This window comes from Pseudomonas sp. P1_F1_2, assembly GCF_056405815.1.
On sequence record NZ_JBFUBK010000050.1, the window covers coordinates 1 to 41,126 of the forward strand.

Consider the following 41,126-nt stretch of genomic DNA (forward strand, 5'->3'; position numbering starts at 1 on the left):
GGATTGCATTCGTTCAGGAAGAATGCAATCCACTGTGGGAGCGGGCTTGCCCGCGATGGAGCCCGAAAATGCACCATCAAATTCCTGGGTAACAATCCGCGTCAGACAGGCAACGGATTCAGCGCCTCATCAAACTGCGACAAGCGCGGAAACTGCATCGGCAGGTCATCGCTCAAGTGTTCCAGACGCTGCTGATAACCCTGCAGGAACTCCTTGCGCGCTTCGTCGCTGATGTACGGCACATGCCAGGCCACGAACGGTTCCAGCACCTCGAAGCCGACATACGCCAGCGTGCCGCGCAGAATCGGTCGCAGCATGTCTTCCAGCGGACCGTGAATCGCGCCGTCACCGAACATGTGCTCGCGCCCGCCCAGGGTAACGGTCACCAGCGCTTTCTTGCCGCTCAAGCCGCCCTGGTCGTAAAAGCGTTTGCCGCCGTAGCAGATCCCCGACACCAGCACCCGGTCAATCCAGCCCTTGAGCATGGCCGGGGCCGAGAACCAGAAAATCGGGAAATTGAGGATCAGCAGGTCAGCCCACAGCAGTTTGTCGAGTTCTTGCTGGATGTCCGGCGCCAATGACTGGCTCTTCACCCCAAGACGTTGCTCCAGCGCATACACCAGATACTCCGGATTCTCTCGCGAAGAAAAGTCATCGGCGCTTGCCACCGGGTTCCAGTTCATCGCGTACAAATCGCTGACCTGAACTTCATGCCCCTGGGCTTGCAGGGTTGCGACAGCCTGGTCACGCAACGCGGCGGTGAAGGACTTCGGCTCCGGGTGGGCGTGGACGATCAGTACTTTCATGGCAATTCCTTAAACGTTTACACACGTTGAATTTGAAGGCGGTAACGCGCGGGGTCATTGGACGATTACACCTGAATCGCCTTCACTTCAACGAACTCGTTGAGCCCTTCCTCGCCCCATTCCCGGCCATTGCCCGATTGTTTGTAGCCACCGAACGGCGCCTGATAATTGAAGACAGCGCCGTTGAGGAAGCACTGCCCGGCACGCAGTTGCCGCCCAAGCTGCAAGGCGCGCTCGGCGCTGCAGGCCCAGACGCCGCTGGACAGGCCGAACGGTGAATCATTGGCGATCTGGATTGCCTGCGCTTCATCGGTGTAGGGAATCAGGCACAGCACCGGGCCGAAGATTTCTTCCTGAGCGATGCGCATACGGTTGTCGACATCGGCGAACAGCGTCGGGGTGACGTAGAAACCACGCTCGAACTCGCCCGCCGTGTCCCCGCCATACACCAACCGTGCGCCCTCCTGCTGGCCGACCTTAATGTAATCAAGCACGGTACGACGTTGCGCTGCCGAGCACATGGGCCCGAGGAAACTGTTCGGGTCCAGAGGATCGCCCATGCGCAGGTTCCGGGTTTCGGCGATGGCCAGTTCCACGGCTTCGGCGTAACGACTGGCCGGCAGCAACATGCGGGTCAACGCGGTGCAGGTCTGGCCGGAGTTGATCATCACGTCCTGCACGCCGTAACGCACGGCGGCGGCGAGGTCCGCGTCTTCGGCAATCAGCAGCGGCGACTTGCCGCCGAGTTCCAGGCACACTCGTTTTACCGACGGCGCGGCCGCTTGCGCCACGCGAACGCCGGCACCGGTCGAGCCGGTGAACGAGACCATGTCCACGTCCGGGTGTTTGGCCAGCGCTTCACCGACCTTCGAGCCGGGCCCGCTGACCAGGTTGAACACACCGGCCGGCAAGCCGATGGCTTCGATCATCTGCGCCAGCAAAAAGGCGTGCAGCGGGGTTTCCTGACTGGGTTTGACCACCACGGTGCAACCAGCGGCCAGCGCCGGGGCGAGCTTGCCGATCAATTGATGCAGCGGGTAATTCCACGGGTTGATGAAGGCGCACACGCCCACCGCTTCGCGAATCACCAGCGAGTTGCCGACCTCACGCACTTCGTCCATCAGGCCTGCGAGTTCGACGTAGTGCTCCAGCCCGATGATCGGCCCGTCGACTTGCACCGAGCGGCACCATTGCACCGGCATGCCCAGTTCAGCGGTAATGACCGAAGCCATCTCGTCAGCCCGCGCGCGCAACTGCTCGGCGAGGGCGCGGATGTAACCGGCACGCACGCTCGACGGCGTGCGTGACCATGAATTGAACGCCTTGCGTGCGGCGGCCACCGCGTTGTCGACATCGCGCTCATCGCCCAGCGGCACCGAGCCTGCGACTTCTTCTGTGGCCGGGTTGATCACTTCGGCAATGCCCCGCCCCGACGGGGTTTGCCAGCGACCATCGATAAACAGCGTGGTGTGGTTATGCATGAATGGGGGACTCCAGCAGTTCAATGGCGCAGCGGGTAATGCGCTGGCAGGCGTCACGCAACGGCTCCGCACCCAACACCAGGCCCAGTCGAATGTGCCCTGCGGCGCTCGGACCGAAGGCTTCACCGGCCAAAACTGATACGCCATGGCGGTCGAGCAAGCGGTCGGCAAACGCCTGGGCACTGAGGCCTGTGTCACGAATGTCGACCATCACGAACATGCCGCCATCGGGTTTCAAGGCGCGCACGCCGGGGCAATCAGCCAGGCATTCGCAGACCAGATCACGGCGTTGGCGATAGGCTTCGCGCATCGCGTCCAGTTCCGGCAAATGGCTTTCGAGGGCGACGACGGCGGCGTCCTGCACGAAGTCCGGCAAGCCGTACAGCATGCACAGCGCAAGGTTTTCCAGATGTGCCGCCAGGGCCGGTGGTACGACAGCCCAGCCGATTCGCCAACCGGTCATGGCGTGGGATTTCGACAAACTGTTGAGTGTCGCGGTGCGCTCGGCCATGCCCGGCAAACTCGCCGGGCTGACATGCTCGCCGTCAAACAACAATTCGCTGTAGACCTCATCGGAAATCAGCCACAGGTCGTGGGCGATGCACAGGTCTGCCAGCGCTTGCCAGGTGGCCCGCGATAAACTGGCCCCGGACGGATTGTGCGGGCTGTTCAGTGCCAAGGCCCGAGTGCGCGGCGTGATGCGGGCGGCGACGTCTTCAGGCAACACGCGAAAACCGTTTTCGGAACGCACCGGCACCGGCACCACCACCGCGCCACACGCACCAAACACGGCTTCATACGTCACGTACATCGGTTCGGCGACAATCACTTCATCACCGGGGTTGAGCACGCATTGGGCAACGCTGAACAACGCGCATTGCGCGCCGGCCAGCACGATGACTTGATCGGCCGAAACCTGTTGGCCGCTGCGGCGCCCGTAGTGCCGGGCGATGCTTTCACGCAGGGCACGCTTGCCACGCACGTCGGCGTAGTGAGTATGGCCGGACAACAGGCTGTCGATGGCGGCTTGCACAATCGGCGCCGGCGTATCGAAATCCGGGTCGCCGACCGACAGCAGCAGGATATCTTCACCCTGCTCCTGCAGCGCCAGCGCGCGGTAATGAATGTCCCAGGCGGCAGCGCCGTCTCCGGCGATGCGTTGTGTCAGATCAGAAAAGCGCATGGCGATACCTCTGCCAAAAAATGAAAATCAGTGCGCGCACGCATGCTTGAGTTCGATCAGGGTCACGCCGTTGCGCTTGAAGCCGTGGCGCAAATCGGTTTGCAGCTCGGCCAGGCTTTGCGGCTGGCTCACTGTGCAGCCGAACGCGCGACCGAGGGCGGCGAAGTCCGGGTTGCGCGGCAGTACGCCAATCGGTTCGATGTCGAGCCCGAGCATGTCGTCGCGAATCTGCCCCAGCGCGTCGTTGTTCCACAGCAACACCACCAGCGGACTGTCGAGTTCTTCGACGGCGGTCGCCAGTTCTTGCGCGGTGTAGAGGAAACCGCCGTCGCCGACCAGCACCAGACCCGGCCGCTGCGGCGCGCCGAACTTGGCGCCGATGCCCGCCGGCAAGCCATACCCCAACGTGCCGTAGCCGGTCGGGTGCAACCAGCTGCGGGTTGCCAGGCTGTTGAAGGCGTAGTTGCCGGTGTAGGCCAGCTGGGTCATGTCGGTGCTGATGAACGCGTCGTCCGGCAGCTCGGTGGCGATACGCTCGAGTATCGCCTGGTGAATCGACTGCAACGGGCCGTGGCCCTGCTTCACCGCTTCACGCATTGCCGCGACGGCGGCAATCGCCGCGCTGGCATCGCGCGTGGCGGGCGGCAGGCGTTCCAGCAACGCTGCAAGGGTTTGTTGCGCGTCACCGTGCAACGCCACCGCACAAGGGTAAAAGTCGTTGAATTTGCGTGGGTCGATGTCCACCCGCAGCAGTTCGGCATTCAGTGGCAGACGCTCTCGCCAGAAATCGGTGTCGGCCATTTCGGTGCCAACCGCCAACACCACGTCGGCCTCGGCGATCAGGTTCCAGCCGGGCTCGACGCACAGGGTCGAGCCCGCATTGAGCGGTGCATCCGGCGGCAACAAGCCTTTGCCGGCGACGCTGGTGAACAGTGGCGCGGCGAGTCGGTTGCTGATGTCTTGCACTGCTTGCTGCGCGTTCAATGCGCCACCGCCCGCAATGATCATCGGCCGCTTGGCGTTTTGCAGCTTGGCCACGGCTTCTTCCAGCGCGGTGGTTGAGGCGGCGCCACGACCGGGACGACGGACCACGTCGCTACTCCAGTCGCGGCTTATTTTTGCTGACAGCACGTCCAGCGGCACCGAAATGTGCACCGGGCGCGGACGTTCGCTGTCGAACACCGCGTAGGCTCGGGCGATCAATTCAGGCAGATCGTCAGTGCTCAGCACCACCGCCGAGAAGGCGGTGATCGGCGCGGTCATCGCGCGTTGATCCTGGGTTTCGTGCAGGCAGCCCCACCCCTTGCCGAGGCTGGCGGTGTGGTTGACGCTGGAAATCACCAGCATCGGAATCGAGTCGGCATACGCTTGGCCAATACCGGTCGCGGCGTTGGTCACACCGGGACCGGTGATGATGAAGCACACGCCCGGTTTGCCACTGACCCGGGCGTAGCCGTCGGCCATGAAACTGGCGCCTTGCTCGTGGCGGGTCAGCACATGGCGAATGCCACTGCCGGGCAAGCCGCGATACAACTCCAGCGTGTGCACGCCGGGAATCCCGAACACGGTGTCGACGCCGTAGTTGGCCAGCAATCGCACCAGTGCCTGGCCGCCCGTCAATGTTGTGGTTTGCATGTTCACATCCTCACTCGTGGCCAAGGCGAATCAACGCATCGACCGCAGTCGTGCCAGCGGCACCGACCAACAATGGGTTCACATCGAGTTCCAGCAGTTGACCGGCGTTCTCACAGGCGTAATCGGCCACCGCGCGGATCGCCGCGACCAGCGAGTCCAGGTCCGCTGTTTCGCGCCCGCGAAACCCTTGCAGCAATGCAGCACTGCGCAGGCTCGACACGGCCTTGCGAATGGCGCCGTCGGTGGTCGGCAGCAGCAGGCTGCGACTGTCCTTGAGCAACTCCACCAGTATCCCGCCCGCGCCGATGACCAAGGCGAGGCCGAAGTCGTTTTCGCGTTTGATGCCGACGATCAATTCGGCCAACGGTGGCTTGGCCATTGGTTCCAGCAGCACCTGATCGAACGGCACGTGCGGCGCATAATCGGCAATGCTCGCACGCATTTTTTCCAGCGCGGCGCTCAGGGCTGCGGCGTCCTTGAGGTTCAGTGCCACGGCCCCGGCTTCGGTTTTGTGGGGCAGTTGCGCGCTGACCGCTTTGAGCACCAAGGGGTAACCCAGTGCATTGGCATCCGTCAGAGCGTTGGCTGGCGTGCTCAAGACACCGTTGGGCGTCGGCAGGCCAAAGGCGCGCAATGCCGTTTTGGATTCCCACTCGTTGAGCAGGTGACCATCACTTTCTAGCGCCTGTGGGCACAGCGGCACCAGCGCCGATTCACCGAGCGCCAGCAGTGCCTGACGATTGYGCTGATAACCGGCAATGCGCCCCCACGCGGCCAAGCCGTCTTCCACGCCTTGCAACGCTGCCACACCTTGCGCATGCAGGCGTTCACGAGCGTGGGCCGGTAGCAATTCGGGAAACGCCGAGGTGACAAAACCGGTCTTGCCGTGGCGCACCAGTGCGGCGCAAAACAGCTCCAGCAGCAGGTCGCATTCTTTGCGTTCGCCGGTGGATTCAGACGGGTAATCCAGCACCAGCATCGCCGCGTCCGCTTCGGTGCGCAGGGCGCTGTCGAGCATGCGGTTCAACGCTTCGCCGTCACCCCAAATTGCAGTGGTGAAATCCAGCGGATTGACCAGGTTGGCGTAGCTGGGCAACACCTGCGCCAGTTCGTTGATTTGACCGGCATCGAGCTTGGGCAAGCTCAGGTCATTGCGTTCGGCATAGTCAGCAATCAGCCCGGCATCGCCGCCAGAACAGGCGAGCGCGATCAGGCTGTTGCCTGCTGGTAGCTTGCCGCACGCAGCAGCCTTGAGGGTTTCGACAAAACTCACCGGGCCACTGACGCGGATCACGCCCAGACGCGCAAACAGGCTGTCATACAGCGCATCGGAACCGGACAGCGAACTGGTGTGGCTGAGCGCCAGTTCGGCGCCGATCTGCGACACGCCGGTTTTCAGGGCGATGATCGGAATGCCCTTCTCCAACGCCTTGTGCGCGGCGCGGGCGAAACCCGGCACGTTTTTCAGGCCTTCGAGGTGCAAGCCGATGGCGGTGACGCGCGGTTCATCGAGCAGCACGTCCATCAATTCGGCGATGCCCAATTGCGCCTGATTACCGACCGACGCCATGTAGGCCACCGGCAGCGAGCGGTCGCTCATCGACAGGTTGTAGGCGAAGTTGCCGCTCTGGGTCAGGACGGCGACGCCCTTCTCCACCGGTTTGCCGCCATGGGCCACCGGCCACAACGCGGAGCTGTGCAGGTAATCGAGCAAGCCGTAGCAGTTAGGGCCGAGCAAGGCCATGCTGCCGGCCGCTTTCAGCAACTTCTGCTGCAAGGCCTGGCCTTCGGCGCCGGTTTCGGCAAACCCGGAGGCGTAGCAGATCGCGCCGCCCGCGCCTTTGGCGGCCAGTTCGGCCACGCAGGTCAGGGTCAGTTCACGGTTGGTGGCGATGAACACCGCGTCCGGGCCGCACGGCAGTTCGGCGATGCTGCGCACACACGGCACACCTTCAAGGCTTTCATGCTGCGGGTTCACCAGCCACATCTGCCCCTGGTAGCCACCTTCGGCGCAACGCTTGAGCGCGCGGGCCATGCTGCGGCCACCGACAAACGCCAGATGACGCGGCGCGAGCAGGCGTTTGAGGTTGTCACGAATCGTCTGCGACATAGAAATTCTCCGGGGCGATCAGCGCAGCAGCGGCCGCAGTAATTCGCGGGAAATGATGTGCCGCTGGATCTCCGAGGTGCCTTCCCAGACGCGCTCGATCCGGGCGTTACGCCAGATGCGTTCCACCGGGCATTCATCCATCAGGCCCATGCCGCCGAAAATCTGCACCGCTTCATCGGCGACTTTGCCGAGCACCTCACTGGCGAACAGCTTGGCCATGCCGGCCTCGCCATCGGTCATGGTGCCCTGGTCCATTTTCCAGGCGGTGTGCAGGGTCAGCAGTTCGGCCGCGCGGATCTGCGTGACCATGTCCGCGAGCTTGAACGAGATGCCCTGATAGGTGCCGATCGGCTGGCCGAACTGCTTTCGATCCGCCGCCCATTGCAGCGACACATCCAGCGCGCGTTGCGCCTGACCGACGCAGTTGGCGGCGACCATCACCCGCCCGGCGGTGAGCCAGGCGTTGGCCACGTCCCAGCCCTTGCCGACTTCGCCCAACACTTTGGAAGCCGGTACGCGGCAGTCGTCGAAGAACATTTCGAAGGTGTGATAACCGCGATTGCTCACGCATTTCGGACCACGGCGAATGGTCATGCCCGGCGTGTTGCGATCGACCAGGAACGAGGTCACGGCGTTACGCTTTTTGCCGTTGTGTTCGTAGGTGTCAGTGACGGCGAAGACGATGGCGAAATCGGCGTGGCCGGCGTGGCTGATGAAGTGCTTGCTGCCGTTGAGAATGAAGTCATCGCCCTCGCGCACGGCGCGGGTCTTGATCGCATTGGCGTCGGAGCCGGCGCCCGGTTCGGTCAGTGCGAAGCAATCAATCTTCTCGCCCTGAATGCACGGCAACAGGTAATCGTTGATCTGGTCGCCGGTGCAGGCCATGAGGATTTTCGACGGGCGAGCGACGAACACGTGCAGCGCCCAGGAAACCTTCGACAGCTCACGCTCGATCAGCGCCTGGGACAGGTAGTCCAGACCGCCACCGCCCACCTCCTCCGGCATGTTGAAGGCATAGAAACCGGCGGCGATGGCCTTGCCGCGAATCTGTGCCGCCAGCTCTGGGGAGACTTCGTCGGCACGGTCGACCGCTTCCTCATGAGGCAGCAGTTCCTTGGCGACAAAGCTGCGTACCGCGTCCACCAACATTTCTTGTTCTTGGGTCAGTTGGAAATTCATGGGGCTACCTGTTGTTCGTGTGCTGAAGGTGGTGTTCGGGCTTAGCGGCCGATGAAACGGGCCGGGCGTTTTTCAATGGAGGCGCGCAGGGCTTCGTTGCCGTCTTCGCTGCGACCGCACAGCAGGCCGGCGGCGAGCTCGGCTTGCAGTTGTTCGGGCAGGCTGCGCTGGGCGCCTTCACGCATGAGTTTTTTGGTCTGGGCAAACGCGAAGGTCGGGCCGTTGGCCAGGCGGGAGGCCAGTTCTGTGGTGACGTCGAGCAGTTGCTCATCGGCGCAGACTTCGCCGACCAGGCCTGCGGCCAACGCGCGATCGGCGCCCCACAACTCGTCAAGGAACAACAGGCGTTTGGCTTGTTCGGTACCGATCAGCCGTGGCAGGTGCCAACTGGCACCGGCGTCCGGCGAGTAGGCCATGCTGGTGTAGCCGGCCTTGAAGCGAGCTGATTGCGCAGCGATGCGCAGATCGCAGCACAAGGTCAGGTCCATCCCGGCGCCGACGGCGGTGCCGTTGATGGCGGCGATGGTGGGTTTTTCCAGGCTGTACAAACGGCTCATCAAGGCGTGAGCCGTTTCCGTCCAGCCGTAGGTTTCGAGGGCGCCACGGGCTTCAGCGTCGGCCCACTCGGCGAGGTCGGCGCCGGCGCAGAAGCTGCGACCGCTGCCGGTCAGGACCACCACTCGCACGGCGGGGTCGGCGCTGAAATCATCCAGCAACGCGTGGAGGTTTTTCAGGGTCGGAATGTCCAGCGCATTGCGCTGGGCGGTGCGATTGAGGGTGATCCAGGCAACGCCGGCTTCGACCTGACTGAGCAGAGAAGATTGAGTAGTCATGCGAATCCTCGAATTATTTTGATTGGTCTGAGGTGATGCGACTTGAGGCCATACTAAACGAGTGTTCAGTAAGGCGGCAATTGGTGGTGGAATCAGCTGTAACAGTTGAAAAATAAGTCTAACTAACTGTATTTGAAGGATTTATTCGACGAGACCAGAACGGCGAGGATTGCGCTGTTACAACTTCGAACAACTGCCTACAGGATGAGTCGTGCAGCGCATTGATCGTTCCCACGCTCCGCTGGGAATGCAGCCCATGACGCTCCGCGTCACTGGACGCAGAGCGTCCCTAGAGGCATTCCCACGCGGAGCGCGGGAACGATCAGTGGTTAGCTGGAGTAGTTACGCAGTCGGCAAGCTCGGTGCCAGCACCGCTTCGCGCTTGCGATGAATCAGGAAGTACGCGCCATAGCACAGCGCGATAAAGCCAAACCCCCAGTACAACGAAGGCCGTTGCGTTTCATCCAGCGCCAGGAATACGAACAACGAGCAGCACAACGCGATGCACGTCAGCGGCAGCAGCGGGAACCATGGCGCGCGGTATTTCAGATCGCTGAGCTTGCCGCCATCACGCAGATACGCCTTGCGGAATTTGTACTGGGCCAGCGCGATGACAATCCAGGTCACGGTGCCCGACATGCCGCTCACCGCCATCAACACCATGAACAGCGTGTCTGCCGCGACGAAGCTGGTCATCAGCGACACCAGCGCAAAACACAACGTGATGCTCAGTGCCCGCAGCGGTACGCCGCGCTTGCTCAACGGCGACAGGCTTTTCGGTGCCATGCCGGTTTTCGACATCGCCCACAGAATACGCGTCGAGGCATACAGGCCAGAGTTGCCCACCGACAGAATCGCCGTGAGGATCACGAAGTTCATCAGGTCGGCGGCGTACGGAATGCCGACCATGTCGAACACCTGAACGAACGGACTTTCCATCAACCCGGCCTGCTGCCACGGCACGATCGCCGACAACACCACGATCGCCAGCACATAGAAAATCAACACGCGAAACACCACGTTGCGCACCGCGCGCGGGATGCTTTTTTCCGGCTGATCGGTTTCGCCGGCAGCCACGCCCATGATCTCGCAGCCCTGGAAGGCGTAGACCACGGTCATCATTACCGCGAACACCGCCGACAGGCCGTTGGGGAACAGTGAATCGCCGATCAGATTGCTCATCATCGGCGCCGGTGCGCCGCTGGTCAGCGGGATCGCGCCGAAGATCACCAGCACGCCGACCACGATAAAGCCAAGAATCGCCGCCACCTTGATCCCGGAGAACCAGTATTCGGCCTCACCGAAGGCGCGAGTCGCCAGTGCGTTCAAACCGAACAGCACCACCACAAACAGCGCCGACCAATACCAGATCGGCACCGCCGGAAACCAGCGTGTCATCAACATGCCCGCTGCCGTGAACTCCAGGCCCACGGTGGTCGCCCAGCTCATCCAGTACACCCAGCCGATCATGAACCCGGTGGCCGGGCCGATGAACTTGGTGGCGTGGGTCTGAAACGAACCGGACACGGGCATTTGCACGGACAGTTCACCCAGGCAAACCATCACCAGGTACATCAGGAAACCGGCCACCAGATACGCCAGGATTGCTCCCACCGGCCCGCCCTGATTGATGGTCACACCGGAGCCCATGAACAGCCCGGTACCGATCACGCCGCCCAGCGACAACATGAAAATGTGCCGGCTCTTCAGGGCGCGGGTCAGTTGGATGCCTTTACGTTCGATAGATTCGCTCATGTGCGCACCTCAATAGTCAGCAAGGTGCGCGGCATGGCGCGAGGAAGGATCAGCTTTACGGCAGTTCATTATTATTATCTCCAATAAGCTTCGAAGACCGCGCTGTGGCGGTTGCCTCGATTATTGGAAGACCTTGTAAGGTCCCGTTGACCGTAAAGATCAAAGATGTAAAAAGTCGTAACGAACTTGTACGTCAGCTGCGCAAAAGGTCCGCCAGCGTCTGTTGCGCGTTGTGCAGTTGCGCCTGAACCTTCGGCGCCATGGCGCGCAATGCCGACTCGTCGTTGACCAGCGCGGCCTCCTCCAGGGCCCGCAACACATTGGCCAACGCGCGAAAGCCCAATGAATCGCTGCTGCCGGCCAGTCGATGGGCCAGCTGTGCGACTTCGGTGCAGTCGTCGGCTTCGATGGCTTCGGTGAGTGCTTCGCGATGCTGACTGATCGAGTCGAGCAGCACTCGCAACAAGCCCCGAAGTTTCTGTTCACCCAGCAACGTGCGATGGGTCTCTAGCAACGGCCAATCCATGGCCTCGTCATCCGGCTGTGGCGCGGATACCGGCAACTGCCCGGCCAACGCTTGTCGCAAGTTTTCGAGTTTCAGAGGCTTGGCGAGAATGCCATCCATCCCGGCATCCAGATAACCGCGCATCAAGGCCGGCTGTACGCTGGCGGTCAGGGCGAAGATGCGGGTGTGACGGTTCGGCCCGTTGTTGCGCCGGATCAGTTTGCACAGCTCGACGCCGCTGATACCCGGCAGGTGCACATCGAGCAGGATCAAATCAAAGGTCTGTTCGGCACATTGCGCCAGCGCCTGCTCGCCTTCTTCAGCGAGCCAGACCTGATGCCCGTCACGCTGCAACAAGCCGCTGACCACTTCGCGGTTCAGCGCCACATCCTCGACCACCAACACCTTCAACGCCTCACCCGGCGCGCTGCTCAGCGCACTCGCCGCCACGCCGATTGCAGGCTGCAACGTCAACTCGAACCAGAAACAACTGCCGCGCCCGACGTCACTGTCGACGCCAATTTGCCCGCCCAACTGCTCGACCAGATGTTTGCTGATCGCAAGGCCAAGCCCGGTGCCGCCGAAGCGTTGCGCCACTTCTTCGCTGGCCTGGGTGAAGCGCTCGAAGATCTTTGCCTGCATGGCAGGAGCGATGCCGATGCCGTTGTCCGTCACGCTCACGCGCACGTGTTGCCCGGTCTGTTTCGCAGCGTGAGCCAGCAGCGTTATCTCCACGTTGACGTCGCCGCCCTCAGTGAACTTGATCGCATTGGCCAGCAAGTTGCTCAGCACCTGACGCAGGAATTGTTCGGCGCCGTGATGGCGCTCGGCGACGTGCGGATCGATTCGACAGCGCAGCGTCGTGTCGTTGCTCAGCGCGCGCGGTTCCAGCAGTGTCAGCACTTCGTCGAGCAGTTGCCGGATTGAAAAGTCCACCGGTTCCGGGTGGCTGACGCCCTCTTCCAGTCGGGCGAAATACAGCACTTCGTTGAGAATCGACAGCAAGCCTTCGCCGGCCTTGTACAGCGCATCCAGACGTTTGCCGTCGCGCTCATCCAGACTCGCGCCGCGCAGCAGTTCGGCCATGCCGAGAATGCCGTTGAGCGGGGTGCGCAACTCGTGGCTCATGGTCGCCAGAAAACGCGACTTGGCAAGGTTGGCGGCCTCGGCTTCATCCTTGGCGCGCATCAGGCTGGCGGTGCGGCGTTCGACCAGCCTGAGCAACTCGTCGCGATTGTCTTGCAGGGCCAGCCGATCGGTTTCGCGACGGTCAATGTCGCTGAGAATCGCCCGGCGCATGTCGTCCAGTGCATGCGCCACGGTGTCGATTTCGTCTTGCTGAGCGTGGCGGCGCTTGTCCAGGTGCAGGGGCTCGTGCCAGTCACCGGCGGCGATGCGCCGGGCAAACTCGGCCATCACTTGCAGGTGCCGCGTGACCAAGCGGTAAAACAGCCCCGACAACGCCACCGCCAGACCGCACAGAAACACACTCATCCACAGCAGGCTGGTCAAACCGGTGGCGAACAGGCGCTGATGCACTGCGCCCAAATCGGTGCTGACTTCCAACTGCCCCAAGTGCCGTGAAGGCCCGGTCGGTGGCTGATAATCCAGTTCAAAACGCTCGATGCGCAACGGCCCGACCGGGTCCGAACTGCCGTGCAGCAGATCGAAATCGGGGCTGATCAGATGAACCCGCGCCACGTCGGAAAAGTCCACCAGCCCTCGCAGCTGAACGTTCAATTGTTCCTGGTTCAAGTCCCAAAGACTGCGCTCCAGACTGGCCAGGTAACCGGCCCGAATCAGCTCCATGCGCGAATCGATGTCGCGCATTTCGCGGCGGTATTCGAAGTACAGCTGCACGGTGCTCGCCAGCACGGTAAAGCACAGGCTGAACAACAGAATGAACAGCAACAGACGCCGTAACAGTCCACCGGGTCGGGCGCGGATCATTTCGAGTTCGCCGGCAGGTTGATCATGTCGCGGTACGTGACCTCGCTTTCGCTGAGTAAACGATCGACCTCCCCGGAATCGACCATGCGCTTCAATTGCGCGTCGATCTGCGGCATGCGCGTGGCCAAGGAGGATTTGCGCGAGACGGCCACTCGCAAATAGTCGACGCTCAAGGCATTGGGTAGCGCGACGATGTCTTGCGCGCCCGGCAGGTTCTCGACGTAAAGCTGCCCGGTGCGGCGTTCCGAGGTGATGAAATCGATGCGCCCGCGAATCAGTTTGCCGAAATTCTGGCCACTGTCAGACACCCATTCAATGTTCTGATGCTCGGCCACCAAGCGGTCGAAATCCACGCCGTAACTTTCGCCGAACAACAGCCCGCCGCGGTAATTTGCCAAGTCTTCCAGGCGCTCGAATTTCACCGGGCGCTGACGGTTGATGAATAACGCCACCTCCTCGCGCAACACCGGCACCGTCGAAAACACCATGCTCTGCTCGCGTTGCGCGGTGCTGTAGGCCAGCACCACATCGACCCGGCCTTCGGCGGCGTCGAGCAGGCAACGTTTCCAGTTGCCGAGCACGACGATGTCGACGTCGTAACCCAAACGCCCGAAGAGGTTTTTAACGACGCTGGGGGCGAGGCCGCGAACCTGTTTGCCGTCGCTCCAGGAAATCGGCGGATACACCGGGTAATCGCAGTAGCGAACTTTTTCCGCCGCCATCGTACCGTTCGCGACCAGCGCCAACAGCAGGCCAAACACCCGCCGCATGGTATTCAGGCCGCCACGCTGGCGGTGAACAGGTAACCGGCACCGTGAATGGTAATGATCAATTGCGGTTCGGCCGGGTCGTCGTGCAACTTGCGACGCAAGCGTCCGACCAGCACGTCGATGGAGCGATCATTGGGCACCCATTCGCGGTTGCGGATCTGATCCATCAGTTGATCGCGGCTCAAGGTGTGGCCGCTGTTGCGCAGGAACACGCTGAGCAACTGGTACTCGCCGTGGGTGAGCAGGGTTTCGGCGCCGGTCTGGTCGATCAACCGTCGACGGTCAGTGTCCAGCGCCCAGGCGGCGAATTGCTTGACCGGTTTGGCGATGGCCGCTGCAGGTTGCGGTGTCTGCGCGTGGCGAACCCGGCGTATCAGGTTTTTCGCCCGTGACACCAATTCGCGTGGGTTGAGCGGTTTGATCACGTAGTCATCGGCGCCGCATTCAAGGCCGACGATGCGGTCGATTTCGTCGTTGCGCCCGGTGATCAGAATGATCCCGACTTCCGAACGGACCCGCAGCTCCCGGGTCAGGGTCAGGCCGTCCTTGCCCGGCAGGCGGATATCGAGCATCACCAGGTCGACCGCCTGGCTCGCCAGGAAGGTTTCGGCCAGCTCCGCCGTGGCGGCGCAATGCACCTCATAACCCTCTTGGGACAAGTAGGCCTGCAGCAGTTCGCGTATCAGCGGATCGTCGTCGACGATCAATACCCGAGGAGTCATCGCATGGTGTCCCGCGTATGCCCGAAGGCGTGTTTCTTATTAGAGTGTTTTACTGCTTTGGCGCCAGAGAGTATCGACAGCTGAACGACCGATCAACAGCCCGTCGTCTGGACGCAAAACCGTTGCCGGCCGCCCGCCTGCAATCCGTCGACCCAGGCTTCGCAAATCTGGATGCCCTGTTCCGGGGTGAACGTACCGGGGTTGAGCCCCGACTCCAGCCACAAGCCGTCGAGCAATGCGCTGAGGCTGATGGCGGCCAGATCGGCGTCGAAGTTTTCCCAGCTTTCTTCCTGCGCCAATTCGGTCAGCACCTTGCGCAAAATGCCGCGGTACTCGCCATAGGAATGCTCGTGCGCAAGGTTGATCGACTCCGCCGTGCGTACCGCGCCCCAGAACGCCAGCCAGGCATCGATCAATTGCGGGTCGAGCAATTCGGCGGAAAACGAGCCCCGGAAGAACGCCGACAATCGCTCGCGAGCAGTCGGAGCCGCCTGCGCCATGGACTCGCGCAACAGGTTCATGACCCGACCGGTAATCGCCCGGTAGGCCTCGGCCACCAGTTCATCCTTGCCGGAATAGTGATGGCTGATCAGCCCGACCGAGACGCCCGCCTCGGCGGAAATCTTGCGGATCGAGGCACCCTGAAAACCATGGCGCTTGAGGCATACCAGCGTCGCCTCGATCAGATTGGCCTTGCGCAACTCCGGCTCCATGCGGGAAAAACGGGCTTCCTGACTCATGCGCGACACTCTCTGTGGATCAATCGTTGGGGATGCGGCTGGCTAAGCCGCGCGCTGAACGACTGTACAGCAAGAGGGTGGCAAGTCTCTAGTCGGTTGCAGGGTTCTGGGACCGTGTCGCGCCCATCGCGGGCAAGCCACGCTCCCACATTTGATCTGTGTGTTTTCATTGTTTGCGTCCAACACACAACCCTGTGGGAGCGAGCTTGCTCGCGATGGGGCCAGCCGATTAATACATGAACATCGGTCAATCCCGATAACCCGGTGCCACCCGATCAAGCAATCGCAACATCGCAGCCCAAGCCAATTGCATGGCGTCCGGGTCACTCAACTCGCCTTCCTCCAGCGGCCGGCCTGGGTCGTTGAACTGACGCTCGGTATATTCGCAAACCTCCGCCGGCGGCAACACCAACTCACCGGCAGCTTGCGCGGCGAGCTGAATTTCGCAAGCTTTCTCCAAGTAATACATACGCAAAAACGCCTGGCTGACGGTTTCACCCACGGTCAGCAAACCGTGGTTGCGCAGCATCAATACCGGTTTGTCGCCGAGGTCCTGCACCAAGCGCTGTTGCTCGCTCATGTCCAGCGCCACGCCTTCGTAGTCGTGGTAAGCGACCCGGCCATAAAACTCCATGGAAATCTGGTTCACCGGCAACAATCCGCACTTCAACGCAGCGACCGCACATCCGGATTTGGTATGAGTGTGCAGCACGCACTGCGCGTCTTCACGAGCCCCGTGAATCGCGCTGTGAATCACAAACCCCGCCGGGTTGACCGGGTACGGCGACGCCTCGACGGCCCGGCCATCGAGGCCGATTTTCACCAGATTGGACGCGGTAATTTCATCGAACATCAACCCGTACGGATTGATCAGGAAGTGATGCTCAGGCCCCGGTATGCGCACCGAGATGTGAGTGAAGATCAGATCGGTCATGCGAAAGTGCGCGATCAATCGATAACAGGCGGCCAACTCCTCGCGCAGGCGCTGCTCGGTGGCGCTGCGCTGAGAAAACGTGGCGATATCGTTCATTGTTTTAGTCTCCAGGCTGATCGGCTGCGCAGACAGTAAGGCTGGACGCCTTGAGGCGTCCAGCCGCGTGCGATTACTTGCTGGCCCAGGCGTTGAAGCGCTCCTCAAGTTCTTCGCCATGATCGACCCAGAACGCCACGTCCATCGACAGCGCGCCCTTCAGGTTTTGCGGCGCGGTGGGCACCCATTGCGCGAGTTGGCTATCGAGTTTGGCGGCCGCTTCGGTATTGGTCGGGCCGTAAGGAATCTGCTCGACGTACTTGACCTGAGCGTCCGGCTGATTGGCGAAGGCGATAAAGCGCTTGGCCTGATCGACATGTTTGGAGCCCTTGATGATCGCCCAGTAATCCATGCCATACAGGCTGCCCGGCCAGACCAGCCCGAGGTGACTGCCGCTTTGCGCGGCGGCGGCCACCCGTCCGCTGTAGGTTGAAGTCATTACCACATCCCCGGCGGTCAACCATTGCGCCGGTTGCGCGCCGGCCTCCCACCACTGGATGTAAGGCTTGAGTTCTGTGAGTTTGGTGAATGCACGGTCGACGCCTTGCGGAGTGTTCAGCACGGAATACACGTCCTCGACTTTCACGCCGTCGGCCAGCAAGGCGAATTCCAGGTTGTACACCGCGCGTTTACGCAGCCCGCGCTTGCCGGGGATTTTCTGCACGTCCCAGAAATCCGCCCATGACGTCGGGGCCTGCGCCAGCTTCTGCGTGTCGTAGGCAATCGCCACGCTCCACACCAGCGCCGCCGAACCGCACGCTTGTGCCGCATCGGGAATCAATTGCTCGACGCGGCCGAGTTTGCTCCAGTCGAGTTTCTCGTACATGCCCTCATCGCACCCGCGCATCAAGTCCGGGCCTTCGATCTGCACCACGTCCCAATCGGCATTGCCGGTGTCGACCATCACTTTGATCCGGGCCATCTCGCCGTTGTATTCGCTCTGGATCAGCTTGCTGTGATCCGCGACGCTGAACGGCTGGAAAAACGCCACATCCTGGGCTTTCTGGCCGGCACCGCCGTAACCCACCACGACCATGTCCGGGGCGGCCTGAGCGCTACCGAGCCCCATGGCGAGGGACAGGACCAAGGGATAAAAACCGTGCTTGAGCGTATTCGATTTCATCGGTGGTTCCTCTTGCAGGTGCCACGCGACCCACGCCGCCGTGACCCATTTTTATTGTTGTGAGGTTCGCCCCAGGTGCGGGCGCCAAATGAATCTACTGCGAGCACCAGTAAAAAAACAAGTTGATTTTTTACTGAAGGTAAATTTCTATAGGCAAATAATAACAACGCCGAAAACCCGGCCTTTCGGCTTCAGCCAGCCTGGAGTAACCGCACCATGCCGTCCTCTTCCGCCGCTTTTGCACACCTGTTCGAACCCTTGCAGTTGCGGGGCAAACGCCTGAAAAACCGCATCATGTCCAGCGGTCACGACACCTCGATGCCCACCGACAACCTGGTCAATGAGCAGCTGATCGCCTACCACACCGCACGAGCCGAAGGCGGTGTCGGGCTGATCGTGTTGCAAGTGGCCGGGGTGCATGACAGTGCGCGGTACACCTCGCACGTGCTGATGGCCACTGACGATGCCTGCATCGAGGGATATCGCAAAATCGCTGAGCGTTGCCATGCACATGGCACCGTGGTGCTGTCGCAGATCTTCCATCCGGGTCGGGAAATCATGGAGTCTAGCGATGGTCTGCTGGCGGTCGCCTACTCGGCTTCGGCGGTGCCTAACGAACGATTCCGGGTGATGCCGCGTGCGCTGGATCAGGCGATGATCGACGAGATTGTCGCCGGTTATGCCGCCGCCGCCCGGCGTTTGCATCAGGCCGGGATCGACGGAGTGGAAGTGGTCGCCAGCCATGGTTACCTGCCGGCGCAGTTCATCAACCCGCGGGTCAACCGTCGCACCGATGGCTACAACGGCGACCTGGAGCAGCGCCTGCGCTTTTTGCGCGAAGTGATTGCCGCCGTGCGCGCCAGCACCGATGAACACTTCATTATCGGTCTGCGCATCTCCGCCGATGAGCGCGATCCCGAGGGGCTGACTGAAGACGAGTCCTTGTCGGCCGTGCAATTGCTGCAACCGAGTTTGGATTACGTGCACATCGTCGCGGGCACCTCGGCATCCTTGGGTGGCGCGGTGCATATCGTGCCGCCGATGGCGATCGAGGCCGCGTATCTGGCGAAGGAAGCCGGAACGTTCAAGGCCGGCCTATCGATTCCGCTGTTCGTGACCGGGCGCATCAACCAGCCGCAGGAGGCCGAGTTGATTCTGTCCCGCGGTCAGGCCGACGTTTGCGGCATGACCCGCGCCCTGATCTGCGACCCGCAAATGCCCAACAAGACCGACACCGGCCACCTCGAAGATGTGCGCGCCTGCATCGCCTGCAATCAGGCGTGCATCGGCCACTTCCACAAAGGCTTGCCGATCTCCTGCATCCAGCACCCGGAAACCGGGCGCGAGCTGATTTTCGGCCAGCGGCAAATGACGGGGCAACGTAAACGCATCATGATCGCCGGCGGCGGCCCAGCCGGGATGAAAGCCGCTGCCGTGGCCGCTCAGCGCGGACATGACGTGACCCTTTACGAAGCCAGTTCGCAACTCGGCGGCCAGGTATTGCTCGCGCAACTGCTGCCCCGGCGCAGCGAATTCGGCGGCGCCAGCACCAACCTGCAACGTGAAATGGAACTGGCCGGCGTGCGCGTCGTGCGCAACACCCGCGTCGACCGCGCGCTGGTGGAACGCGAACGGCCGGACGTAGTGATCGTCGCCACCGGCGCCGAGCCGTACTGGCCAGCGTTCGAGCGCGGCGGCGAATTGCAGGTGGTCGACGCCTGGCAAGTGCTGCGCGAGGAAGTGCCAATCGGCCGCTCCGTGGTGGTGGTCGACTGGCGCTGCGACTGGATCGGCCCCGGCATCGCCGAACGCTTGGTACGCGCCGGGCATCAAGTGCAACTGGCGGTCAACGGCACCCATTGCGGGGAAAACCTGCCGCTGTACGTGCGCGATCAACTGGCCGGCGAACTGCACAAACTTGGCATCCCGATCACCCCCTACGCCCGCCTGTATGGCTGCGACGACAACACCGTCTACCTGCAACACACCGCCAGCGGCGAACCGATGATCTTCGAAAACATCGACACCCTGGTGCTCTGCCAGGGCCATCAACCGGTCGACACCCTCGGCGCAGAACTGCAAGGCCTGGTGGAGTTTCGACGCATCGGCGACTGCCTCGCCCCGCGTACCGCCGAAGAAGCCATTTACGAAGGTTTGAAAGTCGCCTGGGAGCTTTAAGGCTGTTTATACTCCGGGGTTTTGACAGATCCCGGTTTGGAGCACGCCATGAGCAACAGCAGCAAGATGCAGCCTGCCACCGGCGCGTCCACACCGGACAGCGCCAGCGCTGAGCCGCACTTCCTCGGCACGCGAATTCGTGGGTTGCGTAAACGCCGGGGCATGACCCTGGCCGAATTGGCGCAGATGAGCGAATTGACGGCGGGGTACATCAGCCAGCTCGAACGCAACCTCGCCTACCCTTCCATTCCGGCCCTGTTCAACATCGCCCGGAGTCTGGGCGTGACCATTCAATGGTTCTTTGCCAGCGAAACGCAAACGGCGCCGGAGGATGACGGCATCGTGGTGCGTAAAAACTCCCGGATGAGCGTGCATTACGAAGACGGCATCGTTGATCACCTGCTGACACCACAGCCGAATCGACAATTGGAAATGCTGCATTCGCGGTTTCCCCCTGGGACTTATAGCCAGCAGAGTTATAGCCATGAAGGGGAAGAAGCGGGGTATTTGCTGTCGGGGAGTTTTGAGTTGTGGGTCGGGGAGCGGCACTTTTTGCTGGGTGAAGGCGATAGTTTCAGCTTTTCCAGCCAGGAACCGCATCGGTATGGGAACCCTGGAGATGTGGATGCGGTAGTGATTTGGGTGGTGACGCCGCCGACGTTTTGAGAGGGGCTGAATAACACCCTCTCACCGTTGTTTCTGCTGGGTTGAATCACCAGCGGGCAGTATCAACGTTTGTTCCTCAGTCAGCGCCACATCGTTCTCATGCTCCGCTTGAGGCGCGGGCTTGGCAGGGACAAAACGGGCCACTAAACGCTTCACCGTCCTTTCAATCAGTGAAAGGAATCCAAAAATGATGAAGCCGAAGATCAGCCCGGTCACCAGAATGCTCAACGGATGTATTCCCGTGGCGTCAGGGCTGTCCAGCATGTAGTAAAAAGCCTGGAAACCAGCAGCCGCACAGGCCGCTACGGCTGCAGCCAGCTTCACTCCCAACCAAAACCGTTGCCATTTGTTCATGCACTCCCCCGCTATCCGGTGATTTGCTCTGTGTGCATGATAGCTAATGACGTGGAGGTGTCTTGTTTCTGTTGTCGTCAGGCATGCGCCTCACGATCTGGAACGTCCCGGGTTAGCCCTAGATATAAACGACATCTTCGCTCGGTACCCAATGCAGGATGCGGGCAAGATCATGCCACGGGTAGTGCTGGGGGTCCGCGCGAAGACAACTGCTCTCATGGGGGAATGGCAAGTTGGCTTCACTGGCTTTTTGCCCGCTGCCACAGGACGTACAGCGCAGATAGACACCACTCAAATACCAGTGACGGGAAAACTTCAATACTTGGTTATCTAGCCCTGTCAGTCTTGGCGGTGGGAGCTTTTCAGCCAACTCGAACTCGTCATTCATTGCGTGAACGTCCCCAGAATTGCGCCGCCAGCAGTTGAAGGCGCTCGGCCAGTTTGGCGACATGGGCAGCAGTCGTGTGGCTCTGGCTACTGGCAAGCACGTTACTTTGGGTGGCTTGACTGATACTTTTCAGGTTGCACTGGATACTGTCACCTACCGCGCTCTGCTCCTCCACGGCGGTGGCTATTTGCACACTCATGTCGCTTATTTCACCGACTCGTTGGGTGATCCCATCCAGCGCCCGGGCGGCAAACAGTGCCTGTTCAACACTGGTTTCGGCCTTGCTGTGGCTACGCTGCATCGCGACCACCGCATCCCCCGTGGAACGCCGTAAGGTATTGATGGTTCCCTGGATTTCTGCGGTGGATTGCTGGGTGCGCGTAGCCAGCCCGCGCACCTCGTCGGCGACCACGGCGAAACCACGCCCAGCCTCGCCGGCGCGAGCGGCCTCGATAGCGGCGTTGAGGGCGAGCAGGTTTGTCTGTTCGGCGATGCTTTGGATGACCTCGACTACACGGTTGATTTCCTGGCTATGTTGTTCCAGTTGATAAATCACTGCGCCGCTCTGTTGCACCTCGCTGGCGAGGCTGTCGATGTGCTGGCGGGTTTGCTCGACCAGTTGTCGACCTCGGTCGGTTTCTTGATTGGCCAGACTCGCGGCGCTGGCGGTGAGCTGAGCGTTGCGCGCCACTTCCTGCACACTGCTGGCCATCTGGGTTATGGCGCTGGACACCTGAGCAGTTTCCCCTTGCTGCTGTAGGGTCGCGCAGTTGTTGTTGTCCACTGCGGCGACGAGCTCTTCGGCTTCTTTGTTCAGCTGACGGGCCGAGTCGGCAATGCGGCCGACGACTGCCAGCGTCTCGGCTTCAAGCATTTTCAGGGTGAAATCGATCTGTCCAAATTGGTCGCTGCGGCCGCTGTAGAGCATTTGGCTTAGTGGGTTATCGGCGATATTTTTAGCTTTTCTGGCAAGGGCGTCCAAGGGGCGCAGGCTGTAGCGCAGCATGCCTGCGAGCAACAAACTAAGTAGTGGCGCAGCGATAACCACCATGTTCCAGGCGAGGGCACCGACCATGCCAAGGACGGTAAAACCGAGTAGGTTCAGCCCAGTGCCGGCGAGTGCTACGCGCATGCCGACAGACAGTCGTGACGGCGTCAGGTAGCGTATTTTTTTACCGTTGCGCAACTGTGCATAGAGATGTTCGGCGGCGACTACCAGTGCTTTCGGCGGGAGCGTTCGAACCGACTGGTACTCTACTATTTCACCATTGCGCTGCATCGGCGTGACGTAGGCGTTGACCCAGTAGTGGTCACCGTTTTTACAACGATTTTTTACAAGGCCCATCCACGAGCGTCCGGCCTTGAGGGTCTGCCACAGGTGTGCGAAGGCTTCTGGCGGCATATCCGGATGACGCACGATGTTGTGATTGACGCCGACCAACTCGGCCTCACTGAAACCGCTGATGTTGATGAAATCCGGATTGACGTATGTGAGGGCGCCCTTGGGGTTGGTAGTTGAAATAATGTTCGCATCGACGCTGAACTCGACAGCACGACCACTGACCGGAAGATTGATTTTCATTATTTGCCTCCTTAGCTGATGGATACCGCTGGGTGCCTGCTGTACTTACTGCAACGGGCACCCAAGCCCCTCGAAACTGTCTTCGCCGCTGAATAACCGTTGCATCTGCGCAGCCGGTCGTGCTCGGCTGAACCAGTAGCCTTGGCCGTAGTGGCAGCCTTCACTGATCACAAAGTCGAGTTGTGCCGGGCTCTCGATGCCCTCAGCCACCACTTCCAGGCCCAGGCTACAGCCGAGGCCGATGATCGCCTGGCTGATCGCGCTCTTTTTGTGGTCGTACGGGATGCCGCCGATGAAGCTTTTATCCAGCTTGAGGATGTGCAGCGGAAAGCGCGTGAGATAGCCAAGCGAGGAGTAACCGGTGCCAAAATCGTCCAGCGCCAACAACACGCCAAGGCTGGCCAATTCGTTCAGACAGGCCAATGTGTCCTCGTCGTCGTGCATCAGTTGGCTTTCAGTAATCTCCAGGATCAGGCTGGCGGGTGGCAGGCCGCTTTCTTGCAAGATGTCGATTAGCCGGAGGATGAAGTCGACTTGTTGCAATTGGAGGCTGGAGATGTTGACCGAACAACGCAGGCTTTCATGACCGGCCAGTTGCCAGAGGCGGGTCTGCTGACAGGCTTGGCGCAATACCCATTCGCCGACGGGGATGATTTCCCCCGACTCCTCCAGCGCCGGGATGAACTCCAGTGGTGAGATCAAGCGTTCGCCATGGCGCCACCGCAACAGCGCTTCGCCCCCTGACACGAGGGGTGCCCCTTGATCAAGACGATAGATCGGCTGGTAGTGCAGTTCGAATTCATTGTGTTTCAGCGCCTGGCCCAGAGCGGACTCCAACTCCAGATGGTGCTGTGCGGTGTCTTGCAACGCCTCGCTGTAGTGGGCGAACCGCGCCTTGCCGGCAGACTTGGCTCTGTAGAGGGCCAGGTCGGCGGCCTGGAGGACATCCAGCGCCTTGCCGTTATCATGTAATGGCGCGATCCCGATGCTGGCACTGACCACCAGGGTCCTACCGTCCATGTGCAGCGGTTGATGCAGGTTGTCGAGAATGCGCTGGGATATTTGCTCGGCGTCGCGGCCGCAAGTGAGTTCATGAAGCAATACGATGAATTCATCTCCACCGAAGCGGAATAGCTGATCACTGGGGCGCAGAGAGTCTCTCAAGCGCTGTGCCACTTCTACCAGCACTCGATCACCGACGTTGTGGCCAAGGCTATCGTTGATCAACTTGAAGCGGTCGAGGTCGATGAACAGCAGCGCCTCCTGGACACCTCCCTTGCGCTGTTTCATGAAAGTTTTCTGCATTTGCTCATCAAGGCGCGTTCGGTTGGCCAAGCCGGTCAGCGGGTCATGGTGGGCGGCATGTTTAAGGCGCTGCTCGGCATCCTTTTTTGCACTGATATCGGTCTGTGAACCGGCCATGCGCAGTTGGCCCGGCGTCGTCGCTTCGGCGACCCCACGCACCAGTACCCAAATATAGCCACCGTTGTTTTGGCGGATGCGGTACTCATGGTGAACAAAGGAAGTCTGCCCCTGTAAATGGGCATCGATGGCTTGGCGAAAATCCGGCAAGTCGTCCGGATGCACACGACCGAACCAACTGGCGCTACTCTCGCCGACGCTGTCGCGGCTGAGGCCGAGCATGTTGGCCCAGCGTTCGGAAACATACAGTCGATCCAGATCGACATGCCAATCCCAGATACCGTCGTTGGCACCGCGTAGCGCTCGGGCGAAGCGAGCCTCACTGTCCTCCAGAGCCTTGTGCTGGGCCGCACTGTAAGTGTCGATGGCCAGAGTCATGTCGAAAAAAACCGCTTTCAACAGACTTGAATAGAGCGTGGTGTTTTGGCAGTCGCCGAACACACTTGCAAGCATGTCGTTGAGGTATAGACGATAGGCGCCCAGATACCACTTCAACTCCAGGCCGACCTGCTGGTGGATCACACCGATGCGCAGACGGCCGTTGACGTACTCGTCATCGTAAGGCCCGCCCCACAAACACTGGTAATACTCGACCTGGCTGTGCTTCAGTCGGGCGGTGACGTCCGGTGCGCGAAGCAGCACAGACGGAGTAGGAAATTTCGCCAAGTGACCGTACAAATGATCAACGAAAGCCTGCTGAGCCGAGGCCATATGCGGGGCTGCTGCGCCGAGACGTTCGCCATCTTCGGCACTCCAGTCGAGAAAGCGGAAACGCTCGACGATCTCCTCGTGATCGAGACGGATGCGCCTGAGCAACTCCGTCAGATCTTGTGTCACCTTCATTCTCACTCCCCGGTGTTTGTACGGATGACTTTTTACTGACAAAAAAAAACGCCGTGACAACCAGTTCTTGACCAGAACTGGTTGTCACGGCGCTTCGTCTTCCAGGCCCATTGTCCTGCTCGGCAAAGCCGGCCCCCGCCTTGGGCGGAACCTACTAATGGCATATTTACATCATTCTGGGCTGTCTGACAATTTATCTAGCAATGCCTRCAATCGTCGTCGTAGCAACCCCAGTTCGCGAGATTTGAAGGCATGTCTTGTCTGCTCTAAAACCTCTGTAGCTTCGAGCAAAGCGGACTGTATCCGCCCGGTTGGTCCCAATTGCCCTTCACCGAGCCAGCGGCAAAACGGCGCGGCAGTGCAATTACCCGGCGCGCTCAGCACCTCGCAATCTGGCGCTATCTGAACCAAGAGAGGGCGCAATTGATCGGCTAGTTCACGATCATTGCAGATAACTCTGGCTGTCTGGTTGGACTCGTACATAACACATCATCCCCATAAGGTTGATGTGCTGTTTACAGCACTGTTCTTGTCATTTTATTGACTAAAATCAATGTTGTAGCCGTTGCTTTGGATTCTCTATTTACCCTGTGAAACTCATCACTCTTCATTCCATTCAGGGAGCCGGGAGGGGAGTCCGCGAAAGCACAAAGCCATGCTGGTCCAAAAAAGTAGGGGCCGGGATTTTTTCAGAAACACAGAAACGAAAAAGCCCTGAATAATCAGGGCTTTTTCGTATATGTAATGGCGGAGAGATAGGGATTCGAACCCTAGGTACCGGTGAAGGTACAACGGATTTCGAATCCGTCCCATTCGGCCACTCTGGCATCTCTCCAACGGCGCGCATCATAACAACACTTTCGCCGGAAGCGAACCCCCTTTTGCGATTTTTTTCCGTGCTATCAGATGCTTGCGTCGATTAAAGCGGTACGCCCAGACGATTGGCGACTTCTTCGTAGGCTTCGATGACGTCACCGAGGCCCTGACGGAAGCGGTCCTTGTCCATTTTCTTGCCGGTGGCCTTGTCCCACAGGCGGCAGCCGTCCGGGCTGAATTCGTCGCCCAGGACGATGGAGCCGTCGTGGAATACGCCGAATTCGAGTTTGAAGTCGACCAGCAGCAGGCCGGCGTCGTCGAACAGTTTGCTCAGGACTTCGTTGACCTTGAGCGACAGTTCTTTCATGCGAACCAGTTGCTCGGCGGTGCCCCAACCGAAAGCCACAACGTGGGATTCGTTGATGAACGGGTCGCCCTTGGCGTCGTCCTTCAGGAACAGTTCGAAAGTGTAAGGGTTGAGCTTCATGCCCTCTTCGACGCCCAGGCGCTTGACCAGGCTGCCGGCGGCGTAGTTACGCACGACGCACTCGACCGGGATCATGTCGAGTTTTTTCACCAGGCATTCGTTGTCGCCCAGCAGTTTGTCGAACTGGGTCGGCACGCCGGCGGCTTCGAGTTTCTGCATGATGAAGGCGTTGAACTTGTTGTTCACCATGCCTTTGCGGTCGAGCTGCTCGATGCGCTTGCCGTCGAACGCCGAGGTGTCGTTGCGAAACAGCAGGATCAAGCGGTTAGCGTCGTCGGTCTTGTAAACCGATTTGGCTTTGCCGCGGTAGAGTTCTTCACGTTTTTCCATGATGGGCTCCGCTTGCTAAGTAGGTGGGCTAGGCGATGTGTCGCCAGTCGAGCCCTGAATCTTGATCGGCCAGTTGCAGCCAGTCCGGGTCGCACCCGAGGGTGTCGACAAAACATTGCCGGGCCAGCTGCGGCAGGTTGTTCTTGCTGCTCAGATGGGCCAGGACCAGGTGTTGCAGGCCTTGCCAGCCCAACTCAGACACCAGGAATGCCGCCTGGTGGTTGTTCAAATGTCCCAGTTCACCGCCCACCCGCTGCTTGAGAAAGTACGGGTAGTGACCGCGAGCCAGCATGTCACGGCAATGGTTGGACTCGATCATCAACGCATCGAGGTCACGATAGCCGTCCAGCACCTTGTTGCAATACGAGCCCAGGTCGGTCAACAGGCCGAAGCGCCGCTCACCGTCACTGAAGACGTATTGCGTCGGTTCCTGTGCATCGTGGGCCACGGCAATGACGCCGATGCTCAGTGCGCCGATCTGCAGTTGCTCGCCGCCAGCCAGAAGGCCAGCCGGTTCAATTGGTTTGCGCATCCCGCGCAGGGTCCCGCGACTGAGGTAGACAGGCAGATTGTAGCGCCGAGACAGCAAACCCACGCCATGCACGTGGTCGGCATGTTCGTGGGTCACGAGTATCGCGCTCAACTGCGCCGGATTCACACCCAGGCGCAGCAGGCGTTTTTCGGTTTCTCTCAAGGAAAAACCACAATCCACCAGCACATACGTGTCATCGCTGGCTACCAGCGTGCCGTTCCCTTGGCTACCGCTGCCGAGAACGGCAAAACGCATGTGATCAGCCCAGTTTGTCCTGAATCTCACTCAACACTTTACGCGCCACGTCTGCCGGCGCCACGGTGTTGATGTTTTTCTCGACGGTGACCTGGACGTTTTCACCGACCTTGCTCAGGCGAACCTGATAACGCTCGGCACGGGCTTCAACTTCTTCCTTGCTCGGCGCGCTGCCGAACAGGCTGGCGAAGAAACCAGGCTTCTCGTCTTTCTTATCGGCTTTCTCGGACAGGTTGATGTAGTACAGGCCCAGGCTGCGGTTGATGTCTTCAACACGCCATTCGCCCTGTTCCAGCGCACGACCGACGCTCGACCAGGCACGATCCAGGTCTTTGCCGACGTTCAGCACCGGGTTACCGCTGCCGTCTTCGCTCAGGCTGACGCGACTTGGTGTATCGAAATCACGCGAAGCCAGCATCGAGACCGAACCACCCTTCTCCGAGATGCGGCTCATGCTGGCGAGCATGTCGTCGACCAGCGCCGCGTCCAGGCCGGTGTTGACCGAACGGTTGGTGAAGTCCACGTCGGCCGTGCTGCCGGCAGGACGCTCGGCGCTGACCACATAGACTTCACTGGTGTTGCGCTGCACGCCCGGCTCGATACGCACCCGCACGCGGGTTTGGCTTTCGGTGCTGACACCGGCTGCGCTCAGACGCTTGGCCATCGCGGCGGACAGTTCGTCGGAATGTTGCCAGGTGGTAGTAAATTCGCCGGTTTGTGGACGCTGTTCATCCAGACGGAAACCGTTGTCCTGGAAGAACTGCACTGCCACTGGCCAGACTTCAGCCGGCGGGTTCTGCGCCAGGATAGAGCGCGAATCGCCGGTTTTCTGCAAGGTGTAGGCACTGGCTTCGACAGAGGCCGACAACGGCTGCGGACGAGGAACAATGTATTCGCCCTTGACGGTGTCATCGGCCACGTTACGCGGGATCGGCAGCAGCGGATCCAAGCGTTTGGCGTCGGTGATATTCGGTGGCAATTGCATTGGTGCAGTCTGTTGCGCTTCCAGGTAATCGCTACCACGGTCACGGAAATAACCTTCCGGGCCCCAGACCCATCCACAGCCACTGGTGCTGGAGATAATCAAGGCAAGTGCGGAAAGTCCGGCCATTCGCTTCATGCGTTGTACTTCCTCAATTAAACCAGGACGCTGCACTGGCGCAGGGCCGTGCGAAGCGTTTCATGACAAGGTGCGCTCAGCCAGGTCAGCGGCAGGCGAATGCCTTCGTGCATCAGGCCCATCTCCACCAAAGCCCACTTCACCGGAATCGGGTTGGCTTCAATGAACAGGTCCTTGTGCAGCGGCATCAATTTTTCGTTGATAGCCCGTGCGGTTTCGGCGTCGCCCTTGAGCGCGGCCTCGCACAGGTCGGCCATTTCGCGCGGTGCGACGTTGGCGGTGACGGAGATGTTGCCCTTGCCGCCCATCAGGATCAGCTCGACAGCAGTCGGATCATCGCCGGACAGCACGATGAAGTCCTTGCTCACGCCATCAAGGATTGCCTTGGCACGCTTCAGGTCGCCGGTGGCTTCCTTGATACCAATGATATTCGGCACGGTAGACAGGCGAATCACGGTCTCGGCCTGCATGTCGCAGGAGGTGCGGCCTGGAACGTTATAGAGGATCTGTGGAATGTCGACCGCTTCAGCGATGTGCTTGAAGTGCAGGTACAAGCCTTCCTGGGTCGGCTTGTTGTAGTACGGAACGACCAGCAGGCAGGCGTCGGCGCCGGCTTCTTTGGCATTGCGGGTCAGTTCGACGGCTTCGCGGGTCGAATTGGCGCCGGTGCCGGCGATAACCGGAATGCGACCGTTGACCTGCTTGACCACTGCCTTGATGACAGCGATGTGTTCATCGACATCAAGGGTTGCCGACTCGCCGGTCGTACCGACCGCGACAATGGCATGAGTGCCGTTTTCAAGGTGGAAGTCCACGAGTTTGCTGAGGCTGTCCCAGTCAAGACGCCCTTGTGCATCCATGGGTGTGACCAGTGCCACCATACTGCCCGCAATCATGAAACCGCTCCTGCCGGAAAAAGAGAGCCGTAATGGTACTGGCGCCAAGATGCTTGCACAAGCAAAGTACTGCGCTGCCGCCATTCCCCTTGGCGTTGCTTTTCGCTACCCTTCAGACTTTGATCGGTACTGACTAAGGTCGTACGCCAGATTCCAGCCTCCAGTTACGACATCACAAGCCCCGATCCAGCGTTGCCGCCCCGCGCTCCTGCCACACTGGAGCATATTGCAACCTTGGGCCCGGGCCTTTTGAATTCGCATTCGCAGGCTCGTTCCCGGTAAAAACCCTCTTGGACGTATCGACCGCTCATCGCTTTAGGAATGCTGCATGTCCACCCCCACAGTTCGCGAACAATTCCTTGTCATCAGTGCCCTCGGCGCCAACCCCATGGAGCTGACTAACGTCCTGTGCCGCGCCAGCCATGAAAACCGCTGCGCCGTAGTCACGTCCCGCCTGACCCGTCATGGCGAGTGCAGTGCGTTGATCCTCGAGATCTCCGGTAGCTGGGACGCCCTGGCGCGCCTGGAAGGCAGTTTGCCGAGCCTCTCCAAAAAGCATGCGTTCACCGTCAACGTGGTGCGCAGCGCTGCCCTGGAGAACCGTCCTCAGGCCTTGCCTTACGTGGCTTATGTCAGCTCGGCCTATCGCTCGGACATCATTAACGAGCTGTGCCAATTCTTCATGGACCACAACGTCGAGCTGGAAAACCTGACCTGTGACACGTACCAGGCACCGCAAACCGGTGGCACCATGCTCAACGCCACGTTTACCGTAACCTTGCCGGCCGGCGTGCAGATCAGCTGGTTGCGCGATCAGTTCCTGGATTTCGCCGACGCGCTGAACCTGGATGCCCTGATCGAGCCGTGGCGCCCACAAAACCCAATGTAAGGAAGCTTTCATGGCCGTTGCCATCGACCAACCGGTTGCCGACTTCGAAGCACCCGCCACCAATGGGCAGACCGTCAGCCTCGCGGGCCTGAAAGGCAAGCAGGTGGTGATTTACTTCTATCCGAAGGACAGCACGCCGGGTTGCACCACTGAAGGCCAGGGCTTTCGCGATCAGCTTGAAGCGTTCAAAACGGCCAACACCGAAGTGTTCGGTGTGTCGCGTGACAGCCTCAAATCCCATGAAAACTTCAAGGCCAAGCAGGCGTTCACCTTCGAGCTGATCAGCGACAAGGAAGAAGCACTTTGCCAACTGTTTGACGTGATCAAACTGAAAAAGCTTTATGGCAAGGAGTACATGGGCGTTGATCGCAGCACGTTCCTGATCGACAAGGACGGCGTGCTGCGTCAGGAATGGCGCGGCGTAAAGGTGCCGGGGCATGTGGATGCCGTGCTGGCTGCTGCTCAAGCGCTGAACAAGGCCTGATTCATCTGGCGCCTGTTCCGACGCTATCGCGAGCAGGCTCACTCCTACATTAGTTGGCCGAGTTGTTTTGACTGACGCGATCTAATGTGGGAGCGAGCCGGCTCGCGAAGAGGCCATCAGCCTCACTAAAGAATTAAAGCAGCGGCGCGACTTCCGGCTCTTTGCGTGGCCACGCATCCAGCACGGCTTTGAACAGCGTCGCCAGCGGAATCGCGAAGAACACCCCCCAAAACCCCCACAACCCACCAAACAACAGCACCGCACAAATGATTGCAACCGGGTGCAGGTTGACCGCTTCCGAAAACAGCAACGGCACCAGCACGTTGCCGTCCAGCGTCTGGATAATCCCGTAGACCGCCATCAAGTAGATGAACTGATCACTCCAGCCCCACTGGAACAGGGCAATCAGCATGACCGGCACGGTCACCACCACGGCACCGACGTACGGCACCACCACCGACACGCCCACCAACAAGGCCAACAGCGCTGCGTAGTTCAGCCCAAGAACCACAAAACCGATGTAGGTCACGCCCCCGCAAATGAAAATCTCGATGACCTTGCCGCGAATGTAATTGGCGATTTGCCGGTTCATTTCGTGAGCGACGCGGGTGATCAGCGCCCGTTCACGGGGCAGGTAGCCCCGCACCCACTGGCCGATCATCTCCCGGTCCTTCAAGAAGAAGAACACCAGGATCGGCACCAGGACGAGGTAGATCATGATGTTGACCAGCAGCGGCAAACTCGACAGAGAGAACGTCAGCGCCCACTGGCCGAATTTGCCGATTTCGCCGCGCGCCACTTCAATGGCCCGCAACACCTGCTCATCGGACACCAGATGCGGATAGCGCTCGGGTAGCAGCAATAACAGCGACTGCCACTTGACGAGCATGCCGGGCAACTCGTTGAACAGCGTGATCAGTTGATGCCAGAGCAGCGGCACGACGACAACAATGAAAACCAGCAACACCCCCATGAACAGCGCAAAGACCAGCCCCACCGCCACGGCGCCGGGTATACGCAGACGTTCGAGGGTGACCACCAGACCTTGCATGAGATACGACAGCACCATCCCGGCGAGCACCGGCGCGAGCATGCCACCCAAGGTGAGGACAGCCGTGAATGCCAGAACCAGCAGCACGGCCAGCACCACGGCTTCTTCATCGGAAAAATAGCGCTGAATCCAGTCGCGTAACACCTTGAACATCGATATTCCTTAGAAACGAACGCAGCCGGTTTCAGGCTTTTTTTAACCAGTAGCGGTAAACACCCGCCTCATCTTCTTCGCGAAGCAGCGTATGACCGGCCAATCGGGCAAAGGTGCGAAAATCGCGCTGAGAACCCGCATCCGTGGCGATGACCTTGAGCACCGCGCCGCTGGCCAGGCGATTGAGCTCCATCTTGGCCTTGAGCAGCGGCAATGGACAATTCAGGCCGCTGGCGTCCAGTTCGGCGTCATGGGCTACTGTGTCAGTCATTGCTTCACTCCGGGTCTGGTGGTTGAGTTGCCTAGAATATCTGGTCGCAAGCCAAGTGTCCGGCTACAGTAAGGTCTTTGTCGACTAAGGCTTTGTGCATGACTTTTTTGCGCCCTACCCTGCTGACGCTCGCTTGCCTGCTCGCCTCACCGGGCTTTGCCGACGACCTGCCGTCACTCGGCGACGCCAGTTCTGCCATCGTCTCGCCGCAACAGGAATATCAGTTGGGCCGTGCCTGGCTGGCGCTGTTGCGCAGCCAGGTCGCGCAGCTCAACGACCCACAACTCAAGGATTACGTCGAATCCAGCGTTTACCGACTGGTGGAAACCAGCCAGGTCAATGACCGGCGCCTGGAGTTCATCCTGATCAACAGTCCACAGCTCAACGCCTTCGCGGCGCCCGGCGGGATTGTCGGGGTCAATGGCGGCTTGTTCCTCAATGCGCAGACCGAGGGCGAATACGCGTCAGTACTGGCTCACGAATTGGCTCACTTGTCGCAACGCCACTTTGCCCGTGGCGTTGAAGCCCAAAAGCGTATGCAGGTGCCGATGATGGCCGCCCTGCTGGCCGGGATCGTGATTGCGGCGGCCGGTGCTGGCGATGCGGGGATTGCGACCATTGCCGGTACGCAAGCGGCGGCGATTCAGGAACAGCGGCGTTTCTCGCGTCAGAATGAACAGGAAGCCGACCGGATCGGTATCCTCAATCTGGAAAAAGCCGGTTACGACCCACGCTCAATGCCGAGCATGTTCGAGCGCCTGGGGCGCCAATACCGCTATGACGCCAAGCCACCAGAATTTCTGCTGACTCACCCGGTTACCGAATCGCGGATCGCCGACACCCGCAACCGTGCCGAACAAGCCCCACAGGGCGGCATTGAAGACACGATGCGTTATCAGCTGATTCGTGCGCGGGTCCAGTTGATTTATGAAGAAACCCCTGGCCTGGGCGCCAAGCGCTTCCGTGCCTTGCTTGAGGAAAACCCGAAAAACGATGTCGCGCGCTACGGTTTGGCGATCGCACAAATCAAGGGTGGCCAGCTCAATGAAGCTCGGGAGAACCTCAAGCTGCTACTGGCAAAATCACCGAATGAGATCATCTACAATCTGGCGCAGGTCGATTTGGACATCACCAACAATCGACTGCCGGACGCTCAATCACGCGTCGACCGGATGCTCACGCAATACCCCGGCAACTACCCGCTGAATCAGATACGTGTCGATTTGCTGCTGAAACAGAACCGCACCGCCGATGCTGAGAAGGCCCTGGAAGGCCTGCTCAAGTCGCGCCCGGACGATCCGGATGTTTGGTATCAGGTGGCGGAGACTCGCGGCCTGTCGGGCAACATCATCGGCTTGCATCAGGCTCGCGCAGAGTACTTTGCGCTGGTTGGCGACTATCGCCAGGCCATTCAACAGCTCGATTTCGCCAAGCGTAAGGCCGGCAGCAACTTCCCGCTTTCTTCGCGTATCGATGCACGTCAACGCGAGCTGATGGAACAGGAGCGCATGATCAAGGACATGATGGGCTGACGCTCAGCAAAATCCAGGCACAAAAAAACCGCCTCTTTCGAGGCGGTTTTTTATTCAGTCGACAACCGGTTTATTCAGCCAGTTTGAAGGTGATGAAGCTGGCACGACCTTGACGCAGAACCCGCATCGATACCGAACGGTTCTTCGGCAGTGCCTTGGCAATCTCGGTGAACTCCTTACTGGAGCCGATGGCCTGGTTGTTCAGGTGAGTGATGATGTCACCCGGTTGCAAGCCAATCAGGGAGGCAGGGCCTTCCTGCACTTCCTTGATCACCACACCACCTTTGAGGTCGTAGGTTTTCTTCTGCTCATCAGACAGCTCGGCGACGGAAACACCCAAACGATTGCTGCTGATTTCAACGCCCGATTTAGGCGTTGCATCCAGCTCTTTGCCTTCGTCAGGAATCGCGCCAACCGTCAGCTCGACGTTTTTGCGCTTACCTTCGCGAATGACTTCAAGATTCGCCTTGGCGCCCGCCTTCAGCGCACCCACCAAGTGTGGCAGATCGGCCGACATGATGATCGGCTGACCGTTCATGCTCAGAATGACGTCACCGACTTGCAGACCACCCTTGGCCGCCGGGCCGTCATCCTGGATTTGAGCCACCAGCGCACCGGCCGGTTTCTCTAGACCAAACGACTCGGCCAGGTCCTTGTTCACTTCCTGAATCACCACACCCAACCAGCCTCGGCTGACTTTGCCGCCGTCTTTCAACTGGTTGGAAACATCCATCGCGACATCGATAGGGATCGCGAACGATACCCCCATGAAGCCCCCGGAGCGGGTGTAGATCTGCGAGTTGATCCCGACCACTTCGCCATTCAGGTTGAACAGCGGACCACCGGAGTTACCCGGGTTGATCGGCACGTCGGTCTGGATGAACGGCACATAGTTTTCGTTCGGCAGGCTGCGCCCGATGGCGCTGACGATGCCTTGGGTCACGGTGTGGTCGAAACCAAACGGCGAACCGATGGCGACAACCCACTGACCGGCTTTCAGGTCCTGGGATTTACCCAGTTTAAGGACCGGCAGGTCCTTGCCTTCGATTTTCAGCAGCGCCACGTCGGAGCGCGGATCAGTGCCGACCAGTTTGGCCTTCAGCTCACTGCGATCAGCCAGACGGACGAGGATTTCGTCGGCATCGGCGATCACATGGTTGTTGGTCAGAATGTAGCCATCAGGCGAGATGATGAAACCCGAGCCCAGAGACTGCGCCTCACGCTGGCGATCACCGCGAGGGGAGCGCGGCTGAGGCATGCCCCGCTCGAAGAACTCGCGAAGCGCTGGTGGCAGGCCTTCAAGGTCCGGCATTTGCCCGGACACTTTGCGGTCCGGCAGTTTCTGGGTGGTACTGATATTCACCACGGCAGGCGAGGCCTGCTCGACGAGCTGGGTGAAATCAGGCAACTCGACTGCTTGAACAGCAGCCGCCTGACCGAGGACCAACACGGTGGCAAAAATGGAAAGGTAAGACTTCAAGCGTGGTATCGACATACGGCTCCCGTTACGACGAGCATGGTTAAGCGATATGGAGCAAGGAACACCGGGAACAATACGCCGGTATTTTTGTTCCGGGAACAACAAAACAAGGCCAGAGCCGTGAGGCTCTGACCTATAGAAAAATTCTGGTTTGTTTGCAACTTGAAATGCTCACCAAACATTTCGAAATCGGCTCACTACTGGGTTGCAGTGGCATCGTTGCGCATGGAGAGCGCGATCCGTTCAGCTGTGCCAATCGGAATCTCACCGACCACGGTCACCATCATTTCGCCTTGAGGCGTGGTCAGGCGCCGGGATACAGCAACGGTTGGTCCCAATTGTGTGCGAGTGTCCGTCACAGTTGCGCCATTCAATGGCTCGAGAAATACCGAGAACCGCGCCAGACCGTCGTCATACATCAGGCTATTGACCTGGGTCTTGGTCTGCGGATCCTTTCTAGCACTGCTGCTGGTCAACTCGAAACCGGGTGGTAACCAGTCCGAATGCCAGACTTGAGCCACTTTAACGGCGGAAGCCTTGTCACTGTCAAAAGTGATGGCCTTACATTCGGCGCCGGGCTGTAAATCCTGGTCTGATGGCACTTCGGCGGTGTCCAGTTGCGTGAACTGGAATCGCTCCAGCAACTGCCCTTTGTCATTGAGTAGCAATGACTTGAGCGGCAGGCCGGTCTCTTTATCCAAATGAAGCTCAAAACCGTATCGGTGCTGATCACGTGGCGTCAGTGAAACAATCACCGCTGCACGACCAGCCACACGCGACTTGCCAATGACGGCAAGGTCATACCAATTCTTTAACTTTTGGGGATCCAGTGCACGAGCAGCGGAGTTGGGAGTATCCCCAAGTCCTGCTATCAGGGTGCCGCTAACGCATTGAGTATGCCCATCAATGCGTACGACTTCCTGTGCGGAGCCGTCAAGCTGGAGTAAACGCTCTCGGACTTTGCCATCCTGGACGCGATGCCAGATGTTATGGGTAGAAAAACTACCGTTACGCTCGTAAACGAATGTGCCGTGAAAGCTTTGCTGTTGCTCGGCCTGACCCAAGCGGGTCAACCAGTCCTGGGCTTCATCAGCGTGGGCTGGAACAACAATCCAGCCTGCGAGCAGAAGCGAAAGTAGAGGTATGGAGCGCATGATCCTCCTTAACGGTTTTCCAGGCTTGCTGCACGAGCATAAGGCAGCGCACTTTCAGTGCCTTTCAATGCAGCCTGTTGAGCATGTTGGCGCAAGTAGCTTGGCAGACGCTGATCGTGCCAGCCTGGCTGACCTTGCAATACGCCGTTGGCCATAGGGCCAGTGGCTTCCGAACTCTCATTGTAGCCTGCCAATACAGCTGGACCCTTGACCTGAGGAACGGCCAGACCCGGTTGATTGGATTGCTGAGCCAGTTCTACACCAGCGATCTCGTCCTGATTGTACAAACGAACGCCAGCCAGCACAGCAAGTGTTACCGATGCAGCGACTGCCAGACGACCCAGGCTGCGCCAAGGACCACGGGAAGCTTTTGCCGGCACGGCTTCATCGGCCAATGCAGCCGATACTGCCGCAGCGATATCCAGGCGTGGAAGCAACAAGTCCTTGTGCATGACTGCCCGAGCGATTTGGTAACGAGCCCAGGTTTCACGGGTTTCAACATCGTCAAAGGCATTCAGTACCCGACGCAATTCCAGTTCGTCCGCTTCGTTATCCATCACTGCGGACAGCGATTCCTGCAGGGCTTCACGACTCATGGCGTTCCTCTCTTGGCTATCGCCGCTGTCTCAGTTTTCCTGCAACAACGGCTGCAGGGCTTTATCGATGGCCTCCCGGGCGCGGAAAATCCGGGAGCGCACGGTACCCACCGGACACTGCATGACTGCCGCAATGTCCTCGTAACTCAGACCATCGAATTCACGTAAAGTTAATGCCGTACGTAAATCTTCTGGCAGTTGCTGGATGGTTCGATGGACGGTGCCTTCGATCTCATCCCGCAGCAACGCGCGTTCTGGCGACTCGAGATCCTTGAGGCCATGATCGCCATCGTAGAACTCTGCATCCTCGGAACTGACATCGCTATCCGGCGGCCGGCGGCCGCGTGAAACCAGATAGTTTTTCGCCGTGTTAATGGCGATGCGGTAAAGCCACGTGTAAAACGCGCTGTCCCCGCGAAAATTTCCAAGTGCACGGTATGCCTTGATAAAGGCTTCTTGTGCCACATCCTGGGCTTCATGGGTGTCGTGCACGAAACGCACGATCAACCCGAGAATTTTGTGCTGGTATTTCAGCACTAGCAGATCGAAAGCACGCTTGTCGCCGCGTTGAACGCGCTCGACCAGCTGCTGATCCTCTTCCTGGGTTAGCATGAACACTCCTCGATAAGCTCGGAGGAGGCTTGCATTACTAAACGACCGGACTTGCAAACATAGACTCGGGCTTTTCGCAAAAGTTCTCCCCCTCCAAGCAAGTTTCCTGCGCGCTCTGATTCGGCACGCACGAAAAACGCAGCGCGAGATTCCCCGGCTGCGCGAATAATCTTGTCATCGGATTCGCCGGCAAGGATCCAACCCGCAGATCCCGCACCTGAAGCCGACACTGTCCCTTGAATCAGGCAACCGTCTATTGATCTTGAGCCCTTGGCAAAAGTTCCAAATATTTATAACCAGACGGCACCGACATTGTGCAACCGTGAATAGAAAAATACTGTTAAATCGACGATACAGTCGTCTTGTCGTCGAACCGTTCAAAAAACCATCCGACGAAGCGTCAGGTTTTTCCCGTCACAGTAGTTTCACAATGCCATGTGTGCACGGGTATTGTGCCGCCCCACCCCTCTATATACTAGTGGGCTGTGTGGCCGCCCTGACTCGCCGTTACAGCAGTCTCGCGCCAACCCCGACCCGGGTCGCTTTGAGCGGAATCCTGAAATGAGCCAACAGTTTCAACACGATGTTCTGGTCATTGGCAGCGGTGCTGCCGGTTTGAGCCTTGCGCTGACCTTGCCTGGTCATTTGCGCATTGCGGTACTGAGCAAAGGCGACCTCGCCAACGGCTCGACATTCTGGGCCCAGGGCGGCGTTGCAGCCGTTCTGGATGACTCCGATACCGTCGAGTCCCACGTCGATGACACCCTCAACGCCGGCGGTGGCCTGTGCCATGAAGACGCTGTGCGTTTTACCGTCGAGCACAGTAAAGAGGCGATCCAATGGTTGATCGACCAAGGCGTGCCCTTTACCCGCGATGAACAATCCGGCACCGAAGACGGCGGCTTCGAGTTTCACCTGACCCGCGAGGGTGGCCACAGCCATCGGCGCATTATTCATGCTGCGGATGCAACGGGTGCTGCGATATTCAGAACACTACTGGCCCAAGCCAGGCAACGCCCGAACATCGAATTGCTGGAACAGCGGGTCGCGGTGGACCTGATCACCGAAAAACGCCTCGGCCTTGAGGGCGACCGCTGCCTCGGCGCCTATGTCCTCAATCGCGGGACCGGCGAAGTCGATACCTACGGCGCACGCTTCGTCATACTCGCCTCCGGCGGCGCGGCCAAAGTCTACCTGTATACCAGCAACCCCGACGGAGCCTGCGGCGACGGCATCGCCATGGCCTGGCGCTCTGGCTGCCGGGTGGCGAACCTGGAATTCAACCAGTTTCACCCCACCTGCCTTTACCATCCGCAGGCAAAAAGCTTCTTGGTCACCGAGGCCCTGCGCGGCGAAGGTGCGCACTTGAAGCTGCCCAATGGCGATCGCTTCATGCAACGCTTCGACCCGCGCGCAGAACTGGCACCACGGGACATCGTGGCCCGGGCCATCGACCATGAAATGAAGCGCCTGGGTGTCGATTGTGTCTATCTGGACATCAGCCACAAGCCCGAAGCGTTCATCAAGACCCACTTCCCGACGGTATACGAACGCTGCCTCGAGTTTTCCATCGACATCACCAAGCAACCGATTCCGGTAGTGCCAGCGGCGCACTACACCTGTGGCGGCGTGATGGTTGATCAAAACGGTCGCACCGACGTACCGGGGCTGTATGCCATTGGCGAAACCAGTTTTACCGGACTGCACGGCGCCAACCGCATGGCCAGCAACTCGTTGCTGGAGTGCTTCGTTTATGCCCGTTCGGCGGCAGCGGACATTCTTGAGCAGTTGCCGCACGTGTCGATTCCAGTCGCCCTGCCCATTTGGGATGCGAGCCAGGTGACCGATTCCGATGAAGACGTGATCATCGCGCACAACTGGGATGAACTGCGGCGATTCATGTGGGACTACGTCGGCATCGTGCGCACCAACAAGCGCTTGCAACGAGCCCAGCACCGTGTGCAGCTATTGCTGGACGAAATTGACGAGTTCTACAGCAACTACAAGGTCAGCCGTGATTTGATCGAATTGCGTAACCTGGCTCAGGTAGCGGAACTGATGATCCAGTCAGCCATGGCGCGCAAGGAAAGCCGCGGGCTGCATTACACCCTCGACTACCCCAACATGCTCCCGGTTGCCCTGGACACTATTCTGGTGCCGCCCACCTACGCCGACTGAACGTGAGGCGAACCCGCAGGCGTCGGTGCACATCCGCCGCCTGCGAGTCGCGGGGTACGCAGATCGACCTGATCCGCCGTTCGCCGCGCAGGCGAAACCGCAGCACCACGATCAAAGGCAGCGCCAGGCTGTCCGGGCGCAACTGCACGGCTTGCCAACCCGCGGCCCGATTCCACAATTGCCAGCCATCGGCGACCCGGCGCAAGCCGCAGAAGGCCTGTGGGTGTTTGAGCAAGATCTGTCTGGGTAACACCCAAAAACCGTGAGCCGCGCACAGCGCAATGCCGAGCAGGCTGGCCCAGGCCGGTATGGATAGAAGAATCAACGAACCCAGCGCGAACAGCTGGGCCACACCATACGCCGCCAGCAACTGCCGAGAGGCATGCCAGCGGCATTCGAACATATTACTTGGGCTGGACACGGTCCAGGATCATGCGAACCATGCGCTGAAGCTCTGGATCTTCCGATTCGGCGCGCTCCATGAACCAGCCGAACATGTCCTGATCTTCGCATTCGAGCAGCCGGACGTAACAGGCACGATCTACTTCGTTGAGGTGCGCATAAACTTCTTTCACAAACGGCACCAGCAACACGTCCAACTCAAGCATGCCGCGGCGGCTGTGCCAGTAGAGGCGATTCAGTTCAACATCTTCGACCATGGAGCGCTCCTCAAATAGGCGGCAAGTATACAGCCCCGGACAGTGTCGAACAGTCGGCTTTGGTCGGGCACCACCTCCTTTTGTGAACTACCCATTTCCAGGGCGCCACCTTATGATGTCCCCCAGACTCTTTACCCTGCGATGACTCATGGCCGATTCTGCTTTTTTCTGCACCCTGTCTCACGAAGGCGTTCTCGCGGTCCGCGGCGTGGATGCTGGTAAATTCCTGCAAGGCCAATTGACCTGCAACCTCAACTACTTAAGCGATACCCAGGCCAGCCTTGGCGCACGCTGCACGCAAAAAGGCCGGATGCAGTCGAGTTTCCGCATCCTGCTGGAAAGCGACGGCGTTGTGCTGGCCATGGCTACCGAACTG

The 41,126-nt window shown here is 59.7% G+C and carries 35 protein-coding genes, 1 tRNA gene and 1 pseudogene; 7 read left to right on the forward strand and 30 right to left on the reverse strand.

Features of this window, described 5'->3' with window-relative positions:
• Positions 1–101 precede the first annotated feature (101 nt).
• The 14 genes from AC1D2P_RS16250 to AC1D2P_RS16315 all read right to left on the reverse strand — a co-directional run bounded on the left by AC1D2P_RS16250 (position 102) and on the right by AC1D2P_RS16315 (position 17,822).
• On the reverse strand, positions 102–806 hold the full coding sequence (locus AC1D2P_RS16250; protein ID WP_046029594.1) for an NAD(P)H-dependent oxidoreductase: 705 nt from the start codon (positions 804–806) through the stop codon (positions 102–104).
• A gap of 65 nt (positions 807–871) precedes the next feature.
• Positions 872–2,287 carry an aldehyde dehydrogenase family protein gene (locus tag AC1D2P_RS16255; protein WP_477758073.1) on the reverse strand — a complete coding sequence of 472 codons (1,416 nt, stop codon included), beginning with the start codon at positions 2,285–2,287 and terminating at the stop codon, positions 872–874.
• Positions 2,280–3,470: a pyridoxal phosphate-dependent aminotransferase gene (locus AC1D2P_RS16260; RefSeq protein ID WP_077430714.1), complete on the reverse strand. Its 1,191-nt coding sequence runs from the start codon at positions 3,468–3,470 to the stop codon at positions 2,280–2,282. The genes AC1D2P_RS16255 and AC1D2P_RS16260 overlap by 8 nt, the downstream gene beginning before the upstream one ends.
• Positions 3,471–3,497: 27 nt before the next feature.
• The gene (locus AC1D2P_RS16265) at positions 3,498–5,105 is read right to left on the reverse strand and encodes a 5-guanidino-2-oxopentanoate decarboxylase (protein WP_477758072.1); all 1,608 of its coding nucleotides are present in this window, start codon (positions 5,103–5,105) and stop codon (positions 3,498–3,500) included.
• 10 nt (positions 5,106–5,115) lie between these two features.
• Positions 5,116–7,215 carry an acetate--CoA ligase family protein gene (locus AC1D2P_RS16270; RefSeq protein WP_477811505.1) on the reverse strand — a complete coding sequence of 700 codons (2,100 nt, stop codon included), beginning with the start codon at positions 7,213–7,215 and terminating at the stop codon, positions 5,116–5,118.
• Positions 7,216–7,233: 18 nt separating this feature from the next.
• Positions 7,234–8,394: an acyl-CoA dehydrogenase family protein gene (locus AC1D2P_RS16275; protein ID WP_077430717.1), complete on the reverse strand. Its 1,161-nt coding sequence runs from the start codon at positions 8,392–8,394 to the stop codon at positions 7,234–7,236.
• Between the two features lie 41 nt (positions 8,395–8,435).
• A complete protein-coding gene (locus AC1D2P_RS16280) occupies positions 8,436–9,227 on the reverse strand; it encodes an enoyl-CoA hydratase/isomerase family protein (RefSeq protein WP_109787408.1) in 792 nt (263 codons plus the stop codon).
• Between the two features lie 342 nt (positions 9,228–9,569).
• Positions 9,570–10,982, reverse strand: a complete 1,413-nt coding sequence (locus AC1D2P_RS16285; protein WP_109787407.1) for an amino acid permease — start codon at positions 10,980–10,982, stop codon at positions 9,570–9,572.
• Positions 10,983–11,175: 193 nt separating this feature from the next.
• Complete coding sequence (locus AC1D2P_RS16290; RefSeq protein WP_077430720.1) at positions 11,176–13,437, reverse strand: ATP-binding protein; 2,262 nt, start codon at positions 13,435–13,437, stop codon at positions 11,176–11,178.
• On the reverse strand, positions 13,434–14,207 hold the full coding sequence (locus AC1D2P_RS16295; RefSeq protein WP_109787406.1) for a substrate-binding periplasmic protein: 774 nt from the start codon (positions 14,205–14,207) through the stop codon (positions 13,434–13,436). Before AC1D2P_RS16295 ends, AC1D2P_RS16290 begins: the two co-directional genes overlap by 4 nt.
• Before the next feature lie 5 nt (positions 14,208–14,212).
• Positions 14,213–14,929 carry a response regulator gene (locus AC1D2P_RS16300; protein WP_077430722.1) on the reverse strand — a complete coding sequence of 239 codons (717 nt, stop codon included), beginning with the start codon at positions 14,927–14,929 and terminating at the stop codon, positions 14,213–14,215.
• Positions 14,930–15,021: 92 nt separating this feature from the next.
• Positions 15,022–15,669: a TetR family transcriptional regulator C-terminal domain-containing protein gene (locus tag AC1D2P_RS16305; RefSeq protein WP_077430723.1), complete on the reverse strand. Its 648-nt coding sequence runs from the start codon at positions 15,667–15,669 to the stop codon at positions 15,022–15,024.
• 247 nt (positions 15,670–15,916) lie between these two features.
• A complete protein-coding gene (locus tag AC1D2P_RS16310) occupies positions 15,917–16,699 on the reverse strand; it encodes a class II aldolase/adducin family protein (RefSeq protein ID WP_223522396.1) in 783 nt (260 codons plus the stop codon).
• A 73-nt stretch (positions 16,700–16,772) separates the two neighbouring features.
• Entirely contained in the window at positions 16,773–17,822 is a 1,050-nt protein-coding gene (locus AC1D2P_RS16315; RefSeq protein ID WP_046029562.1) for an ABC transporter substrate-binding protein, read from the reverse strand.
• 216 nt (positions 17,823–18,038) lie between these two features.
• On the opposite strand from AC1D2P_RS16315, the gene AC1D2P_RS16320 reads away from it, so the two are divergent.
• Both AC1D2P_RS16320 and AC1D2P_RS16325 read left to right on the forward strand, forming a co-directional pair.
• Entirely contained in the window at positions 18,039–20,000 is a 1,962-nt protein-coding gene (locus tag AC1D2P_RS16320; RefSeq protein ID WP_477758070.1) for an oxidoreductase, read from the forward strand.
• Between the two features lie 66 nt (positions 20,001–20,066).
• Positions 20,067–20,666 (forward strand): cupin domain-containing protein, encoded by a 600-nt coding sequence (locus tag AC1D2P_RS16325; protein ID WP_109787420.1) that lies wholly within the window; start codon positions 20,067–20,069, stop codon positions 20,664–20,666.
• Positions 20,667–20,687: 21 nt separating this feature from the next.
• Here the strand turns inward: AC1D2P_RS16325 and AC1D2P_RS16330 are convergent, their stop codons facing one another.
• From AC1D2P_RS16330 to dapA, 8 genes are all read right to left on the reverse strand, one after another.
• Positions 20,688–21,020 carry a hypothetical protein gene (locus tag AC1D2P_RS16330; protein WP_046029554.1) on the reverse strand — a complete coding sequence of 111 codons (333 nt, stop codon included), beginning with the start codon at positions 21,018–21,020 and terminating at the stop codon, positions 20,688–20,690.
• A 380-nt stretch (positions 21,021–21,400) separates the two neighbouring features.
• Entirely contained in the window at positions 21,401–22,990 is a 1,590-nt protein-coding gene (locus AC1D2P_RS16335; protein WP_109787403.1) for a methyl-accepting chemotaxis protein, read from the reverse strand.
• 45 nt (positions 22,991–23,035) lie between these two features.
• Positions 23,036–25,255, reverse strand: a complete 2,220-nt coding sequence (locus AC1D2P_RS16340; protein ID WP_477758069.1) for an EAL domain-containing protein — start codon at positions 25,253–25,255, stop codon at positions 23,036–23,038.
• Positions 25,256–26,000: 745 nt separating this feature from the next.
• Positions 26,001–26,090, reverse strand: a tRNA-Ser gene (locus AC1D2P_RS16345).
• A gap of 84 nt (positions 26,091–26,174) precedes the next feature.
• Positions 26,175–26,888 carry a phosphoribosylaminoimidazolesuccinocarboxamide synthase gene (purC, locus tag AC1D2P_RS16350; RefSeq protein WP_007944067.1) on the reverse strand — a complete coding sequence of 238 codons (714 nt, stop codon included), beginning with the start codon at positions 26,886–26,888 and terminating at the stop codon, positions 26,175–26,177.
• A gap of 28 nt (positions 26,889–26,916) precedes the next feature.
• Positions 26,917–27,675, reverse strand: a complete 759-nt coding sequence (locus AC1D2P_RS16355; RefSeq protein WP_077430728.1) for an MBL fold metallo-hydrolase — start codon at positions 27,673–27,675, stop codon at positions 26,917–26,919.
• A gap of 4 nt (positions 27,676–27,679) precedes the next feature.
• On the reverse strand, positions 27,680–28,795 hold the full coding sequence (bamC, locus tag AC1D2P_RS16360; RefSeq protein ID WP_477758068.1) for an outer membrane protein assembly factor BamC: 1,116 nt from the start codon (positions 28,793–28,795) through the stop codon (positions 27,680–27,682).
• A 17-nt stretch (positions 28,796–28,812) separates the two neighbouring features.
• On the reverse strand, positions 28,813–29,691 hold the full coding sequence (dapA, locus tag AC1D2P_RS16365; RefSeq protein ID WP_007979774.1) for a 4-hydroxy-tetrahydrodipicolinate synthase: 879 nt from the start codon (positions 29,689–29,691) through the stop codon (positions 28,813–28,815).
• 328 nt (positions 29,692–30,019) lie between these two features.
• Here dapA and AC1D2P_RS16370 point away from each other — a divergent pair, with 328 nt between their 5' ends.
• Entirely contained in the window at positions 30,020–30,580 is a 561-nt protein-coding gene (locus AC1D2P_RS16370; RefSeq protein WP_027925530.1) for a glycine cleavage system transcriptional repressor, read from the forward strand.
• Positions 30,581–30,590: 10 nt separating this feature from the next.
• On the forward strand, positions 30,591–31,064 hold the full coding sequence (locus AC1D2P_RS16375) for a peroxiredoxin (protein ID WP_046029517.1): 474 nt from the start codon (positions 30,591–30,593) through the stop codon (positions 31,062–31,064).
• A 133-nt stretch (positions 31,065–31,197) separates the two neighbouring features.
• Here the strand turns inward: AC1D2P_RS16375 and AC1D2P_RS16380 are convergent, their stop codons facing one another.
• Both AC1D2P_RS16380 and AC1D2P_RS16385 read right to left on the reverse strand, forming a co-directional pair.
• Positions 31,198–32,268: an AI-2E family transporter gene (locus AC1D2P_RS16380; RefSeq protein WP_046029516.1), complete on the reverse strand. Its 1,071-nt coding sequence runs from the start codon at positions 32,266–32,268 to the stop codon at positions 31,198–31,200.
• 31 nt (positions 32,269–32,299) lie between these two features.
• The gene (locus AC1D2P_RS16385; RefSeq protein WP_046029515.1) at positions 32,300–32,539 is read right to left on the reverse strand and encodes a sulfurtransferase TusA family protein; all 240 of its coding nucleotides are present in this window, start codon (positions 32,537–32,539) and stop codon (positions 32,300–32,302) included.
• A gap of 98 nt (positions 32,540–32,637) precedes the next feature.
• Between AC1D2P_RS16385 and AC1D2P_RS16390 the strand changes: the two genes are divergently transcribed.
• Positions 32,638–34,071 (forward strand): M48 family metalloprotease, encoded by a 1,434-nt coding sequence (locus tag AC1D2P_RS16390; protein ID WP_109787401.1) that lies wholly within the window; start codon positions 32,638–32,640, stop codon positions 34,069–34,071.
• Between the two features lie 70 nt (positions 34,072–34,141).
• Here AC1D2P_RS16390 and AC1D2P_RS16395 read toward each other — a convergent pair whose 3' ends face one another.
• The 4 genes from AC1D2P_RS16395 to rpoE form a co-directional block, all read right to left on the reverse strand.
• Entirely contained in the window at positions 34,142–35,566 is a 1,425-nt protein-coding gene (locus AC1D2P_RS16395) for a DegQ family serine endoprotease (protein WP_109787400.1), read from the reverse strand.
• A gap of 182 nt (positions 35,567–35,748) precedes the next feature.
• On the reverse strand, positions 35,749–36,705 hold the full coding sequence (locus AC1D2P_RS16400) for a MucB/RseB C-terminal domain-containing protein (protein ID WP_109787399.1): 957 nt from the start codon (positions 36,703–36,705) through the stop codon (positions 35,749–35,751).
• Between the two features lie 8 nt (positions 36,706–36,713).
• Positions 36,714–37,301, reverse strand: coding sequence for a sigma-E factor negative regulatory protein (locus AC1D2P_RS16405; RefSeq protein ID WP_046029509.1), 588 nt, complete (start codon positions 37,299–37,301; stop codon positions 36,714–36,716).
• A 30-nt stretch (positions 37,302–37,331) separates the two neighbouring features.
• Positions 37,332–37,913, reverse strand: coding sequence for an RNA polymerase sigma factor RpoE/AlgU (gene rpoE / locus AC1D2P_RS16410; RefSeq protein ID WP_007944079.1), 582 nt, complete (start codon positions 37,911–37,913; stop codon positions 37,332–37,334).
• A gap of 561 nt (positions 37,914–38,474) precedes the next feature.
• On the opposite strand from rpoE, the gene nadB reads away from it, so the two are divergent.
• A complete protein-coding gene (nadB, locus tag AC1D2P_RS16415; RefSeq protein WP_109787398.1) occupies positions 38,475–40,091 on the forward strand; it encodes an L-aspartate oxidase in 1,617 nt (538 codons plus the stop codon).
• Here the strand turns inward: nadB and AC1D2P_RS16420 are convergent.
• Together AC1D2P_RS16420 and AC1D2P_RS16425 are read right to left on the reverse strand one after the other, a co-directional pair.
• Positions 40,060–40,512 carry a protein YgfX gene (locus AC1D2P_RS16420; protein ID WP_109787397.1) on the reverse strand — a complete coding sequence of 151 codons (453 nt, stop codon included), beginning with the start codon at positions 40,510–40,512 and terminating at the stop codon, positions 40,060–40,062. The genes nadB and AC1D2P_RS16420 overlap by 32 nt on opposite strands.
• Positions 40,496–40,750: an FAD assembly factor SdhE gene (locus AC1D2P_RS16425; RefSeq protein ID WP_077430733.1), complete on the reverse strand. Its 255-nt coding sequence runs from the start codon at positions 40,748–40,750 to the stop codon at positions 40,496–40,498. The genes AC1D2P_RS16420 and AC1D2P_RS16425 overlap by 17 nt, the downstream gene beginning before the upstream one ends.
• Before the next feature lie 148 nt (positions 40,751–40,898).
• Here AC1D2P_RS16425 and AC1D2P_RS16430 point away from each other — a divergent pair.
• Positions 40,899–41,126: pseudogene (locus AC1D2P_RS16430) on the forward strand (CAF17-like 4Fe-4S cluster assembly/insertion protein YgfZ); the annotation flags it as partial.

Bases quoted from the DNA above. Each gene is read 5' to 3' on its own strand.
- AC1D2P_RS16250 (WP_046029594.1), bottom strand. From the start codon at position 806: ATGAAAGTACTGATCGTCCACGCCCACCCGGAGCCGAAGTCCTTCACC.
- AC1D2P_RS16255 (WP_477758073.1), bottom strand. From the start codon at position 2,287: ATGCATAACCACACCACGCTGTTTATCGATGGTCGCTGGCAAACCCCG.
- AC1D2P_RS16260 (WP_077430714.1), bottom strand. From the start codon at position 3,470: ATGCGCTTTTCTGATCTGACACAACGCATCGCCGGAGACGGCGCTGCC.
- AC1D2P_RS16265 (WP_477758072.1), bottom strand. From the start codon at position 5,105: ATGCAAACCACAACATTGACGGGCGGCCAGGCACTGGTGCGATTGCTG.
- AC1D2P_RS16275 (WP_077430717.1), bottom strand. From the start codon at position 8,394: ATGAATTTCCAACTGACCCAAGAACAAGAAATGTTGGTGGACGCGGTA.
- AC1D2P_RS16280 (WP_109787408.1), bottom strand. From the start codon at position 9,227: ATGACTACTCAATCTTCTCTGCTCAGTCAGGTCGAAGCCGGCGTTGCC.
- AC1D2P_RS16285 (WP_109787407.1), bottom strand. From the start codon at position 10,982: ATGAGCGAATCTATCGAACGTAAAGGCATCCAACTGACCCGCGCCCTG.
- AC1D2P_RS16290 (WP_077430720.1), bottom strand. From the start codon at position 13,437: ATGATCCGCGCCCGACCCGGTGGACTGTTACGGCGTCTGTTGCTGTTC.
- AC1D2P_RS16295 (WP_109787406.1), bottom strand. From the start codon at position 14,207: ATGCGGCGGGTGTTTGGCCTGCTGTTGGCGCTGGTCGCGAACGGTACG.
- AC1D2P_RS16300 (WP_077430722.1), bottom strand. From the start codon at position 14,929: ATGACTCCTCGGGTATTGATCGTCGACGACGATCCGCTGATACGCGAA.
- AC1D2P_RS16305 (WP_077430723.1), bottom strand. From the start codon at position 15,669: ATGAGTCAGGAAGCCCGTTTTTCCCGCATGGAGCCGGAGTTGCGCAAG.
- AC1D2P_RS16310 (WP_223522396.1), bottom strand. From the start codon at position 16,699: ATGAACGATATCGCCACGTTTTCTCAGCGCAGCGCCACCGAGCAGCGC.
- AC1D2P_RS16315 (WP_046029562.1), bottom strand. From the start codon at position 17,822: ATGAAATCGAATACGCTCAAGCACGGTTTTTATCCCTTGGTCCTGTCC.
- AC1D2P_RS16320 (WP_477758070.1), top strand. From the start codon at position 18,039: ATGCCGTCCTCTTCCGCCGCTTTTGCACACCTGTTCGAACCCTTGCAG.
- AC1D2P_RS16325 (WP_109787420.1), top strand. From the start codon at position 20,067: ATGCAGCCTGCCACCGGCGCGTCCACACCGGACAGCGCCAGCGCTGAG.
- AC1D2P_RS16330 (WP_046029554.1), bottom strand. From the start codon at position 21,020: ATGAACAAATGGCAACGGTTTTGGTTGGGAGTGAAGCTGGCTGCAGCC.
- AC1D2P_RS16335 (WP_109787403.1), bottom strand. From the start codon at position 22,990: ATGAAAATCAATCTTCCGGTCAGTGGTCGTGCTGTCGAGTTCAGCGTC.
- AC1D2P_RS16340 (WP_477758069.1), bottom strand. From the start codon at position 25,255: ATGAAGGTGACACAAGATCTGACGGAGTTGCTCAGGCGCATCCGTCTC.
- purC (WP_007944067.1), bottom strand. From the start codon at position 26,888: ATGGAAAAACGTGAAGAACTCTACCGCGGCAAAGCCAAATCGGTTTAC.
- AC1D2P_RS16355 (WP_077430728.1), bottom strand. From the start codon at position 27,675: ATGCGTTTTGCCGTTCTCGGCAGCGGTAGCCAAGGGAACGGCACGCTG.
- bamC (WP_477758068.1), bottom strand. From the start codon at position 28,795: ATGAAGCGAATGGCCGGACTTTCCGCACTTGCCTTGATTATCTCCAGC.
- dapA (WP_007979774.1), bottom strand. From the start codon at position 29,691: ATGATTGCGGGCAGTATGGTGGCACTGGTCACACCCATGGATGCACAA.
- AC1D2P_RS16370 (WP_027925530.1), top strand. From the start codon at position 30,020: ATGTCCACCCCCACAGTTCGCGAACAATTCCTTGTCATCAGTGCCCTC.
- AC1D2P_RS16375 (WP_046029517.1), top strand. From the start codon at position 30,591: ATGGCCGTTGCCATCGACCAACCGGTTGCCGACTTCGAAGCACCCGCC.
- AC1D2P_RS16380 (WP_046029516.1), bottom strand. From the start codon at position 32,268: ATGTTCAAGGTGTTACGCGACTGGATTCAGCGCTATTTTTCCGATGAA.
- AC1D2P_RS16385 (WP_046029515.1), bottom strand. From the start codon at position 32,539: ATGACTGACACAGTAGCCCATGACGCCGAACTGGACGCCAGCGGCCTG.
- AC1D2P_RS16390 (WP_109787401.1), top strand. From the start codon at position 32,638: ATGACTTTTTTGCGCCCTACCCTGCTGACGCTCGCTTGCCTGCTCGCC.
- AC1D2P_RS16395 (WP_109787400.1), bottom strand. From the start codon at position 35,566: ATGTCGATACCACGCTTGAAGTCTTACCTTTCCATTTTTGCCACCGTG.
- AC1D2P_RS16400 (WP_109787399.1), bottom strand. From the start codon at position 36,705: ATGCGCTCCATACCTCTACTTTCGCTTCTGCTCGCAGGCTGGATTGTT.
- AC1D2P_RS16405 (WP_046029509.1), bottom strand. From the start codon at position 37,301: ATGAGTCGTGAAGCCCTGCAGGAATCGCTGTCCGCAGTGATGGATAAC.
- rpoE (WP_007944079.1), bottom strand. From the start codon at position 37,913: ATGCTAACCCAGGAAGAGGATCAGCAGCTGGTCGAGCGCGTTCAACGC.
- nadB (WP_109787398.1), top strand. From the start codon at position 38,475: ATGAGCCAACAGTTTCAACACGATGTTCTGGTCATTGGCAGCGGTGCT.
- AC1D2P_RS16425 (WP_077430733.1), bottom strand. From the start codon at position 40,750: ATGGTCGAAGATGTTGAACTGAATCGCCTCTACTGGCACAGCCGCCGC.